Source organism: Gaiella sp., assembly GCF_035710885.1.
In the GTDB taxonomy this organism is placed as follows: domain Bacteria; phylum Actinomycetota; class Thermoleophilia; order Gaiellales; family Gaiellaceae; genus Gaiella.
Map to the genome: position 1 here is coordinate 57,672 of NZ_DASTCS010000036.1, position 46,244 is coordinate 103,915.

Annotated in this window: 45 protein-coding genes and 1 pseudogene (1 of these 46 only partly in view); 33 read left to right on the plus strand and 13 right to left on the minus strand. The window is 72.8% G+C overall.

Annotated features, from left to right (window positions below; translation table 11 throughout):
- On the plus strand, window positions 1-212 hold the final stretch of the coding sequence (locus VFO26_RS07650) for an O-antigen ligase family protein (protein ID WP_325114337.1). It extends 1,129 nt beyond the left edge of the window; 212 of the gene's 1,341 nt are visible here — the last part of the coding sequence; its start codon lies beyond the left edge, outside the window; its stop codon occupies window positions 210-212.
- Window positions 213-239: 27 nt separating this feature from the next.
- On the opposite strand, the gene VFO26_RS07655 is transcribed toward VFO26_RS07650, so the two are convergent.
- The 4 genes from VFO26_RS07655 to VFO26_RS07670 form a co-directional block, all read right to left on the minus strand.
- Window positions 240-635: a cupin domain-containing protein gene (locus VFO26_RS07655; protein ID WP_325114338.1), complete on the minus strand. Its 396-nt coding sequence runs from the start codon at window positions 633-635 to the stop codon at window positions 240-242.
- Entirely contained in the window at window positions 632-1,579 is a 948-nt protein-coding gene (locus VFO26_RS07660) for an NAD-dependent epimerase/dehydratase family protein (RefSeq protein WP_325114339.1), read from the minus strand. The genes VFO26_RS07655 and VFO26_RS07660 overlap by 4 nt, the downstream gene beginning before the upstream one ends.
- A gap of 85 nt (window positions 1,580-1,664) precedes the next feature.
- Window positions 1,665-2,333, minus strand: a complete 669-nt coding sequence (locus VFO26_RS07665) for a class I SAM-dependent methyltransferase (RefSeq protein WP_325114340.1) — start codon at window positions 2,331-2,333, stop codon at window positions 1,665-1,667.
- 38 nt (window positions 2,334-2,371) lie between these two features.
- A complete protein-coding gene (locus tag VFO26_RS07670) occupies window positions 2,372-3,745 on the minus strand; it encodes an O-antigen ligase family protein (protein WP_325114341.1) in 1,374 nt (457 codons plus the stop codon).
- A 249-nt stretch (window positions 3,746-3,994) separates the two neighbouring features.
- Between VFO26_RS07670 and VFO26_RS07675 the strand changes: the two genes are divergently transcribed.
- The 5 genes from VFO26_RS07675 to VFO26_RS07695 are packed head-to-tail and all read left to right on the plus strand — an operon-like array spanning window position 3,995 to window position 9,735.
- On the plus strand, window positions 3,995-5,296 hold the full coding sequence (locus VFO26_RS07675) for a lipopolysaccharide biosynthesis protein (protein ID WP_325114342.1): 1,302 nt from the start codon (window positions 3,995-3,997) through the stop codon (window positions 5,294-5,296).
- The gene (locus tag VFO26_RS07680; RefSeq protein ID WP_325114343.1) at window positions 5,293-6,420 is read left to right on the plus strand and encodes a glycosyltransferase family 4 protein; all 1,128 of its coding nucleotides are present in this window, start codon (window positions 5,293-5,295) and stop codon (window positions 6,418-6,420) included. The genes VFO26_RS07675 and VFO26_RS07680 overlap by 4 nt, the downstream gene beginning before the upstream one ends.
- Complete coding sequence (locus VFO26_RS07685; RefSeq protein WP_325114344.1) at window positions 6,417-7,547, plus strand: glycosyltransferase family 4 protein; 1,131 nt, start codon at window positions 6,417-6,419, stop codon at window positions 7,545-7,547. Before VFO26_RS07680 ends, VFO26_RS07685 begins: the two co-directional genes overlap by 4 nt.
- The gene (locus VFO26_RS07690) at window positions 7,544-8,560 is read left to right on the plus strand and encodes a glycosyltransferase family 4 protein (protein ID WP_325114345.1); all 1,017 of its coding nucleotides are present in this window, start codon (window positions 7,544-7,546) and stop codon (window positions 8,558-8,560) included. The genes VFO26_RS07685 and VFO26_RS07690 overlap by 4 nt, the downstream gene beginning before the upstream one ends.
- Window positions 8,557-9,735 (plus strand): glycosyltransferase family 4 protein, encoded by a 1,179-nt coding sequence (locus tag VFO26_RS07695; RefSeq protein WP_325114346.1) that lies wholly within the window; start codon window positions 8,557-8,559, stop codon window positions 9,733-9,735. The genes VFO26_RS07690 and VFO26_RS07695 overlap by 4 nt, the downstream gene beginning before the upstream one ends.
- On the opposite strand, the gene VFO26_RS07700 is transcribed toward VFO26_RS07695, so the two are convergent.
- Entirely contained in the window at window positions 9,621-10,919 is a 1,299-nt protein-coding gene (locus VFO26_RS07700; protein WP_325114348.1) for a glycosyltransferase family 39 protein, read from the minus strand. The two genes, VFO26_RS07695 and VFO26_RS07700, sit on opposite strands and share 115 nt — an antisense overlap.
- Between VFO26_RS07700 and VFO26_RS07705 the strand changes: the two genes are divergently transcribed.
- The 5 genes from VFO26_RS07705 to VFO26_RS07725 all read left to right on the plus strand — a co-directional run bounded on the left by VFO26_RS07705 (window position 10,909) and on the right by VFO26_RS07725 (window position 15,928).
- Window positions 10,909-11,679, plus strand: a complete 771-nt coding sequence (locus VFO26_RS07705; RefSeq protein ID WP_325114349.1) for a hypothetical protein — start codon at window positions 10,909-10,911, stop codon at window positions 11,677-11,679. The two genes, VFO26_RS07700 and VFO26_RS07705, sit on opposite strands and share 11 nt — an antisense overlap.
- A 9-nt stretch (window positions 11,680-11,688) precedes the next feature.
- On the plus strand, window positions 11,689-13,194 hold the full coding sequence (locus tag VFO26_RS07710; RefSeq protein ID WP_325114350.1) for a sugar transferase: 1,506 nt from the start codon (window positions 11,689-11,691) through the stop codon (window positions 13,192-13,194).
- 417 nt (window positions 13,195-13,611) lie between these two features.
- Complete coding sequence (locus tag VFO26_RS07715) at window positions 13,612-14,817, plus strand: CgeB family protein (protein WP_325114351.1); 1,206 nt, start codon at window positions 13,612-13,614, stop codon at window positions 14,815-14,817.
- A complete protein-coding gene (locus VFO26_RS07720; protein ID WP_325114352.1) occupies window positions 14,814-15,542 on the plus strand; it encodes a glycosyltransferase family 2 protein in 729 nt (242 codons plus the stop codon). The genes VFO26_RS07715 and VFO26_RS07720 overlap by 4 nt, the downstream gene beginning before the upstream one ends.
- On the plus strand, window positions 15,539-15,928 hold the full coding sequence (locus tag VFO26_RS07725; RefSeq protein WP_325114353.1) for a DUF2304 domain-containing protein: 390 nt from the start codon (window positions 15,539-15,541) through the stop codon (window positions 15,926-15,928). Before VFO26_RS07720 ends, VFO26_RS07725 begins: the two co-directional genes overlap by 4 nt.
- Here the strand turns inward: VFO26_RS07725 and VFO26_RS07730 are convergent.
- Genes VFO26_RS07730 through VFO26_RS07740 form a run of 3 tightly spaced genes read right to left on the minus strand, consistent with a single transcriptional unit; the run spans window position 15,906 to window position 19,671 of the window.
- On the minus strand, window positions 15,906-17,606 hold the full coding sequence (locus VFO26_RS07730; protein WP_325114354.1) for a hypothetical protein: 1,701 nt from the start codon (window positions 17,604-17,606) through the stop codon (window positions 15,906-15,908). The genes VFO26_RS07725 and VFO26_RS07730 overlap by 23 nt on opposite strands.
- Window positions 17,603-18,526, minus strand: a complete 924-nt coding sequence (locus VFO26_RS07735) for a GDP-L-fucose synthase (RefSeq protein ID WP_325114355.1) — start codon at window positions 18,524-18,526, stop codon at window positions 17,603-17,605. Before VFO26_RS07735 ends, VFO26_RS07730 begins: the two co-directional genes overlap by 4 nt.
- Entirely contained in the window at window positions 18,523-19,671 is a 1,149-nt protein-coding gene (locus tag VFO26_RS07740; RefSeq protein WP_325114356.1) for a GDP-mannose 4,6-dehydratase, read from the minus strand. The genes VFO26_RS07735 and VFO26_RS07740 overlap by 4 nt, the downstream gene beginning before the upstream one ends.
- Before the next feature lie 36 nt (window positions 19,672-19,707).
- Between VFO26_RS07740 and VFO26_RS07745 the strand changes: the two genes are divergently transcribed.
- Window positions 19,708-21,201, plus strand: a complete 1,494-nt coding sequence (locus tag VFO26_RS07745) for a hypothetical protein (protein WP_325114357.1) — start codon at window positions 19,708-19,710, stop codon at window positions 21,199-21,201.
- On the opposite strand, the gene VFO26_RS07750 is transcribed toward VFO26_RS07745, so the two are convergent.
- A complete protein-coding gene (locus VFO26_RS07750) occupies window positions 21,198-21,899 on the minus strand; it encodes a class I SAM-dependent methyltransferase (RefSeq protein WP_325114358.1) in 702 nt (233 codons plus the stop codon). The two genes, VFO26_RS07745 and VFO26_RS07750, sit on opposite strands and share 4 nt — an antisense overlap.
- Before the next feature lie 65 nt (window positions 21,900-21,964).
- Between VFO26_RS07750 and VFO26_RS07755 the strand changes: the two genes are divergently transcribed.
- Complete coding sequence (locus VFO26_RS07755; RefSeq protein ID WP_325114359.1) at window positions 21,965-22,948, plus strand: GDP-mannose 4,6-dehydratase; 984 nt, start codon at window positions 21,965-21,967, stop codon at window positions 22,946-22,948.
- Here VFO26_RS07755 and VFO26_RS07760 read toward each other — a convergent pair.
- Complete coding sequence (locus tag VFO26_RS07760; protein WP_325114360.1) at window positions 22,924-23,988, minus strand: glycosyltransferase family 1 protein; 1,065 nt, start codon at window positions 23,986-23,988, stop codon at window positions 22,924-22,926. The genes VFO26_RS07755 and VFO26_RS07760 overlap by 25 nt on opposite strands.
- A 114-nt stretch (window positions 23,989-24,102) precedes the next feature.
- Here VFO26_RS07760 and VFO26_RS07765 point away from each other — a divergent pair, with 114 nt between their 5' ends.
- Genes VFO26_RS07765 through VFO26_RS07810 form a run of 10 tightly spaced genes read left to right on the plus strand, consistent with a single transcriptional unit; the run spans window position 24,103 to window position 33,725 of the window.
- Window positions 24,103-24,498: a hypothetical protein gene (locus VFO26_RS07765; protein ID WP_325114361.1), complete on the plus strand. Its 396-nt coding sequence runs from the start codon at window positions 24,103-24,105 to the stop codon at window positions 24,496-24,498.
- Between the two features lie 8 nt (window positions 24,499-24,506).
- Entirely contained in the window at window positions 24,507-25,532 is a 1,026-nt protein-coding gene (locus VFO26_RS07770; protein WP_325114362.1) for a glycosyltransferase family 4 protein, read from the plus strand.
- Window positions 25,529-26,767, plus strand: a complete 1,239-nt coding sequence (locus tag VFO26_RS07775) for a glycosyltransferase family 4 protein (RefSeq protein WP_325114363.1) — start codon at window positions 25,529-25,531, stop codon at window positions 26,765-26,767. Before VFO26_RS07770 ends, VFO26_RS07775 begins: the two co-directional genes overlap by 4 nt.
- Window positions 26,768-26,792: 25 nt before the next feature.
- Window positions 26,793-28,850 (plus strand): glycosyltransferase family 39 protein, encoded by a 2,058-nt coding sequence (locus VFO26_RS07780; RefSeq protein ID WP_325114364.1) that lies wholly within the window; start codon window positions 26,793-26,795, stop codon window positions 28,848-28,850.
- On the plus strand, window positions 28,847-29,917 hold the full coding sequence (locus VFO26_RS07785; protein WP_325114366.1) for a glycosyltransferase family 1 protein: 1,071 nt from the start codon (window positions 28,847-28,849) through the stop codon (window positions 29,915-29,917). The genes VFO26_RS07780 and VFO26_RS07785 overlap by 4 nt, the downstream gene beginning before the upstream one ends.
- Window positions 29,914-30,357 (plus strand): NUDIX domain-containing protein, encoded by a 444-nt coding sequence (locus VFO26_RS07790; protein ID WP_325114367.1) that lies wholly within the window; start codon window positions 29,914-29,916, stop codon window positions 30,355-30,357. Before VFO26_RS07785 ends, VFO26_RS07790 begins: the two co-directional genes overlap by 4 nt.
- On the plus strand, window positions 30,354-31,322 hold the full coding sequence (locus tag VFO26_RS07795) for a glycosyltransferase family 1 protein (protein WP_325114368.1): 969 nt from the start codon (window positions 30,354-30,356) through the stop codon (window positions 31,320-31,322). Before VFO26_RS07790 ends, VFO26_RS07795 begins: the two co-directional genes overlap by 4 nt.
- Window positions 31,319-32,344, plus strand: coding sequence for a glycosyltransferase family 1 protein (locus VFO26_RS07800; RefSeq protein ID WP_325114369.1), 1,026 nt, complete (start codon window positions 31,319-31,321; stop codon window positions 32,342-32,344). Before VFO26_RS07795 ends, VFO26_RS07800 begins: the two co-directional genes overlap by 4 nt.
- Window positions 32,341-33,105: a glycosyltransferase family 2 protein gene (locus tag VFO26_RS07805; protein WP_325114370.1), complete on the plus strand. Its 765-nt coding sequence runs from the start codon at window positions 32,341-32,343 to the stop codon at window positions 33,103-33,105. The genes VFO26_RS07800 and VFO26_RS07805 overlap by 4 nt, the downstream gene beginning before the upstream one ends.
- A complete protein-coding gene (locus VFO26_RS07810) occupies window positions 33,102-33,725 on the plus strand; it encodes a class I SAM-dependent methyltransferase (protein ID WP_325114371.1) in 624 nt (207 codons plus the stop codon). The genes VFO26_RS07805 and VFO26_RS07810 overlap by 4 nt, the downstream gene beginning before the upstream one ends.
- Here VFO26_RS07810 and VFO26_RS07815 read toward each other — a convergent pair.
- Both VFO26_RS07815 and VFO26_RS07820 read right to left on the minus strand, forming a co-directional pair.
- The gene (locus VFO26_RS07815) at window positions 33,722-35,899 is read right to left on the minus strand and encodes a hypothetical protein (protein ID WP_325114372.1); all 2,178 of its coding nucleotides are present in this window, start codon (window positions 35,897-35,899) and stop codon (window positions 33,722-33,724) included. The genes VFO26_RS07810 and VFO26_RS07815 overlap by 4 nt on opposite strands.
- Before the next feature lie 29 nt (window positions 35,900-35,928).
- Window positions 35,929-37,740, minus strand: a complete 1,812-nt coding sequence (locus VFO26_RS07820) for a hypothetical protein (RefSeq protein WP_325114373.1) — start codon at window positions 37,738-37,740, stop codon at window positions 35,929-35,931.
- 80 nt (window positions 37,741-37,820) lie between these two features.
- On the opposite strand from VFO26_RS07820, the gene VFO26_RS07825 reads away from it, so the two are divergent.
- The gene (locus VFO26_RS07825; protein WP_325114374.1) at window positions 37,821-38,621 is read left to right on the plus strand and encodes an ABC transporter permease; all 801 of its coding nucleotides are present in this window, start codon (window positions 37,821-37,823) and stop codon (window positions 38,619-38,621) included.
- Here the strand turns inward: VFO26_RS07825 and VFO26_RS07830 are convergent.
- On the minus strand, window positions 38,584-39,387 hold the full coding sequence (locus VFO26_RS07830) for a hypothetical protein (RefSeq protein WP_325114375.1): 804 nt from the start codon (window positions 39,385-39,387) through the stop codon (window positions 38,584-38,586). The two genes, VFO26_RS07825 and VFO26_RS07830, sit on opposite strands and share 38 nt — an antisense overlap.
- A gap of 44 nt (window positions 39,388-39,431) precedes the next feature.
- Between VFO26_RS07830 and hemE the strand changes: the two genes are divergently transcribed.
- From hemE to VFO26_RS07875, 9 genes and pseudogenes are all read left to right on the plus strand, one after another.
- Window positions 39,432-40,460 carry a uroporphyrinogen decarboxylase gene (hemE, locus tag VFO26_RS07835; protein ID WP_325114376.1) on the plus strand — a complete coding sequence of 343 codons (1,029 nt, stop codon included), beginning with the start codon at window positions 39,432-39,434 and terminating at the stop codon, window positions 40,458-40,460.
- Window positions 40,457-41,359 (plus strand): ferrochelatase, encoded by a 903-nt coding sequence (hemH, locus tag VFO26_RS07840; RefSeq protein ID WP_325114377.1) that lies wholly within the window; start codon window positions 40,457-40,459, stop codon window positions 41,357-41,359. The genes hemE and hemH overlap by 4 nt, the downstream gene beginning before the upstream one ends.
- A 7-nt stretch (window positions 41,360-41,366) precedes the next feature.
- The gene (locus VFO26_RS07845; RefSeq protein WP_325114378.1) at window positions 41,367-42,563 is read left to right on the plus strand and encodes an ABC transporter ATP-binding protein; all 1,197 of its coding nucleotides are present in this window, start codon (window positions 41,367-41,369) and stop codon (window positions 42,561-42,563) included.
- Window positions 42,560-42,868, plus strand: a complete 309-nt coding sequence (locus tag VFO26_RS07850) for a hypothetical protein (RefSeq protein WP_325114379.1) — start codon at window positions 42,560-42,562, stop codon at window positions 42,866-42,868. The genes VFO26_RS07845 and VFO26_RS07850 overlap by 4 nt, the downstream gene beginning before the upstream one ends.
- Before the next feature lie 41 nt (window positions 42,869-42,909).
- Window positions 42,910-43,491: an NTP transferase domain-containing protein gene (locus VFO26_RS07855; RefSeq protein WP_325114380.1), complete on the plus strand. Its 582-nt coding sequence runs from the start codon at window positions 42,910-42,912 to the stop codon at window positions 43,489-43,491.
- Window positions 43,488-44,399, plus strand: a complete 912-nt coding sequence (gene cofD, locus VFO26_RS07860) for a 2-phospho-L-lactate transferase (RefSeq protein WP_325114381.1) — start codon at window positions 43,488-43,490, stop codon at window positions 44,397-44,399. Before VFO26_RS07855 ends, cofD begins: the two co-directional genes overlap by 4 nt.
- Complete coding sequence (locus VFO26_RS07865) at window positions 44,396-45,031, plus strand: NADPH-dependent F420 reductase (protein ID WP_325114382.1); 636 nt, start codon at window positions 44,396-44,398, stop codon at window positions 45,029-45,031. Before cofD ends, VFO26_RS07865 begins: the two co-directional genes overlap by 4 nt.
- Before the next feature lie 8 nt (window positions 45,032-45,039).
- Entirely contained in the window at window positions 45,040-45,792 is a 753-nt protein-coding gene (gene cofE / locus VFO26_RS07870; protein WP_325114384.1) for a coenzyme F420-0:L-glutamate ligase, read from the plus strand.
- Between the two features lie 40 nt (window positions 45,793-45,832).
- Window positions 45,833-46,244 (plus strand): annotated as a pseudogene (locus VFO26_RS07875) (class II aldolase/adducin family protein); the annotation flags it as partial.

Here is a 46,244-nt window from a genome sequence, read left to right on the forward strand (position 1 = left end):
GCATGGTCGCCTTCGTCGGCTGGCTCGTCGCGCTCTGTCTGGCGCTCCTTCGCCGGTCGGCGTGGCTCACGTCGTCGGTGGCCGCGGTCGCGCTCCTCGGCCTCCAGACAGACGTGATCGGGATCCACTGGCTGTCGGTCGCCGTGTTCGCGCTCGCCGGAGCAGCCATCGGCTCCGATCGCGGCGCGCCGCCTCCGGAGGACGCGCTGTAGGGCGGTCGGACCGCCCCGAGCCCGGGGCTACGAGCCCGGCCTGCCGAAGCTCGCGCGCCGCTCGGCGTCCGCCTCGTCCACGAGGTGCCCGTCCCGTCCGACGTAGCCCCCGCTCGCGCCGACGACGACCATCACGAGATCCTCGGCGCCGCCGTTCGAGACGCGCCGCGGTGTGGTCGACGAGACGTGCACCATCCCGCCGGGGCCGAGCAGCCTGTCCTCGCCGTCGACCTCGACCCTCGCCGTGCCCGAATGGACGAAGTAGAGCTCGTCCTGCTCGTCGTGGTAGTGGTGAAACCCGAGGTAGCCGGGCGGCATCACGATCACGTTGACGCCGAACGCCTCTACGCCGAGCGCCTGGCGCACCTTGCGGAAGCCGTAGCCCGAGCCCAGCTCCTCGATCGTCCCGAACGCATGGGTCACCTCGTCGCTCCCTTCGTCCCGACCATGGCGTCGATCGTCCGCCGCAGCCCCTCCTCGAAGCCGACGCGAGGCTCGTACCCGATCGCCTCGCGCGCGGCGCTCACGTCCGCCCATGACTCTCGCACGTCGCCGGGCTGCGCCGGGCCGAACGTCGTCTCGACGGGCCGGTCGAGGATCCCCCCGATCGTCTCCGCGAGGGCGTTGACGGTCTCCGCGCCGCCTGTGGCCACGTTCAGGACCCTGCCCGCGGCATCGGCAGCGTCTGCGGCCAGCAGGTTCGCCTCGACGACGTTCTCGACGTACGTGAAGTCGCGTGACTGCTGCCCGTCGCCGTGGACCGTGACCGGCCGCCCGTCGGCGATCGCGCGGATGAACCGCGGCACGACGGCCGCGTACTGGGAGGTCGGGTCCTGGCGCCGTCCGAACACGTTGAAGTATCTGAGAGCCACGGTCTCGATCCCGTAGACGCGCGTGAAGCTGACGCAGAACCTCTCGGCGGCGAGCTTGGCGACCGCGTACGGGGAGATCGGGTTCGGTGCCTGCGTCTCGACCCGCGGGAAGGCTCCTCCATCGCCGTAGACGGACGAGGACGACGCCGCGACCACCCGTCGGATTCCCTCGTCGCGGGCCGCGAGGAGCACGTTGACCGTGCCCTCGACGTTGACCGCGGTCGAGGTGAGTGGGTCCTGGACGGAGCGGGGGACGGAGCCGAGCGCACCCTGGTGGAAGACCACCTCCACGCCGCGCACGGCCGTGTGCACCCGCTCGTACGAGCGCAGGTCGCCCTCGACGACCTCGACCTCGCGGCCGAGCGCGGCAAGATTCGCGCGGCTTCCCGTCGAGAAGTTGTCCAGCACGCGCACGTCATCGCCCCGCTCGAGGAGCGCCTCGACGAGGTTGGAGCCGATGAACCCGGCGCCGCCGGTGACGAGGACCCGGGTCACGCGCGAACCGTGCCACTGTCGCGGAGCGCGGGGGAGTCGCCGGGGACAGGCACCTGCGGTGTCGGTTCCCGGTGGAGAACGCGGGTCACGCCGCTCGCTCCGCGACGACGTGGTAGTTCGCCGCGAGCGTGCCCGGGCGCTCGTCGCGCAGCAGGGTGACGTGCCGGTCGAGCGCCCGCGCCACACGGTTCAGCACGGAGACGACGGGGCCCCGCACGGGACGGAGCGGAGTCCGCCGGAGGACGTGCTCGAGGTAGATCGCGTTGAGCATCGCGAGGGAGGAGGCCGTGCCGGATCCGGCGGACACCGTAACCGAACCCCATTCGCCGTTCTCACCGAACAGGCGCTCGAGCCCGGCTCCCGTCCAGCGCCAGAAGTCGACCGGGTTCGGGTGGTACACCATCGTGCCGTGCGTCGCGAGGAGCACCCTGCCGCCGGGCCGGGTCACGCGGTGGAGCTCCCGGACTCCCCGCGCCGGATCGTCGACGTGCTCCAGCACCTGGGCGCAGAGGACGACGTCGAACGACGCGTCGGGGGCCGGGATCGCCTCGATCGGCCCGAGCAGGCTTGCGTGCGGGTTGGGGACGCTGTCCAGTCCGACGATCTCCCTCGCGTGCGACTCGAAGAGCGGGCTGTACGGCATCTCGCCGCAGCCCACGTCGAGGAGTCGGTAGGGACCGAGGTCGGCGGCGGCCCTGGCGGCTTCGTCTCCGAGCCAGCGCACGAGGGGCGCGCGCACGGCGTAGGTCGGCATCGAAAGCGGCGGGTCGAGTCGGCTCTCGGGAGCTCGCGTCACCGCACCACGACCCCCGGGTCACGGACGGTCGCAAGCGCGATCGCGATCCATGTCAGCGCCCCCAGCGGAAGCCCGGCGACGAGCCCGATACCGGCCCAGACTCCCGCCGCGACGCAGAGCCACCCGAGGCCGACCAGCGCGGCGGGAGAGGAGCGAAGGCCGCGCACGCCGGCCGTGACGGCCGCTGCGGCGAGCCCCAGCAGCAGCGCGATCCCTGCGATGCCGAGGTCGGCTGCAACCTGGAGATAGAGGAGCTGTATGCCCCACGGGTGCGCGGGCGAGGGGAACGCCTGGTCGGGCTCGTCCGGGAAGCGCTCCCGCGCGTCCTCCAGGAACGGCCCGTAGGCCCATTCCTCGCTGGAGGCCTGCCATCCCACCCCCGTGATCGGACGGTCGAGCCAGATGCGCCCGCCGATGTAGGCGAGCAGCGTGCGGTGGGCGTAGCTCTCGACACCGGTCTCCTCCACCCGATCGCGGAGGCCCAGGAACTCCGCGAATCGCTCGATCGTGTCGGCCCGCATCGCCGCGGTACCGGCCGTGACCAGCAGCGTGATCGCGGCGAGGGCGACCGCCCGCCGCGCCCGCAGCGCTCCCAACGCCCTCGCGGCCAGGAGCAGCGCTGCGACCGCGAGCCAGAGCCCGAATACAGCCGTCATCGCGCCCGAGAGGATCACACCCAGCGCCCCTGTCGCGAGCGCGACCCAGGACCACCGCCTTCCCGCCGGGCGGCCGTCCCCGAGCGCCACGCCTATCGCTCCGACCACGAGGGCGGCTCCCGAGAGCGCCGCGAAGTCGTGGATCCCGACGAAGGAGGGCTCTCGCTGGCCGGGCCGCTTGCCCTCGAACTCCGACACGATCCCGAGGAACTGAAGGAGGCCCCACGACGTCGCGGCGACGCTCCACGCGACGACCGCGCGGACGAGCGGCATCAGGTCCTCGCCCGAGCGTACGAGGAGGACGGTCGCGGGAAGCAGGGCCGCGTACCAGGCGAACTTCGCCACGCTGATCGCGTGCGTCGTCAGGTCGTATTCCTCGCCGAGCAGCGACGGGGTCGCGAGCGAGATCGCGCCTGCGAGCACGAAGGCGGCCGCCAGCCCCAGCACCACCCGCGCGCCGGCGAGCGGCTGCCAGCCCTCGCTCCTCCCTCGGAGGGCCGCAGCGACGACCACGCAGGCGATTGCGGCGTCGGCGAGCGTCGCGTCGACGGTGCTGGAGCCCAGACCGACGGAGAGGCTGGGCTGGTACGTCGGGTGGAGGAAGAGGAACGGCACCGCCGCCGCCAGGACGATTGCTCCGGCCGGCGCGTCACCGACGAGCGCCCGCGCCGTCCCGGCGGACGCGTGCGCCCGGGGCAGCGGCTCGGCCGTCACCGTGCGGACTGTAGCGAGGCACCACGACGCGCCCTGGAGGGCGTGCGGGTGCCAGCGGTGTCCGCTGCGGCATGTCCCGGTGCCAGGCACGAAGACATGGCCGGCCTGGCCACGACCGTTGCGGCCACGTCCTCGTGCCAGGTACGAAGCCATGTCTCGAAGGGCCGTGATCGGACGAATCGCGGCCCGGGCGCGACGTCGCCGTCGGGACGGGATCGCGCGGTGGCTCGCCTACACTGACCCGTCACGATGGCACCGAGCGTTCTCCGGCGCCGGTCTGCGACCGCAGCCGGGCTCTATCTCTCGGTGGCCCTCGGCATCCTCGGCACGATCGCGGCGGCGCGGATCCTCGGGCTCGAGGGGTTCGGTCGGTTCGCGACGGTGCTGGCGGTGGTCGGGCTCGCCCAGACCCTGCTCGACCTCACGGTCGAGGAGAGCCTCACCAAGTTCGGCTTCCGCTACGTCGCCGCGGAGAACTGGGGGAAGCTTCACCGCCTCTTTCGCCGAGCGCTCGAGCTGAAGCTCGTCGGGGGCGCCGTCGCCTCGCTCGTCCTCCTCGCGCTCGCGCCCGTGGCAGACACCATCTTCGGCACCGACGGGCTCGCCGGGCCGATGGCGGCCGGAGCGGCAATCCCGTTTCTCGCGTCGCCGGAGAACGTCTCCGCGAGCGCGCTCCTGCTGCGCGGACGCTACGACCTGCGCGGCCTGCTCCTCTCGGTGACGATGGGCGTCCGGCTGGTCGCGATCGTCGTCGGCGCCTCGATCGGCGTGACGGCCGCGCTCGGCGCGTTGGCGGTCGGCCAGCTGATCGCGACGGCGATCGTGGGGGCGGCCGGGACGGTCGCCCTGAGGCGGTTTCCCCGTGCCGAGACTCGACCGCTCGGAAGCGATCGCCGCGAGATCGTCTCGTTCGTCGTCCAGTCGAGCATCGCCACGGGCGTGGTCTCGCTCCGTACCGCGCTGACCCCGGTGCTGCTCGGCGTCGTCGCCGGGACGACGCAGGTCGGCTACTACCGGGTCGCGCTGGCCCCCCAGAGCGGGTTCTCGGCCGCGAGCGCCCCCGTCCGACTCGTGCTGCTGACCGAGCAGACGCGCGACTGGGAGTACGGACGCGCGCAGACGGTGCTCCGGGGGCTGCGGCGGTACTCGCTCGGGGCGGCCGCCGTCGCCGCGGTGGCCGTTCCCGTGTTCCTGCTCGCGATGCCGTGGCTCGTCCGCGTCGTGTTCGGGAGCGAGTACCTGCCGGCCGTCGACGCCGCCCGTATCGTCCTCGTCGCCGCGGCGATCCTGCTCGTGCTCGGCTGGTCGAAGTCGCTGCCGGTGACCATCGGCAGGCCGCACCTGCGGATCGTCACGCACGGCATCGAGACCCTCGTCCTGTTGCCCCTGGTCGTCGTGCTGGGCGCCCGCTGGGGAGTGACCGGCGCAGCGGTCGCGGTCCTGATCGCGACCATCGCGTTCGCGCTCACGTGGGCGGTCGTGCTCGTCCGCCTCAGGGAGGAGCTTCGCGCCGCCCGCCGTGTCGGCGAGCCGAGAGCGGTGGGCTCGTGAGGGTCGTGATCGTCTCGGGCATCTGGCCACCCGACGTCGGCGGCCCGGCGAGCCACGCCCCCGCGCTCGCGGACGCTCTCCTCGCGGAGGGCCACGAGGTGGAGATCGTCACGACCGCGGACGCACAGCCCGACGCCCGGCCGTACCGGGTGCGGTGGGTGTCGCGCGCCCGGAGCGCGCCCTTGCGCCACCTCGCCGTCGCGGGTGAGGTAGCGCGGGCGGCACGCCGCGCGGATCGCGTCTACGCGACGACGATGGTGCGGCGCGCGGCGCTCGGGGCCGCGCTCGCACGCAGACTCCTCGTGGTGAAGCTCGTTGCGGACGAGGCGTACGAGCGCGAGCGCCGCTCCGGCCGCTGCACGGGCACCCTGGAGGAGTTCCAGGTGCAGCGCGCCGGCCTTCGTGTCCGCGCGCTTCGAGCGACCCGCACCGCTGCGCTCAGGCGCGCGCGGCGCGTGCTGGTTCCCAGCGCCTACCTGCGCGAGGTCGCGCTCGGCTGGGGTCTCGAGCCAGGTCGCGTGACGGTCGTCCCCAACCCGGCCCCGGAGCTCGCTTCGCTCCCCCCGCGCGACGCCGCACGTAGGTCACTGGGGATCCGGGGGTTCGCGCTCGGCACGGCCGGCCGGCTCACCGCTCAGAAGGCGCTCGGAGATGCGCTGGACGCGCTTTCCCGCGTCCCCGACGTGGAGCTCCTCGTGCTCGGCGACGGGCCCGAGCGCGGAGCGCTCGAACGCCGCGCATCGCATCTCGGCATCTCCGGCCGGGTCCGCTTCCTGGGGGCCGGGACACGCGAGGACGTCGTCACGCTGTTCCGGGCCGCCGACGCGGCCTTGCTCACGTCGGCGTGGGAGAACCTCCCGCACACCCTGCTCGAGGCGCTGGCGGCCGGGACGCCCGTGATCGCGACGGCGGTCGGGGGCATTCCCGAGGTCGTGGTCGACGAGGAGAACGGCCTGCTCGTGCCGGCGGGATCGGTCGACGCGATCGCCGGGGCGATCGAGCGGCTCGTACGCGACGACGGGCTCCGGCAGGCGCTCGCGGCCGCGGCCGGGCCGTCGGTGGAGGAGCTCTCGGAGCCGCGTATCCTGCGGCGGATCGTGCGGGCCATCGAGGATGCGGAATGAAGCCGCGCGTCCTCATGGTCGGCCGCACGCGCTACCGGCTCCCGCTGAACCAATCGCTGGAGCGGAAGTTCGACGCGCTCCGCGAGCGGCTCGACCTGCGCGTCCTCGCGGCCGCACCTCGGGGTGCGTCCTCCGGGGACGCGACGTTCGCCCTCCAGCGCGGCACGCCGGTGCCCCCACTCGACGGGCCGCTCTTCTACGGCTCCCTGCCCGTGCGGATCGCGCGGGAGCTGAGGCGCGGGCCCGCTGACGCGATCGTCGCGCAGAGCCCGTACGAGGCGCTCGCCGCGCTGGCGGGTCGCAAGCTGGCCCGGAGCGATGCAGCGGTCGTCGTCGAGATCCACGGCGACTGGAGGACCTGGTCACGGCTCTACGGGTCGCGCGCCCGCGCGCTGGTTGCACCTCTGGCAGACCGGGCCGCGCTGGTGGCCATCCGCGGGGCCGACGCCGTGAGGACGCTGTCGCCGTTCACGACCGGCATCGTCCGCGAGGCCGGGGTCGAGCCGACGCTCTCGTTCACGACCTACACCGAGCTCATGGCGTTCGCCGAGCCGCCGGTCGCGCCGCTCCCCGGGCGCCCAACCGCCCTGTTCATCGGGGTGCTCGAGCGATACAAGAACGTCCATGCGATCGCAGAGGCCTGGCGGCTCGCCGCCCCGCGCGTCCCGGAGGCCACGCTGCGGATCGTCGGCGACGGGCGACACCGAGACGTCGCGGACGCGCTCGTCCGCGAGCTCCCCGGCCGCGTCTCCTGGGACCGGCGGCTCGAGACACCCGACGTGGTGAAGGCGTTCGACGATGCGTGGCTGCTCCTGCTGGCCTCGCGGTCCGAGGGGACGCCCAGGGTCGTGCTCGAGGCGCTCTGCCGCGGTCGGGCCGTCGTCGGCGCGCGGGCCGGAGGGATCCCGGACGTCGTCCGGGACGGGGAGACCGGGCTGCTCGTCGACCCCGACCGGCCCGGCGAGATCGCGGACGCTCTCGTCCGAATCCTCTCCGACCCCGCGCTCGCCGAGCACCTCGGCGCGGAGGGCAAGGCGCGCTCGTCGTCGTGGACCTACACCCCCGAGAAGTACGCCGCCGACGTCGCCGAGCTGGTGGAGCGAGCGGTCGAGGCCCGCGTCGCATGAGGCTCGTCGTCGTCACGCAGCAGGTCGACCCCGGGAGCCCGTCCCTCGGGGCGACGGTCGACAAGCTGCGCGCGCTCGCCGCCCGCGTCGACGAGCTGGTCGTGCTGGCGGACAGCGCCGTGGAGGGGACGCTCCCGGACAACTGTCGCGTGCGCCTCTTCCGGGCGTCGCATCGCGCCGGGCGCGGGCTGCGCTTCGAGTCGGCGCTCGCGCGTGAGCTCGCGCGGCGCCCGAGGCCCGCCGCCGTCATCGCGCACATGTGCCCCATCTACGCCGTGCTCGCCGCGCCGCTCGCCCGGCCCGCCGGCGTCAAGGTCCTGCTCTGGTTCACGCACTGGCGGCGGAGCCGCCTGCTGAAGACCGCGGAGCGGCTCTCGACGACCGTGCTCAGCGTCGACGAGCGGACGTTCCCGCTGCGCTCGCGGAAGCTCGTCGCGATCGGCCACGGGATCGACGTCTCAGGGCTCACGTGCGTCGATCGGCCCGACCGACAGCCGCTGACTCTGCTCGCCCTCGGTCGGACGTCGCCGGCGAAGGGCCTCGAGACGATCGTGCGCGCGGTCCAGCAGGTCGAGGAGGTCGCGCTGCGCGTGCACGGCCCGTCGATCACGGAGGAGGAGCGGCTCCACAGGATCGCGCTCGAGCGGCTCGTGATCGAGCTCGGCCTGCTCGACCGGGTAGACATCCGCGGCCCGGCGCCGCATCACACCGTCGCCGGCCTGTACGCGGAGGCGGACGCGCTCGTCAACGACATGCGCGAAGGGGCGACGGACAAGGTCGTCTACGAGGCCGCTGCGACCTGCCTGCCCGTGATCGCCTCCAACCCCGCCTTCGACACGCTCCTCCCGGAGGGGCTCCGCTTCGCGCACGGAGACGCCGGCGACCTCGCGACGGCCATCCGGCGCCTGGCGGAGATCGACCGGAACGATGTCGGCCGGAGGCTGCGCGAGACGGTCGTCCGCGAGCACTCGGTCGGCGTCTGGGCGGACCGGGTCGTCTCGCTCGCGGGATGAGCGCGCGGGTGCTGCACGTCGCGAAGGTCGCCGGGATCTCGGGCGCCGAGAGCCATCTGCTCCTCCTGCTGCCCGGGTTGCGGGAGCGTGGCTTCGACGTCCGCCTCGTGATGCTCCACGAGGACGAGCCCGGTGCCCGGGACTTTGCCTCGCAGCTCGAGGAGGCAGGGGTCCCGGTGGAGCGGCTGCGTCTCCCGCGGGCGCTCGATCCGCAGGCGTTCGCACGGCTGGTCCGCTTCGTCCGGCATGTCCGGCCGGCGATCCTCCACACGCATCTCGTCCATGCCGACTTCCACGGGCTGCCGGCGGGTCGGCTGGCCCGCGTGCCCGTGCTCGTCTCGACGAAGCACGGCTTCAACCCGTTCCGCGGCAACCGGGCGTTCGCGGCCGCCGACCGAGCCGTTGCGCGGCTCGCAGACGTGCACGTCGCGATCTCGGCCGGCCTGGCGCGGTATCTGGCCGAGAGCGAGAGGTTCGACGAGGCCGACTTCGAGATCGTCCACTACGGGATCGAGCCGGGCCCGAGCCCGCCGCCGCTCCCCGGGGCGCCGCGGCTCGCGATCGTCGGCCGCCTGATCCCGATCAAGGGCCACGAGGTGCTGCTGCGGGCGCTCGCCACGGTCGGGGGCGACCTGCCCGAGGCCACCCTGGAGATTGCTGGAGACGGGCCGCTCGAGCAGGAGCTGCGGGCGGGCGTCGTCCGGCTCGGGCTGGATGACCGCGTGTCGTTCCTCGGCCGCGTCGCGCCTGCGACCCCGGTCTTCGAGCGGGCCGAGATCGTGGTCGTGCCGTCATTCGGCGAGGGCTTCGGGATGGTCGCACTCGAGGCGATGGAGCGTGGCCGGCCCGTGATCGCCAGCGCCGTCGGCGGCCTCCCGGAGATCGTGGAGGCCGCCCGCACGGGCCTCGTCGTTCCCCCCGGGGACGTTCAGGCGCTCGCCGCGGCCATCGGCGAGCTCGCGAAGGACGGGAGCCGCGCAGCCGCGATGGGCGCAGCCGGGCGTACCCGGGCACTCGAGGAGTTCTCCCAGAGCCGTTGCACCGATCGGATCGAGGCGCTCTACCGGGAGGCGCTGGCCGCAGCCGGGGCTCGCCGCTTGCGCAGGAGCCCCCATGCGCGCTCGAGTGCGAACGCGGCGAGCAGCGCCAGCACGAAGTCCCAGGGCGCTCGGTAGCGCACCGTCCCCGCGAAGACCATCGCCGCAAGCGTGTTGTAGCCCAGCAGGAGCCCGGCCAGCGCGGCGAACCGCCGCGGCGCGAGGAACGCGCCCCAGAGCGCGAAGGCGTAGAGCACCATGACGAACGCCGGCTCCACCGTGCGCTGAAGGAAGTCCGAGAGGCCCTGCTGTGCCGGATCGTCCGCCGAGACGGTCAGGAACGGCGACCAGAGCATGCCGACGGCCTGGACGGCGAGCCTGGCCTTCTCGCCGGGCTCGTCGCGCCAGAAGTCGATGACCTCGTCCCGGTAGAAGGTCGCCTGGGCGCACTCGTCCACCGCCTTCGCCGCAGCCACCGAGATCCCGGCGGCCTTCTCCGGCCAGGGCGGGACGCCCGGGAGGTCGGGGACGTCGTCGATCCAGCCGCCGCCGGCGAGGACGTCGTACGTCGCCGGGTTGTTCGCCTTCCAGAGCGCGCGGGTGTCGGTCGTGATCGTCGCGCACCCGATCACGACGTCGTTGCGGACGACCCACGGCGCGGTCACCGCCGCCGCACCGACCACGACGAGCAGCGCCGACGCGATCGCGCGGCGACCGGGTCGGATGCGCCAGGCGGCGTACGGGGCGAGCACGAGCGGCAGGAGCAGGAGCCTGGCGTTGGAGAGGACCGCGAGCCCGATGACGGCGCCGAGCGCGAGGGCGAGCAGCAGGGAGCGGCGTTCGTACACGAGCAGGGCGAGGAGGACGATCGCGGCCGCGAGCAGCCCGTCGAGGATCTCGCGGTTGACGTGGACGTCGTGCCAGACGAGGTACGGGTGCAGGGTCGCGACGAGTGCCGCGATCACTCCCGTCCTGAGCGAGGCGAGACGGCGTCCGATCATGAGCACGAGCAATGCCGAGGCGACCGCGACGGCGATCTGGGCGAGCCCCACGACGACCCACGAGCGGTCGAGGGGCCAGTACAGCGCCGCCAGGAACCAGGCGTACAGCGGTTGCGTGTAGGCCGACGGGACGTCGGGCAGGAAGCCGAACGTCCCGCTTGCGACAAGCGTCCGGGCGAACGTGTCGCTCTTCTCGACGTACTCCTGGAGGACGTCCTCGCGCTCGATCGCGAGCGCGGCGAGCCGGGGCAGCGCGGCCGCCGCGGAGACCACGATTGCCGCGAGCGTCGAACGTGGTATCCGTTGCGCGATGCCGCCCACGACTCAGGAACGGTACGCAGTGGTCTCCTGTCACGTGGAGCGACCGCTCGACGACCGCGTCTGGGCCGCCTTCTCGGCCTTACAGGAGCGCAGGCCGGGTGGCTTCTGCGTCGCGGCGCTGATCCGGCCGCCGGACCCGGATGCGGGTGAGAACGACGACGAGCTGTGGCTCATCCGCGCGCGCGAGGCCTCCGACCGGGGGCCGCTCGGCCACCACACGCATTTCACGAGCCCGACGCACGCGCGTCCGACCGCCGGCCCGACCGGAGAGCGGGTGCTTCGCGAAGGGGCCTGGCTGTACGAGCACGGCCTCCGGCCGACGCTCTTCTGCGGCGGCGGCTGGTACACCGATCGCTCGGTCGCCCTCGCCTGCGCGAAGCTCGGCTACGCGGACTGCACGCCCCGCACGACCCGTCCGTCGTACCTCCCCGACGACGCCGCCTGGGCCGAGTTGGCGATGCCGGCCCGTCTCGACCTCGGCGAGGCGGCGATCGCGGCCGTGCCGACGACGCACGGCCCGGGCGATCTCGCACGGGCGCTTCTTCGCCCGGCTCTCTCGCCGCGTGTCCACGCGTATTTCCACGACACGGACCTCGTCCACGCCGGGCGGCGCGCCCTGATCACGTCGACGCTCGCCCTGCTCGGACGGCGCAGGCCCGTGGCCGACCTCGACGTCGTCGCGGCCACGGTACGCGACCACGGTACGACGCTCGGCTGGGAGACCGTCGCGCGCGGCGAGGCGGCCGCCCCCCGAGCGTAGAATCCGGGCGTGCCGAGCCAGGCACCCACGAGCTCGAAACCGGTGTCGAGCACGGCGCCGTCGGACGGCTCGGCCGACATCCGCCGCTCCCGCGTCTACCTCCTCTCGCGCGGCCCGCTCTCCGGGCTGTTGCGCCGGGCCGTGAGCATCGTCGCCCTCGTCGCCGCGGACATCGCGGGGCTCGCCCTCGGGGTCTACGTGGCGCTCGTCCTGCGCTCGCTCGTCTACGGGGACACGGTCTACTGGTCGCTCCTCTGGGACACGGGGCCGGCGGAGTGGCTGCCGTTCCTCGCGCCGATCACCGTCCTCGTCTTCCTGCAGGCGGGGCTGTACGCGCCGCGCGAGCGGCGCGCCGGGTCGGGACGGATCCTCGCCGCCCTCGTGCTCGTGGCGCTGATCGTGCTCGCGTTCGGGCTCGGGACGGACTACGACTTCACGACGACGGGGCTGATCCCGACCGCGGTCGCGACGAGCGCGCTCGCCATCGGGCTCCTCCGCGCAGCCTACGACTCGGTCTCCCTCGAGCTGATGGGCCTCGCAGGCGTCCGGCGCAGGCTCGTGCTCGTCGGCGAAGGACACACGCTCACCGATCTCGAGCGCCAGCTCCGTGCCGCCCGCGGGGGGATCGGGGTCGACGTCGTGGGGACGCTCAACGCAGGTCGGGGCCCCTCGATGCTGGGCAGCTCGCTCGACCGGCTGGTGCACATGCTCGAGCGCGAGCGGCCGGACGAGCTCGTGCTCGCCGAGGCGGACTTCGACGAGCAGACGGTCCTCGGAGTCGTCCAGCTCGCTCACCGGCATGGGGTGAAGGTGAAGCTCGCCCCGACGACGACCGAGCTGCTCGTCCACGAGGGGCAGTACGTGCCGGGTCAGGGCGTGCCCCTGTTCGAGCTTCGTCCCCCGATGCTGACCGGTGTCGAGTGGGCGACGAAGCGTGCGTTCGACCTCGTCGTGTCCCTCGTCTTCGCCGTCGTCGGAATCCCGCTCTGGCTGCTCGTCGCCGCGGCGATCAAGCTCGACTCCCGCGGGCCCGTGCTCTACGTCGACCGGCGGGTCGGGGTCGGCGAGCGAGAGTTCGGCATGTTCAAGTTCCGCACGATGGTCGCGGATGCCGCCGAGCAGCAGCCGGAGCTCGAGGAGGAGAACGAGGCAACGGGGGCGCTCTTCAAGATCCGTGACGACCCGAGGGTCACCCGGGTCGGGCGGGTGCTCCGACGCCTCTCGCTCGACGAGCTGCCGCAGCTCGTCAACGTCCTGCGGGGGGAGATGAGCCTCGTCGGCCCGCGGCCCTTGCCCCTGCGCGACCACGCGATGCTCGAGGACTGGCACCGCGCCCGCGCACTCGTGCTTCCCGGGATGACGGGGCTCTGGCAGATCTCGGGTCGCTCGGGCCTCGAGTTCGACGATCTCGTGCGGCTCGACTTCACGTACATCGAGAACTGGTCGATCTGGTCGGACGTCTCGATCATCGCGCGGACGATCCCGGCCGTCCTGAGCGGCCGCGGCGCGTACTGACCTCGGGTCCGCGCCCCCGACACGCCGTCGGGCTACTGCCCGCGGGGCTTGGTGGGCGAGGTCGGTGTCAGACACGGTTCTCTGTCAAGCCCCGTCGGGGCCAGACTCGTGCCGATCGCTCCACAGGTCCTGTTCACAGGCCTTCCACGCCGCATTCGGACGTGCCCTCGCAGCCTCGCGCCACCCTGCGCCTCTCCGGCGCCGTCGCGAGTCGTACCCTCGTCGAGCGTCCGAAGAACGGCAGGAACGCTCGCTTCATGCGGCGGGTCCCGATCCCGACAGCGCCAGCGCTACGTTGTGGAGCGATTGGCACGAACTCGGCACGTCTTGCCCTTGACAGAAATCGGTGTCTGACACCGCACGGACCGGCCGGGCGCCTCGGCTGTCTCGCCCGGGGTCGTCCCTAGACTGGCCCTCGTGCGCCAGCCACGCATCCTTGCGGTCGCCTCCGCCGTCGACCTCGACTTCCGCTACGGCTGCACGCCCGCCTGGTGGCAGCTGTGGAAGGGCCTGTACGAGGCCGGTGTCGACCTCGTGGTCACTCCGTACCGAGGCCGTCCCGTCGAGTCGCCCTGGTGGCGCACCGCGCCCAACCCGACCTACCGCGAGGGCGAGAGCTACGCCGCCGTCCGCAGCGGGCTCGCGCGCCTGAAGGGCGACCGCTACCTGCGGCGTGTCGAGGAGAGCCCGGAGGACAGCGCGTTCGACAGGCTCACGCGCGAGACGATCTGGAAGGTGGTGACGCCCCGCTGGCGGCGTCACCTCGACCGTCTGGTCGAGCGGGAGCGCCCCGACGCGGTGCTCGTGTTCACCGTCCCCATGGCGCATTTCCGCGGCATTCCGACCTACCTCCGCGAGCGTCACGGTCTCCCGGTCGTCTTCTACGACGGCGACGTGCCGATGAGCCTCCCGGAGTTCGGCGGGATGGACACGGGGTTCAACTACTACCACGGCGCAGATCCGTCGGAGTACGACCTCGTGCTCTCGAACTCCGAGGGCGGCCTCGGGCGGCTGCTCGAGCTCGGTGCGCGGCGAGCGGAGGCGGTGCTCTGGGCCGCCGATCCCGAGTTCTTCCGCCCGCTGCCCGTGGAGAAGGACAACGACGTCTTCTTCTACGGCTACGGAGACAAGTTCCGGCGGGAGTGGATGGCCGCGCTCGTCGGCGAGCCGAGCCGGCGCGACCCGCGCATCGACTTCGTCCTCGGCGGGCGCGACTTCCAGGGTGACGTCGGCCGCGCGAGGCTCGTCGGCGACGTGCCGTTCAACGTCTTTGCCCGTGCGATCTCGGCCGCGCGCCTGAACCTCAACGTGACGCGGAGGGCGCATGCGGCGGTGGACGGCTCGTCGACGTGCAGGCCGTTCGAGCTGGCCTCCGCGGGCGCGGCGATCGTGTCCAACCCGCACGCGGGCCTCGAGCGCTGGTTCGAGCCGGGCCGCGAGCTCGTCGTGGTGGAGGACGCCGAGAGCGCACTCGACGCCTACCACACGCTGCTCGACGATCCGGGTGAGGCGGCCGCGATGGGCTCCCGGGCACGCGAGCGGGTCCTCGACGAGCACACCTACGCCCACCGGGCGCGCCAGGTGCTGCGGCTCCTCGAGCTCGAGGCGGGGGTCAGGGTGTGAACGGCCGAATCGTCGCAGTCGTCCCTGCGTTCGACGAGGAGGCCGCGATCGGTGCGGTGGTCGCCGAGATCCATGCGTTCGATCCCGCGATCGACGTCGTGGTGGTCGACGACGGGTCGGGCGACGCCACCGCTCGTGCCGCCGCGGCGGCCGGGGCGGCCGTCGTCCGCCTGCCGTTCAACCTGGGGATCGGGGCAGCCGTGCAGACGGGGTTCCGCTACGCGCTCGAGCAGGAGTACGACGTTGCCGTGCGGCTCGACGGCGACGGCCAGCATGACCCCGCCGAGCTGCCGAAGCTGCTCGAGCCGCTCGAGCGGGACGAGGCGGACGTCGTCACCGGGTCGCGGTTCCGGGAGGGTGAGGACGCCTACCGGCCGCCGCTCGGGCGCCGCCTCGGGATCACGTGGTTCGCGCGGCTCGTCTCGCTGCTCTCGGGACAGCGGGTGACCGACACGACCTCGGGCTTCCAGGCGCTCAACCGGCAGGGCATCGCTCTGTTCGCACGGGACTATCCGAGCGACTACCCCGAGGTCGAGGCCACAGTGCTCCTTCTCAAGCACCGGCTCCGGCTCGTGGAGGTGCCCGTGCGGATGCGCGAGCGCGAGCACGGGTCATCCTCGATCACCTTCCTGCGCTCGATCTACTACGCGATCAAGGTGACCCTCGCCCTGTTCATCGCCATGGCCCGCCGGTACGCCGTTCCGTCGGAGGGAGTGCAGCGGTGACCCCGGTCCGCATCTCGATCGCGGCCGCCATCGGCTCCGTCCTGCTGATCCTGATCGTGCTCGAGCTGATCCGCGGGCGGCGCTTGAAGGAGCGTTACGCGCTCCTCTGGCTCGTCACCGGCGGCGTGCTGCTCGTCCTCTCGGCCTGGCGCGGCGGCCTCAACACGATCGCGGGCTGGCTCGGTGTGTCGGGCTACCCCCCGGCGATCCTGTTCGCCGCCGCGATCATGTTCGTGATCGCCGTGCTGCTCCACTACTCGACCGTGCTCTCGCGGCTGACGGACGACAACGTCCTGCTCGCGCAGGAGGTGGCGCTTCTCCGCGCGCGGGTCGACCGCCTCGAGGCGCCGCCGAGCCCGAGCTCTACGGGGCGGCCGGCGGACTGACCGCGAAGACGTCTCCGCGCGTGGGGTCGTCGAGCCAGTTCGCGGCGACGCCGATCCGGTAGACCGCGTCGGGCGGCGGGCTCGCGTCGACGTAGGTCCGGTCGCGTGTCGTGGTCAAGGTTTCGGCGCGGAGCTCGCACCGGTCGACGCCACGCGGCTCGCACACGATGTCCGGGAACGCCGCCGACGCACGGTAGACGCGATAGAAGGTGCGGGCGCGCGTGGTCGAGTCGGTCCACGTGAGCTCGTTGCCGCCCCCCGCGCGGCGGACCTCGAGGCGCACGACGTCCCCGTCCGCAGGCACGGCGATGTTGTCCACCACGACCGAGGACGAGACGACGTTCGGGGGTGGGTTCTCGTTGGGGGTCGCGCGGGACTGAGACGACGCGAGCAGCACGACCAGCGGGACGACGGCGAGGAAGGCGACGACCGCCGCAGTCGAGCGCAGCCCGGGGCGCCGCCCCGGCAGCGGGGCGAGCAGGCGCCCTGCCCGGTCGGGCAGCGTCGGCACGAGCAGGGGGATCGCGGCGGTCAGGAGCGCGAACGCGGGGAGGCCGGGCATGATCAGCCGCCAGTAGCTCCCCGACTCGACCGTCGCCACGTCAGCGGCGCCCTTGACGACCACGTAGCCGAGGAGCCAGCCGAGGAAGAGCCCGGCCGCGGGCACCGAGCGTCTGGCGACCGCGATCGCCCCCGCCAGCGGCAGGAACTGGATCACCCTCGCGCTCCAGGTGAACTCCCGCAGGTTCGACATGTTCTGCTTCCAGGTGTCGAAGTTCAGGTGCACCGTGCGGTCGAACCACGACGTCACCGAGGCGACGGCCGGATCGCCCGATCCGGCCGCCAGCCTCACCTCCTCGAGCGCGAACAGCGGCACCTCGCCGAGGCCCCTCCCCTTCCAGACCGTCAGCGCGAGGAGCGCGGGCCCGAGCGCGGCCGCGAAGAGCCCGGCGTGCAGGTAGCGGCGCGCCAGCAGAAACGCGAGGAACGGGCCACCGAGGAAGAGCGCGTTCGCGGGCTTCAGCGCGAGCGCGACACCGGCGAAGGTCCCTGCCAGGACTGCCTCCCGCAACGCACCTGCCTGGAGAGCGCGGACGGTGAACGCGACGGAGACGAGTACCGCCACCACCGAGGGGAAGTCCGCCTGCTGCGTGAGCCCGAGCGCCTGCGGCAGGAACTGGTCGACCCACGAGTCGTGGTAGCGCTGCACGAAGTACGGGATCGCGAGAAACGGCGCCGCGACGAACGCCGCAGCGCACCAGAGCCCGGCCAGCCGCCCGGCCAGGCGCGCGCCGATGTCGTAGACCGCGAGCGTCGCAATCGGCCCGAGCACCCCGACCTGGAGCACCGTCGTGAGGGGCAGCAGCTCGATCGAGCTGGAGCCGGTGATCCACGTGAGCGGGGCCAGCAGCATCGGCCACCCGTGACTCGTCAGCGCGTAGCCGATCGTCCCGTCGCCGAGCAGCCAGCCCGAGGTGACGAGCCAGATCTGGTCACCGCCCTGATAGGTCAGCCAGCCGTTGCGGTTGATCGAGAAGAAGAGGGCGATCGTCGCGACGATCTGGACGATCAGGATCACGCCCAGCGAGAGGACCACGTGCCGCGTGACCGTGTCCGCGGCACGTGCCATGACGGCGAGCGCCGGGCGGGCTCTGGCGGCGGTCGCCGCTTCGCTCATGTCCGGTGGTTCGCCCGGAACCAGTCGACCGTACGGGCGATCCCCTCGCGGAGCCGGACGGCCGCCGTGAAGCCGAACAGCTCCTCGGCGCGGGACGTGTCGAGCTGCCGCCTCGGCTGGCCGTTCGGCTTGGACGTGTCCCATCGGATCACGCCCTCGAACCCCGTCGCGTCGCGGATCAGCTGGGCGAGGTCGGAGATCGCGATCTCCTCGCCCGTGCCGAGGTTGACCGGGTCCGCGCCGTCGTAGCGATCGGCCGCGAGCGCGAGACCCTCGACGCAGTCGTCGACGTACAGGAACTCGCGCGTCGGACTCCCGTCGCCCCAGAGCACGATCTCGGCTTCACCCCGTTCCTGCGCCTCGACCATCTTCCGGATCAGCGCCGGGATCACGTGCGAGGTCTCGAGGTCGAAGTTGTCGCCGGGCCCGTAGAGGTTCACCGGTAGCAGGAAGATCGCGTTGGTGCCGTACTGCTCCCGGTAGGACTGCGCGCCGACGAGGATCGCCTTCTTCGCGACTCCGTACGGCGCGTTCGTCTCCTCGGGGTAGCCGTTCCAGAGGTCCTCCTCGCGGAACGGCACCGGTGCGAACTTCGGGTAGGAACAGATCGTCCCCGCGATCACCAGCTTCGGCGTGGCGTGGAGGCGCGCCTGCTCGAGGACGTGAGCGCCCATCATCAGGTTCGCGTACCAGTAGCGGCCGGGGTTGGCGCGGTTGGCGCCGATGCCGCCGACCTCGGCGGCGAGGTGGAACACGAGCTCGGGATCGGTGTCGTCGAACAGGCGCTGCATTGCGTCCATCGACGTGAGGTCGTAGTCGCGCCGGCGGGCGACCGAGACGGCGTGGCCCTCTGCGCGGAGCCGCTCGGCCAGACGCGAGCCGACGAACCCGCCGCCGCCCGTGACCAGGACCCGGCTCACGAACCGGCGGCGAGCTGCGGCGATCCCGTCGGCAGCCAGTCCACCCGGCCGATCCAGCGCTCGCGGTTCTCCGCATACCAGCGGATCGTGCGGAGCACGCCCTCCTCCCAGGAGATCCGCGGCTGCCAGCCGGTCTCCAGCGTCAGCTTCTCGTGTCCCACGCGGAGGGCCATCACGTCGCTCGAGCCGGGTCGCTTGCGCGCCTCGGTCGTGACGACCCGGCGGTCGTCGGGCCAGAAGCCCTGCTCGACGCCCGTGCGCACGATCAGGTCGGCCCAGTCCGCCATCGAGATGTTCACGCCCTGCCCGTACACGTACACATCCCCGGGCCGGCCGTGCGCGGCGACCGTGAGGTGGCCGCGCACGCCGTCCGTGCAGAAGCAGAAGTCCCGCAGCGGTTCGAGCGCGCCGAGCTCGATCTCGGGCCGGGTGAGCGCCTGGGTGACGATCGTCCCGGTGACGTAGCGCGGGTTCTGGCGCGGCCCGTAGTTGTTGAACATCCGCGTCACCACGCCCGGGAGGCCGAAGGCGTCGTAGTAGTTCATCGTGAGGAAGTCGGCCGCGACCTTGGCGGTGGCGTAGATCGACTTTGGGTTGATCGGCGAGCGCTCGTGGAGGATCAGCGAGCCCGCGTCGTCGTACGTGTGGTGGTCCGTGACGTCGTCGCGGACGTTGCCGTACTCCTCCGACGTGCCGGCCGTGTCGAACTTCTCGAGCTCGAGCCCCCAGTCGACGATCGACTGGAGGAGATTCAGCGTGCCGACGGTGTTCGCCATCACGGTCTCGTAGGGTCGGTGCCAGGACTCGCCCACGTGCGCCTGCGCGCCGAGGTGGAACACGTACGGCCGGTCGGGCGCGTCGCACAGCTCCCGCACGAGATAGTCGATCGAGGTGCGGTCGGTGAGGTCGGCGAAATGCACCTTGAGGTCACGGCGGAGGTGCGAGATGTTGTTGAGCGCGCCGCTCGAGGTCGCGCGCACGAAGGCGTGGACGTTGGCGCCGAGCCCGACGAGGGCATCCGTGAGGTGCGAGCCCATGAAGCCGTCCGCCCCGGTCACGAGGACTGTGCGACCGCCGTAGACGTCGGTGAAGTCGCGGCGGAGGTCGTCGAGGTCGCCCTCGTTCCAGATCGTCTCGGTGCTCATCGGGTCGGGTGACGCGAGCCGTAGGCTTCCGCGTCGGTGGACAAGCGTACCGCTCCGGCCGGACTCGGGTCTCTCGCCACGGGGGCGGTCACCGCGCTCGCAATCGCCGTCCAGTCCGGGCTGGCGGCAGTGGTCGGCGTGGTCATCGCGCGCGAGATCGACCGGGGCGCCGAGACCGACGGCTTCTTCGCCGCCTACGGGGTCTTCATCGTCCTCGCCCTGGCGGCGACCGCGATCCGGCTCGTCGTTCTCCCACCACTCGCGCGCGCGCGCCTCGAGCGACGCCTGGGACAGGAGACGGCCGCCTGGGCGGTGGCGTTCGCGATTCTCGCCGTCCCCGTGCTCGTCCTCGCCGTCGCGACAGCGCGCCCGGTCGCGGCGCTCCTGACCGGCTTCGGGCCCGACCAGGCCAGGGACGCGGCGGAGGACCTCCTCCCCCTGATGGTGCTCGCCGCGGTCCTTCAGCTCTATGCGGGCCTCGCCGCCAGCGCTCTCGCCGCCCTCGACGACTACCTCACGGCTGCGGTCTCCTACATCGTCGCAAGCATCGTCGGCCTGGGGTACATCCTCGCGCGCATCGATGCCGACGGGATCGACGCGGTCGCGGCGGGGATGGCGCTGAACGGCGCGGTCGCGGTGGCGCTCCCGACGCTCGTTCTCGGCCTCCGCGCCCGGTCCGAGGCGATGCCGCGCAGCGCCGTCCGACCTGCCGGCCCCCCTCTTCTCCAGCGGCTGCTCGAGGCGGGCCGGAGCGTCGCGCTGCCGCTCGCGCTGCAGGCCGTCTACATGATCTGCCTGCCCTTCGCGGCGCAGGAGGGCGTCGGGTCGGCGACGAGCTTCGGGTACGCGTACCTGGCGGCTGCGGCGCTGGTCGCGGTCACCTCGTCGTCCCTCGGTCTCGTCACCTCGGTGCCGCTCGCCCGGGTCGGCCTCGACCCGGCAGGCGTCGCGCGCCACGTCGTCTCGGCGTCGTGGCTCGCCCTCGTCACGGTGGGTGCGGCGGCCGGCGTGTTCGCGGTCGCCGGGAGCTCGATCGTGGGAGCCGTGCTCGGCGACAGCTACCTCGCCGACGTCGGCGAGGAGCTCGGCCGCCTGATCGCGCTGCTCTCGCCGTGGATGGTCTTCATGGTCGGGTTCTCGGTGACGCTCCCGCTCCTGTTCGTCCAGGGGCGCACGCGGGGACTGGTGCTCGTCGCGCTGGGGCTCGTGGCGCTCCACGTTCCCGTCGCCTGGCTCGGCCAGGTGCTCGGCGGGCTCGTCGGCCTCTCGCTCGGCCTGGCGGTGACGACCGCCGTTGCGCTGGCCGTGATGCTCCACCGGCTCCACGCGGCACGGCCGACGCTGACCGCCCTCGTCCGCGCCGCGGTCGCGGTCGCCGTGCTGGTCTGCATCGCCTTCGGGATCCCGGCGCTCGGCCTCGACCCCGGGCCGGCAGCGTTGGTCGGCCTCGCGCTCTACGCCGCCGCGCTCGCGCTCGTCCGCCCTGCCGGGCTGCGCGGCTCGTGGCGGTATCTCAGGTCGCTCGCCTAGGCGCCCCGGCGGAGTCGTCGCACCGCCCACAGGCCCGCCCGGGTCGAGAAGACCCGCTGCCTCGTCGAGGCGACGACGCGCCGATGCGGAGGCAGGTAGGCGAAGCGCATGCGCCCACGCGACGCGTCGGCGCCGGCGAAGAACGGCGGCTCCTCGTCGGCGAGCTTGGTCAGTCGCGCCGTGCGGAAGCTCACCGCGTCGTCGACCCGCCACGCAGCGTTGTCGCGCGCGAAGTCGACGATCGACGAGACGGCAGGGAGGTATGCGTCGTCGAGCAGGACCGTCCCTCCCACGCGGACGTGCGGGGCGACGTGCCACCAGTCGAGGACCGGGTAGGGGAATCCGTGCGCGCCGTCCACGAGCACCAGGTCGAGCGGTCGCGGTTCCCACCGGGCGAGGATCTCGTGCGAAGGCCCGATGAGGAACGAGACGGCTCCGGATTCGACCCCGAGCTCGGAGCAGCGGGCGCGGATCCGCTCCTCCTCGCCGGCGTCCGGTGTCACCGCCTCGTGCGCCGTGCCCGCGGCGGCGAACACGATCGTGCTCGCTCCGGCGCCCGTCTCGAGAGTCGACCATTCGGGTCGAAGGTTGCGCTCGAGCCACTCCAGTGCCGACCAGGCGAGCCCCCAGTACTCGCCGGTGCCGTGCAGGCCCGGCGGAGCGGAGCGGAGCGCGTCGGTGATCGGTGTCGACGTCACCGCGGCATTCTGCGCGAGAAGAGAGGTGTCGGGTGATTCACCGACACGTACACTCGGCCCCGCCGATGACCACGCCCCGCGCGTTCATCACCGGGGTCGGCGGGCAGGACGGCTCGCTGCTCGCCGCTCTCCTGCTCGACAAGGGCTACGAGGTGGTCGGCGTCCTCCGGCGCGAGCCCTCGGCGTACGCGGAGGCGCTCGCACCGGTCGAAGGGCGCGTGACGCTCCTCGAGGCCGATCTGCTCGACCACGCCGCGCTCGTCGCGTCGCTGCGCGAGACGCGGCCCACCGAGGTCTACAACCTCGCGGCGCCGTCGTTCGTCCCCCGCTCGTGGGACGAGCCGATCGTGACCGCCGAGTTCGCGGCGGTCGGTGCGACGTCGATGCTCGAGGCGATCCGCGAGGTGGATCCCGGGATCCGCTTCTACCAGGCGTCGTCGAGCGAGATCTTCGGCGAGCCACGCGAGACCCCTCAGACGGAGCAGACGGCGCCGAGCCCGGTCACGCCGTACGGCGTCGCGAAGGCCTACGCCCACTTCATCGCCGGGAGCTACCGGCGCAAGTACGGGATGTTCACGTGCTGCGGGATCCTCTACAACCACGAGTCGCCGCTGCGACCGGTGGACTTCCTCCCACGGAAGGTGTCGCACGCGGCCGCGGCGATCTCGCTGGGCCTCGAGGACGAGCTCGTCCTCGGCGACCTCTCCGCCCGCCGCGACTGGGGCTACGCCGGCGATTACGTGCGCGCCATGTGGCTGATGCTCCAGTGCGACCAGCCCGGCGACTACGTCGTCGCGACCGGGGTCTCGCACTCCGTCGAGGAGCTCGTCGCCTGCGCGTTCGACGCGGTGTCGCTCGACTGGCGCGAGCACGTGCGCACCGACTCCGCGCTGTTTCGCGGCGCGTCGGAGCTCCACGACCTCGTCGGCGACGCATCGAAGGCGCGGCGTGTGCTCGGCTGGGAGCCCGAGGTGGGCTTCCGGGAGCTCCTGACGCTGATGGTCGAGGCCGACCTCGCCCGGCTTCAGGCACCTGCAGCAAGCTCGTAGACTCGGTCGTGGGCGCGCGCGGTCGCGTCCCACGTGAATCGCGCGGCCCTCACGACACCGAGCGCGGAGAGCTCGGCCGAGCGGCCGAGCGCGTCGGAGACCCCCGCCGCGATCGCGGCCGGGTCGTGGGGGTCGAACAGGACGGCGGCGTCCCCGACGACCTCCGGGAGAGAGCCCTCGTTGGACGCCGCCACCGGGCAGCCACACGCCATCGCCTCGACCGGCGGCAGCCCGAACCCCTCGTAGAGGCTCGGGAAGACCAGGGCGGCTGCGCGCCGGTAGAGGGCGACGAGCTCGCGCTGCGGAACGCCCCCGGGAGCCTCGACCCCGGGCGGCAGCCGCGCGGAATCGTGGCCGACGCCCGTGAGCACGAGCCGCAGCTCCGGACGCTCGGCGCGCAGGAGGGCGAACGCCTCGAGCAGCCGCCCGTGGTTCTTGTGCGGCCACGGCCTGGCCGGATAGAGGAGGAACGGTTCACGCCCGACGCCCGGATCGGGAGTGAACCGCTCGTGGTCGACGCCGAGGTGGATCGCGTCGACGCGGTCCGGGTCGAGGCCCAGGCGCTCGGTCACGCGGTGCCTGACCCACTCGCTGATCACCACCACGCGATCGGCGCGCCGCGCAGCGCGGTCGTAGGCGAGACGGCGGAAGAGCCGCTCCCCGCGCGGGAACAGCTCGGGACGGTCGAGGTGTTGCACGTCGAGAAGGGTCAGCACCGTCGGGCGCTCCACCGGCGGGACGGGGACGGTGAGCGGGTAGTGGACGACGTCGGCTCCCGTGAGACGCTCGCGGAGCGCACCCGGGTGGAGCGCTGCCGCCCCCATCGCGCGGAGCCGGCCAGACGTCGTGGTGGACGCGCGATAGCCGGTCGCGACCGCGGTCGGCAGCCCGCCGCCCGCATCCGGCGCGAGCGTGGAAACGAGCGTCTCGTAGTCGTGCCGTCCCACCCTGGCGAGGGCGCGGCACAGCTCGCGGGCGTACGTCTCGCTGCCGCCGGAGAGCCCCGGCACGAGCGTCAGCATCGGCAGGGCAACTCGCATCGCTCGATCCTAGGGTCTGCGGGGTCTGTCCCCGCAGGGGACTGCCCCGGTGAGCGCGCCACCGGGGACAGCCCCATTCGGGGCCAGTCCCCTGCCCGCATTACACTTCGCGCGATGCCGGACGAGGCGACGGACAACGGCTTTCCGTCCACCGAGGACGTCGACGTGGAGGCGCTCTTCGCGGCCCTCAAGGAAGAGATCCGGCGCTCCGGCGCCGATCCCGGCGCCACGGGCGAACCGGACGATCGGCGTGCCGCGCGCGCCGAGGCCGAGCGCCTCTGGCCCGTGTCGGCCGACCGGCCGCTGCGGCTGCGGCCGGGCTTCCGCGGCGGCCTGGGCACGCCGGCCAAGGCCGTCCTCCGGAAGCTGATGCGCTGGTACGTCGAGCCGCTCGCATACGACCAGCGGTCGTTCAACGCGGCGGCGCTGAGGCTCGTGGACGACCTCGAGCAGCGGGTTGCGCGCCTCGAGTCCGAGCTCGCGCTCGTCCGCGAGGCGGAGAAGCGCTAGAGGACCACATGCGTATCGCGGTTCTGCGCCCTCAGGTGCCGTTCGCCCGGGGCGGCGCCGAGATCTTCACGGACGAGCTCGTCGCGGAGCTGCGGGCACGCGGGCACGAGGCCGACCTCGTCTCCGTGCCGTTCAAGTGGTATCCCGGCGCGCGCGTGCTGACGCAGGCGTTCCTGTGGCGGATGCTCGACCTCGACGAGGCGGACGGGCGGAGGATCGACGTCGTGGTCGCGACCAAGTTCCCCTCGTACGTCGTCCGGCATCGCGAGAAGCGCGTCTGGCTCGTCCATCAGTTTCGACAGGCGTACGAGCTCGACGGCACCGCGCTGGGGCAGTTCGGCCCCTCGGCCGAGGAGCGCGCCCTCCGGAGGCAGGTGCAGGAGCTCGACCGCCTCGCGCTCCGCGAGGCGACGCGTATCTTCGCGACGTCGGCGAACGTCGCCGGTCGGCTCGAGCGCTCGACCGGCTTCGTCGCCGAGGTGCTGCCGCACCCGCCGCAGGCCCTCCCGTACCGCTCGGAGGCCTCGCACGGGTTCGTCCTCTCCGCGAGCCGCCTCGACCGCGCGAAGCGCATCGACCTCCTGCTGGAGGCGGCCGCGCTCGACCCGAGCGTCGAGGTCGTCATCGCCTCGGACGGTCCCGACCGGGACCGGCTCGAGGAGCTCGCGCATCTCCGTGGCCTGAACGGTCGTGTCCGCTTCGAGGGACGCGTGAGCGCCGACCGGCTCGCCGAGCTGTACGCGACGTGCTCGTCGGTCTACTACGCGCCGGTCGACGAGGACTTCGGGATGGGCCCGTACGAGGCGTTCCTCTCGGGCAAGCCCGTGATCACGACGACGGACGCGGGCGGCCCGCTCGACGTCGTCCACGATCGGCGGACGGGGCTCGTCGTCAGGCCCGAGGCGGCGGCGATCGGTCAAGCGGCGTCGTGGCTGCGGGAGCACGAGGACGAAGCAGCGGCCTTCGGCAAGGCGGGGAAGGCGCTCGCCGACGAGGTCACCTGGGAGCGCGCGATCGGCAGGCTGCTCTCGTGAGAATCGCCTACTTCTCGCCGATGCCGCCGGAGGCGTCGGGGATCGCGGACTACTCGGCTCTGCTCCTGCCGGCTCTGCGCGGGCACGTGGACGTCGTCGTTCCGAAGCGCGGCGCGAAGCGGCCCCCTCGCGGGGTGGATCTCTCCGTCTACCACATCGGCAACAACCCCGACGCGCACGGCTGGATCCTCGATGCGCTACGGCGGTCGCCGGGGCTGGTCGTGCTGCACGACTTCGTGCTCCACCACCTCGTCGCCGGAGTCACCATCGGGCGTCGCGACGGGCATGGCTACCTCGACGCGATGGAACGCGAGCACGGCGTGCTCGGGAGGCTGCTGGCGCACGGCGTGCTCGACAAGCGGCTGCCGCCGCTCTGGGAGGCCCGTCCCGAGGACTTCCCGCTGGCCGGCGAGGTGCTCCCCCTTGCGACGGGCCTCGTCGTCCACTCCCGGTACGTGGAGGAGCGGGCCCGTGCAGCGGGATTCGTCGGCCCGATCGCGCGCGTCGCGCACCCCGCCTGGCCCGTGCCGGGGATTCCGCCCGCGGAGGTCCGAGGGCAGCCGCTGATCGGCGCCTTCGGGAACGTCAACGCCAGCAAGCGTGTGCCGCAGCTGCTCGGGGCGTTCGCCCGCATACGCGCCGAGCACGCCGGCGCCAGGCTCTTGCTCGTCGGGGCGACCTCTCCGGGGTTCGACCTCGACCGCCGGTTGCAGCGCCTCGGCCTGGATGGGGACGGGATCGTCCGGGAGGGGTTCGTCGACGAGCGCCGCCTGTGGGCGTTGATGGCCGCGTGCGACCTCCACGTCAACCTCCGCTCTCCCACGATGGGCGAGACCTCCGGCACGGCGATCCGCGCGCTCACGCTGGGCAAGCCGCTCGTCGTCTCGGACGTCGGCTGGTTCACGGAGCTGCCGGAGGGCGTCGCGCTCAAGGTCGGGGTCGGAGACCGCGAGGTAGACGAGCTCGCGGCGGCCCTGCGCCTCCTGGTCGAGCGCGCCGACGTGCGCGCGGCGATGGGAGCTGCCGCGCGCGACCTCGCGACCGGTGAGCACGACCTTGCGCGCGTGGCCGAGCGCCAGGCGGCCGCGTTCGAGAGCGTCGCGGGCGGACGGGCGGTGGCCGACGAGGTGCTGCACGACGTGAGCGAGGCAGCCGCGGAGGTCGGGATCGCCCCGGGCACGCCCGAGGCCACGGAGATCGGGAGACGCCTCTCCGAGGTCGACCTCGGTGGATGACCCGTGGCGGGCGCGAGCCGCCCGCGTGCCGGACTGGGCGTGGCTCGCGGCGATCGTGCTCGTGTCGGCCGCCCTGCGGATCTGGCTCGTGCGTGCGATGCCCGCGCCGTTCATCTTCGTCGATGAGCTGATCTACTCGGAGCTTGCGCGGAGCCTCGTCGACACGGGGTCCTTCGAGGTGCGGGGTGTCTCGACCAGCGGGTACAGCATCCTCTACCCGGCGCTGCTCACGCTCGCCTACGGGCTCTTCGACGCGCTACCGGACGCATACGCGGCGGCGAAGGCGACGAATGCAATCGCGATGTCCCTGGCCGCGGTCCCGGCCTGGCTCCTCACCCGTCGCGTCGCCGGAAGGCTGCTGTCGCTCCTCGCCGCGGTGCTCGCGGTTGCCCTGCCGTCGATGGCCTACACGGCGACGATCGTCACGGAGAACCTCTTCTACCCGCTCGCGCTGTTGTTCGCGTGGACGCTCGTGCGGGTGCTCGACCGACCCTCGGTCGGACGCATCGCCGCCCTCGCCGCGGCGCTCGTCGCCGCGGTGGCGACCCGCTCCCAGGCGCTCGGCTTCGTGGGCGCGATCCTGCTCGCGCCGTTCGTTCTCGCCCTGCTCCGCCGCGATCGGCGGGTCGTCCGGCCGTTCGTGCCGCTGCTCGGCGGCGTGGTCGGGATCGGGATTCTCGTGCTCGGTGCGCAGTTGCTCCGCGGCAGGACCATCTCCGACCTGCTGGGCGCGTACAGCGTGGTCGGCGAGGGAGGCTACGACGTCGGCCAGGCGCTTCGCTTCTGGCTCTGGCACGTCGAGGAGCTGACGCTGTACGTCCTCGTCGTCCCGGTCGTCGCGCTGGTCGTGCTCCTCGCTCGCGCGCGACAGCTCCCAGGTGCGATGCAGGAGCACCTCGCCGCGACCGTCGCGCTGCTCGTCACCTCGACGCTCGTCGTCGCGACGTTCGCCTCGCGCTTCGCCTCCGACCGGATCCAGGACCGGTACCTCTTCTTCCTCACGCCGCTCCTCCTCGCCACCCTGGCCGCGTGGATCACGCTCGGGGCGCCGCGACCCCGCCTTCCGCTCGCAATCGGCTCCGTGCTCGCTGTGGGGCTCGTGGTGGCCTTCCCGTACACGCGGTTCATCACCGAGCCGGCGAAGTCCGACACCTTCGGCTTGATCCCGCTCTGGTCGGTGAACGAGCACCTCCCGGCAGGCTCCTACCGGCTGACCGTGCTGGTGGCCGCGGTCGCGCTGGTCGCCCTGTTCGCCCTCGTCCCCGCCGGGCGCGCGGTCGCCGTGCCGCTCGTGCTGCTCGGGCTCTTCGTGCTTCTCTCGCGCCCTGTCTGGTCGGGGCCGCAGGGCGTGCTGCGCTCGGGGGAAGGCGCCCTGTTCCAGGGGATCCGCGGTATCGAGCGGGCGTGGGTCGACGAGCGGGTTCCGTCGGGCGACGACGTCGCCGTGCTCTGGACCGGGCGGGCGGACCGGTTCACGGTCAACCAGAACGAGTTCTTCAACGCGCGGGTCGGCGACGTCTACTACAGCTCGTATCCGACCCCGGGCGGGCTGGGCGAGACCCGGGTCACGATCGACCCCGACGGCACGGTGCGCACGCCCGACAGGGGGACGGTAGACGCGAAGTACGCGCTCCTCGACGGCTCGATCACTCCCGACGGCGAGGCACTGGCCCGGGACGACCTGGGGACGACGCTCTGGCGCCTCTGGGGGCCGCTCTCGTCTCTCACGAGGGTCAGCGGGCGCTACCCGAACGACACCTGGTCGGGCCCGGAGCTGTCGTGGACACGCCTGCGCTGCGCAGGCGGGGAGCTGCTCGTCGCACTGCACTCCGACCCGACGCTCTTCGCCGACGAGCTGACGGACGTCCTCGCGACCGTGCGTGGACGGCCGGTGGCGCGGATCACCGTGCCGCCGGAGGGCGCCGTCACCCTTCGCGTGCCGCTCGAGCCCGTGGACGGCAGGTGCCGGGTCGACTTCACGGTCACGCCGACCCGCGTGCCCTCGGAGGTGATCCCGGGCAACACGGACGACCGCGAGCTCGGCGCGCACTTCGACTCCTTCGTGCACGTGACGCCGGCATGAGGATCGTCGTCGACGTCTCCCCGCTGTCGCATCCCCGCACCGGGATCGGCAACTACATCCAGGGGTCGCTCGGGGGCATGGCCGCGGCGGCTACCGGACGGCACGAGCTCGTCGCGCTCGCCGCGACGAGCCTCCGCGGCCCGGCCGCGATCCGCGCCGCGCTCGCCGGAATCCCGGTCCACCAACGCGTTCTCCGGCTCCCTGCGTCGCACGCCCTCCGCACCGTCTGGAGCCGTGCCGGCCGCCCTCCCGTGGAGTGGCTCGCAGGCCGGCTCGACGCGTTCCTCTTCAGCGAGTGGATGTACCCCGCGCAGCGAAGCGGCGTTCGGGCGACGGTCTTCCACGATCTCGTCCCCCTCCACCACCCCGAGTGGTGCACGGCGCGCACCGTCTCGATGCACACGCACAAGGCGCGGAACGCGGCCAGGACGTGCGACGTCGTGTTCGCGAACTCGCGGTACACCGCCGACGACCTGTCCACGAGCCTGGGGATCGCCGAGGATCGGATCGTCGTCGCCGAGCCGGGCATCCGTCCCGGTCTCACGCCGGTTGGCTCGCGCGCCGATCTCGGCGGGCCGAGCGTCCTCGGGCTGGGGACGATCGAGCCGCGGAAGAACATCGCACGCCTCGTGGAGGCGTGGAAGCTTCTCGACGAAGAGCTCGGGCTGGTGCTGGCCGGCGGCGAGGGCTGGGGGGACCGGCCCGACCTGGCCGACTCCCGCATCCGGCAGCTGGGGTACGTCCCCGACGGCGAGATCGCCCGCCTCTACCGTGGGGCGGCCGTGCTCGTGTATCCGTCGCTCTTCGAGGGGTTCGGGATCCCCGTGATCGAGGCCATGGCCTGCGGAACCCCCGTGGTCGCCTCACAGCACCCTTCCCTCGACGAGGCCTGCGGCGACGCTGCGGTGCGGGTCGACCCGCTGGATCCCGAGTCGATCGCAGCCGGCGTCCGGGAGGCCGTGGAGCGGCGGGACGAGCTCGTTCCGCTCGGCCTGGCCCAGGCAGCGCGCTTCTCGTGGGACCGGAACGGACGAACGATCCTTGCCGCGCTCGAGGAGCGCGCGTGAGCGGCGACCGTCGCCCCGAGGAGGTCGCGGTCGTCGTCCGGCGGCCCGCAGAGAGCGGCCCCGAGTTCCTCGTCGTCCTGCGCTCGCCGGAGAAGCTCGGCTACTGGCACCTCGTTGCCGGCGGGGTGGAGTGGGGGGAGGCGCCCGACACCGCGGCGGCTCGCGAGCTGGCGGAGGAGACCGGCCTCGAGGCCGTACCGTCCCCGCTCGACGGCCCTCTCTCCTACGACCTCGCCGGCGACCCCGAGTCGGTACGCGAGCGCTTCCCCGTGGGTACCGAGCGGATCACGGTGTGGATCTACGTCGCCGATGCGCCCGAGGGCTGGGAGCCCGTGCTCGACGCGGAGCACGTCGAGCATCGCTGGCTCGATCTCGAAGCGGCGGTCGAGCTGCTCCACTACCCGGAGCCGCGCGAGGCCGTGCGGAGGGCAGCGCAGTGAAGGTCGGGATCGACATCTCCCCGCTCGTCCAGACACGCGCGGGCACGGCGCGCCACGTGACCGGGCTGCTCGGCGAGCTCTCCGGGCGTCCCGGCCTGGAGCTCGTCGGCCTCGAGGCGGGGGGGACCGGGCGCCTGGCGACCGTCCGCCGCGATGCGCTGTGGTACCCGTTCCGTCTCGGTCACGCCTCCGCGCACCTCGACGTGCTCCACTGCACGACGTTCCGCGCGCCCGTAGCTCCGCGCGCACCGCTGGTGGTCACGGTGCACGACACGGCCCTCCTGCGGCACCCGGAGGCGTTCCCGCGCTGGCACCGGGTGACGGGCGCGCTCGCCCTCCGCGGCGGTGTGCGCGCGGCGGACGCAGTCGTCGCCGTCTCGGCGTTCACGCGCGACGAGCTCGTCGCGCTCCTCGGCGTGCCGGTCGAGCGCATCCGCATCGTCCCGAACGGCGTCGATCCGGTGTTCTCCCCGAACGGCCCGGCCGGGGAGGGAGACTACGTGCTCGCGGTGGGAACGCTCGAGCCGCGCAAGAACCTCGCGGCTGCCGTCGAGGCGGCGCGGCTCGCCGGGGTCGAGCTCCGCGTCGCCGGTGCGGCGGGCTGGGGGGACGTGGCCACCGCCGGCTGGGTGGGAGAGCCCACGGACGCCGCGCTCGCCGAGCTGATGCGCGGTGCGCGCTGCCTCGTCTATCCCTCCCTCTACGAGGGCTTCGGCCTCCCCGTGCTCGAGGCGATGGCCTGCGGCACGCCGGTCGTCACCAGCCGCGGAGGGGCGACGGAGGAGGTGGCGGGAGGCGCGGCCGTGCTGGTCGACCCGGGATCGCCGGCATCCATCGCCGCAGGGATCGACGAGGCGGCGCGACGGAGAGCAGAGCTCCGGGAGATCGGCCTCCACAGAGCCGCCATGTTCACCTGGCGCAGGTCGGCCGACAACGTGGAGGCGCTCTGGCGCGAGCTCGCGTGAGCCTCGTCGTCGTCGACGCGGACGTGCTCGGACGCCGCCGCACCGGTGACGAGACCTACGTCCGGAACCTGCTCCGGGCGCTACCCTCGCCCGCGGCAGCGGCCGGACTCCGCGTGGCCGCCGTCACGCGTCATCCAGAGCTCGTCCCTGACGGCGTCGAGGCGATCGAGCTCGCGGCGCGCTCGCAGGAGCTCCGCATGGCCTGGACGCTCCCGCGCGCCCTGCGTCGCCTCGGAGCCGCGCTGGTCCACACGCAGTACGCGCTCCCGCTCCGCTGCCCGTGCCCCGCCGTCGTGACGATCCACGACCTCTCCTTCGAGCACGGCCTGATGGGTGCCCGAGACCGCTTCGTGTTCCGGCAGGTCGTGCCGCGCGCCGCGCGCGGGGCAGCGCGCATCCTCACCGTGTCCGAGCGCACGAAGCGGGACCTCGTCGAGCAGTACCACCTCCGGCCGGAGCGCGTCGTCGTGACCCCCAACGGCGTCGACCCCGCCTTTGCGCAGGCAGGCGGCCTCGCCGCCGACACGGCCCCACCGGCGTCCTACGCGCTGGCGGTGGGCGCGATCCAGGATCGGAAGAACCCGCTCGCGGCCCTGGCTGCCGCCCGCGAGGCAGGACTCGAGCTCGTCGTGGTCGGGCCGACGAAGGACGAGCGCGTCGCGGCCGAGCTGCGGTCGGGCGGAGCCCGGCTCGAGGGGTACGTCCCGACGGAGCGGCTCGCAGAGCTCTATCGCGGCGCCGCATGCCTCGTGCAGGCCTCGCGGCACGAAGGGTTCGGCCTCCCCGTCGTCGAGGCGATGGCGTCGGGAACCCCGGTCGTCACCGTCTCCGATCCCGCGCTCATGGAGGTCGCGGGCGATGCGGCCGTCGTCGTCGAGGACGGGATGCTGGCCGAGGGGATCGCTCGGGCGCTCGCCGAGCGCGAGCGGCTGGTGGCGGCTGGGCTCGAGCGCGCGCGCGGCTTCAGCTGGGAGGCCACGGCGCGCGCGACCGTCCGGGTCTACCTCGAGGCGCTCGGGTGATCAGCGTCTCCGCCGTCGTCGTCTCGCACGGCCACGCCCGCGAGCTGGAGACGCTGCTTCCGCTGCTCGCACCACAGGTCGACGAGCTCGTCGTGGTCGCCAACAGGCCCGGCTCGACTCCTCGCTCGCTCCCCAGCGCCACGCGCGTGATCGAGAACACGCGGCCGCTCCGCCTCTCGGCGAACGTCAACCTCGGCACCGCCGCCACCAGCGGCGAGTGGGTGCTCTTCTCGAACCCCGACGTCGACCCCGCTCCCGATTCGGTGGGAGTGCTCCACGCGTTCGCGGCGCGTCGGGAGCGCTGCGGCATCGCCGGCCCGCGCACCACGTGGCCCGACGGGTCCTGGCAGCCGACGAGGCGCCGCTTTCCGACCGTCGGCGGGACGCTCGTCCGGAGGACGCCGCTTCGCCGGTTGTTCCCGCCGCTCGAGCGGCAGCGTGATCACTACCTGCTCGACGAGGACGTCGAGACCCCGGTCGAGGCGGACTGGCTGCTCGGCGCGTTCCTCCTGATGCGCCGCGCGATGCTCGACGAGCTCGGCGGCTGGGACGAGGGCTACCGCCACTACGTCGAGGACATCGACCTCTGCTACCGGGCGATGCGCGCCGGTTGGGAACGGTGGTACGTACCGGGCGCGCGTGTCACGCACGACTGGGCGCAGGTCACCGACCGGCGGTTCCTCTCCCGGCAGAGCCTCTGGCACGCCCGCAGCATGATGCGGTTCGTGCGCGAGCATCCCGAGACGCTCGCCCGCCTGTGAGCAAGGCCGATCAGTACGCGCGCAAGGCAGCCGGCTGGTCGGACGCGGAGTACGCGGACGCGCATGCGTATCTCGACCATCGCGCCCAGCTGGTCGCCTCGCTCGGCACCCGTCTCGAGCCCGGCGACGAGGTGCTCGACCTCGCATGCGGCGACGGCGGGCTCGGCGCGTTCATGCTCGAGCGAGAACTGCGGTACACGGGGGTGGACGCTCAGGCGGAGATGGTGGACGCGGCCCGTCGCCGCCTCGGTGAGCACGCCGCGATCGAAGCAGGCGACCTGAACACCTACGAGCCCGGCCGTCCCGTCGCCGCGACGACCGTGTTCCGCGCGATCTACTACGCGCACGACCGCGCCGCCTTCTTCACGCGGCTCGCCGGCTTCACCGAGAAGAAGCTCGTCTTCGACCTCAATCCTCGCCAGTACCGGCTCGACGACGTCCTGGCCGAGCTCCGGGCGGCAGGATTCCCGCGGGTCGAGCTACGGCCCTTCTTCGTCCCCCAGACGCGACGGCTCCCCGCACCGGCGATCGGCCTCCTGAGAGCAGCGGAGCTCGCGGGGCCGCTCGCGCGACTGGCCCTCCGCGTGCGGTTCACCTACATCGTCGCGGCACTCCGTTAGCGGGGCGCGACGTCGAACGAGACGCGGGCGCCGAGCGCGCGACGCTCGCTGCCCGACCCCGGGTCGATCGCCGCCGGGACGAAGGTGTCGATCGCCACCTCTGCCCGCCAGGGACCGTCAGGCGTCGGCAGCACCACGGTGCGAACCGCACACCCTGGGACGTACACGATCTCACTCCCGGTCTCGCGTGCGATCGCCGGCTGCTTGTCCGCTCCGCGGCCGAGCTCGCCGATCCGCACGCGCGCCACCCCCGGGAGACGGACGTCCTCGGGGCAGAACGTCTCCCGCGAGAGGGTCACGACCGCGTTGCCCGTCCCGGAGCCGCTGACGTCGAAGCGGTTGTATGCGGCGCGGGCGGGGACGGACTCGTCTCCCGCGTCGCCGACGACCCACCCGTCCGCCGCGATCCCCGTCTGGTTCGCCCGCAGGCGGATGGGGCCGTCGAGCCGGACGAGCGCGGCGTTCGCATCGGGGTTGGTCGCGACCTGCTCGCCGACGACCTCGACGCCGTTCGCGGCAAGCACGAAGTCCGTACCTGGGTCGGGCCAGAGCGTCCCGTCGATGTCCTCGAGGTCGGGCGTGAGGGTGTGGCCGGGACCCGGTCCGGTGCCGTCGACGCTCCACACCTTCGCGATCGAGCGATTCCAGAACTCGGTCGACGGGACCCCGAGCGGGTTGTCGTTCATCCGCTGCCCGAGCACCACGACGGAGCCGTCGCCGGCGGCGCGGTCGACCCAGTCGTTCGGCTTGGGGATGTTCTTCTCGACCCTCGCGCTGAAATCGTGCTCGCCGATCGACGCGTAGACCTCGGCGGTGAGGTTCCAGCCGACGAGCGCCACCGCCAGCACGACGGCCGCCGGCCCTGCGATCGAGGCCGCCCGGCGACGCAGCCGCGTGCCCGCCAGGAGGAGGAGCACGATGCAGACGAGCGTGAGGAGCTGGACGACGTTCTCGACGCGACCCAGCGGCCAGGACCACTCACGGTTCGCGAGCGCGAGGATCGCGAGCCCGTGCGCCTCGTAGTAGGGGAAGTTGTCCAGCCCACGGTCGACGGGCACCCACACGACCAGCCCCAGCACCGCCGCGCCGGCGACGAGGACGGCCCAGATCGGGGCAGCCGCGCGCTCGAGGAGGTAGGCGGTCGCGACGAAGGCCAGCGGGGCGAGGTAGACGAGGTTCCGCTCGACGATGAGGCTCGAGAACGTCGTCGAGAGGTACGCGCCCTTGATCGCCGCGTACCAGCCGAAGCTGACCACGGCTCCCGCGGAGACGGTCACCAGCGCGCGGACTCCGGTCCGCTCTCGCTCCACTCGCGGGACGGCGAGCACGGCGAGCAGCGCGATCGCCGGGAGCATCCCGATCCCGATCGCGAACGCCCCGCCGGCCCAGCTCCCGTACTCGACCATCCGCCCCTTCCAGAGCGTTGTCGCGACCTCCCACTCCTGCGACCGGTGGCCCAGGAAGGCGACGACGGTGATCACCGCGCCGACGCCGAGCACCGCGGCGCCGACCCGGTCCCACGCCGACCACGTCGCGCGCCAGCGCCGCATCGCCGACGAGCGCCAGCCGAGCGCGATCAGCCCGATGGCGAGCGTGCCGAGCAGCGCCGCGAGCTGCGAGCGAAGGAGCACCGCAGCGATGCAGGCGCCCAGCGCGAGACCGATCGACCATCGCCCGGGCTCGTCCACGGCGCGCACCGTGAGCCACAGCGCGAGGGTCGCGGCCGGGTACGCCCAGGGCTCCTCGACCAGGATCGGCGCGTACGACAGCGCGGGGGCTGCGATGGTCGCGACGGCGGCGAAGTACGCCCAGCCGGGCGACACCACGCGGCGCGCGAGCAGGTAGGCCGGGAAGATCGCGGTGGCCATCACGAACGCCTGGAACGTCTTGATCGCCTCGTACGCGTTCGCGACCGGGTCGAGCCACCAGAAGGGCGCGGTCAGCCACGGGACGAGGCTCGTGAACCCGTACGGGTCACCGCGTCGCGCCGGCTCTCCGGTGTCGGCGATCGCGCGGGAGATCTGGGTCGTCTCAAGCTCGTCGCTGAAGATCGTCGGCGTCTCGCGCCGCCACGCCTGCCATGCGTAGATCGTCGCCAGGAGCAGATACGCCCCGACGAGGGGCACGAGGCCCTCGACACGCGCGCGCACGTCGGGCTTCGCGCTCGCGCTCACGCGCCTGAGCGGGGCCGTCACCTCCGCTGTCACTCGACGATCGCTCGCGTCGGAGCCCTGGACGGGGTGGGCCGCTCGCGGACGACCCGGTGAGTCACTCCAGCTGCGTCGCAGGCGCGGGCGACCAGCTCGAGCCGCCCGGGCGGTGCATCCGGGATCGTGACGACGAGCTCGTCGGCGCGCGTCGACTCGAGCGCGGCGCGCGCGTCGCCGGTCGTCCCGAGCACGGGCACGCCCTGCACGCGGCGTCGGCGCAGCCGCGGGTTGTCGTCGAGGAAGCCGACGATGTGGGCATCGCCGTCGCCGCGCAGGTCACGCACGATGCCGCGCCCGGCCGGCCCGGCGCCCACGACGAGCACCCTGCGGCGGCCGTCGTCCGGCCCGCCGCCGGCCTCGGGCACGAGGCGCACGAACCACCGCGACGCGGCCGCCAGCAGGGCAGCAGCGAGGCCGTAGACCCAGAACACGCCGACCGGGAAGTCGCCGAGGTCGCGCGTGGCGACGACGATGCCGTACGCCAGCACGGTCGAGAGGCCCGACGCGAGCAGGATCGTGGCGAGGTCGCGCTTCGTCCCGTAGCGCCAGGCGCGCCTGTAGACCCCGACGAGGACGTAGACGACGTAGGTCGTCCCCAGGACGATCGGCAGGACGGCGAGGAACGTGCCGCGCTGGAGCTCGGTCCCGCGCCCCTCGACGAACAGCAGGTATGCGACGAGGAACGTCCCGCACACGAGCGCTGCGTCGACGAGCAACTCGACCAGCCGCCGGGGCTGGACGGCGATCGCGTGTCGCAGCCTCGTGTCGCCGGGCCTCCCGCGTCGCTCCTGCTCCGACAGCTCGGCGAGGAAGCCGCCGAACTGCACGAGCAGCGCGAACGTGACGAGCACCCCGAGCGCCGTGACGGCCGGACGATCGAGGACGTTGTACGCAACGGAGGTCGCGCCGAGCGCGACCGCGATGAGCGCCAGCAGCGCTACGGCCTTGGTCTCCGAGAGGCCGTAGTAGACGAGCCGGTGCGACGTGTGATCCCTGCCGCCCTGCGTCACGGGCCGCCGTTCTGCGAGGCGCCTGACGGTGACCAGGGTCGTGTCGAGGATCGGGATGGCGAGCACGAGCAGCGGCAGCAGCATCGTCGCCACCGTCGTCCCGGCCGTCGTCCAGCTGGAGGCCAGGCCGAGAGCCGCAAGCAGGAAGCCGAGCAGCTGGCTGCCTGCGTCGCCCATGAAGACGCGCGCACCGTCGCCGGGACGCAGGTTGAACGGGAGGAAGCCGAGGCAGGCGAACGCGAGCGACAGCGCCAGCACCAGGACGAGGTCGTTCTCGTGCACCGTCGCCGCGTCGATCGCGAAGTACACGCACGCGACGGTGGCCAGCGTCGCGGCGAGGCCGTCCATGTTGTCGAGGAGGTTGAAGGCGTTCGTGATCCCCACGAGCCAGATCAGCGCGATCGCAATCCCGAGGAGGTCGTTCGAGACGAGCTCGACGCGCAACCCGGCCGCGATCGCGATCCCGGCGGCCGCGAACTGGGCCGTGAGCTTCGTGACCGGGCTCAGGTGGCGAATGTCGTCGACGAGCCCCGCGAGGAAGAGGATCGCGCATCCGGCGAGGATCCCGGCGAGCTCCCACGACGGCTCGACAGCCCCCACGACGACCGCGAGCGCCACCGCTGCGCCGAGCCCGGCTGCGATCCCGACGCCGCCGAACGTCGGCGTCGCCCGGTCGTGCCAGCGCTCGCCGGTCGGCTCGGCCACGAGACGGCCGCCCGACGAGAGGGAGCGGAGCAACGCCCACAGGACCGCGCAGGCGACCGGCAGCGCGACGAGCGTGGCGGCTGCTTCCACGGCAAACGATTGTAGGGACGGGATATGTCCACTCTGTTTGGTATCCGGGCGTCGGGAGCCCGCCCCTACAATCCGCGCGCGTGGGCGTGTACGCCGATCTCGTGCGTCACCGGGAGCTCTTCGGCAGCCTCTTCCGCCGGGACCTCCGCGCGAAGTACAAGGGCTCGGCGCTCGGGCTCGCGTGGACCCTGGCACTGCCGCTCGCCCTCATGCTCGTCTACCTCGTGGTGTTCTCCGTCCTCTGGCGCGCCGAGGCGACCGACCTGGACGACTACTGGCTGTTCCTCCTGTGCGGGCTGCCTCCGTGGGTGTTCTTCGCCACGTCGCTGCAGACCGCGGCCCGCAGCCTCGTCGAGAACGCGCCGCTGATCCGCAAGGTGCGCTTTCCCCGCCAGCTCGTGCCCCTCTCGGTCGTCGCGACCCAGGTGGTCGCGTTCGCGGCGATGACCGCGATCGTCCTCGTCCTCTCGCTCTGGTTCCGCCCCGAGAGCCGTGATTCCGCGTGGGTGGCCGTCCCGGTCGCGGGCGTCATCGTCGTCTTCGTCGCAGGGCTCGCGCTGGCCGTGGCCTCGCTGAACGCGATCTTCCGGGACGTCGAGTTCGTGGTCGCCGCGGTCCTCCTGCCCTGGTTCTTCCTGACCCCGATCCTCTACCGGCTGGAGGACCTCCCCGGCGCGGAGTCGCGGCCGTGGCTGATCGACCTGCTCCACTGGGGGAACCCGCTCACCCCCGCGGTCGAGGCCTACCGGGCACCGCTCTACGCAGGCGAGCTGCCGCCGGCCGCCGACACGCTCTACCTCTGCGTGGCCGCGGTGGTCGCCCTCGCGCTGGGGGCGCTCGTCTTCAGCTCCGTGGACGACCGGATCGCGTCGGAAGCCTGACGACCGCGCGTCCCTCGAACAGGCCTGCTCCCTCGTAGGCGGGCAGCGCGCGGTACTCGCCCGGCTCGAGCCCGCAGAGCAGCGAGGGAAGCAGTAGCGGGGCGTCGAGCCGCGGGTTCCGGCCGCCGGGTGCCCACCGACGCAACGCGCGGGCGGCGCGCCGCCGTTCGAGCGGCCCCCCGACCGGGACGACGGCCGGACCGACGGCGGCCCACCCCTCGGCGTGGGCGTCAAGGACCAGCCGTGACCAGTCCGGGGCCGGCTCGGCCCCTGCGACGAGATGGGCCCGCGCGGCCGGAGCCTCCTCGACGAGCTGCTCCTCCTGCGCCTCCAGGGCCGCGGTCGTGCGCGGGTCGTCGCCTCCGTGGACAACGATCGCCAGCCGCCGCTCGGCGATCAGGGGGCCGACCTCGACGGCCACGTCGTGTGTGGCGACGCCTACCTCGGAGAGCCAGAAGCGGTGCTCCTCGACGAGATCGAAGCGGAGGACGTAGCGCCCGGGCGGCCGGGGCGCGTCGACGGGCACGTCGACCGCGATCGTCTCCCCGGGGCCGATCGGCCGCGGAAAGGCGGCGCGAACGCCGTCCCACACGATCGCGTTGCCGTGCCGGTCGAGCCAGTGGTACGAGAGCTGCAGGCCGTCGGCGCCGCGCGACCGCCACGTGGCGGCGCCGGCGTTCTCGAGCACGACCCGCGCCGTGGTCCTCGCACCGGCTCGTTGCGGCGCGAGCGTCGACTCCCGCCAGACCGGTGCGAGGGGCTCCACGCGCCGAGTCTAGTTTCGTCCCGCGACGGGCTACCCTCCGGTGGATGCACGCCCCGCTTCTCGTTCGTGCCGCCCGCCGCGAGCCGGTGGAGCGCACTCCTGTGTGGTTCATGCGCCAGGCGGGCCGCTCGCTTCCGGAGTACCGGGCGATCCGCGAGCGGCACGCCTTCTTCGAGGTCGCGCGGACTCCGGAGCTGTGCGCCGAGGTAACGCTCCAGCCCGTGCGTCGCCATGGCGTCGACGCCGCGGTGATGTTCGCGGACATCATGACCCCGGTCGTCGAGATGGGCATCGACGTCGAGCTCGTGGAGGGCGTCGGGCCCGTCGTCGAGCGCCCCGTCCGGAGCGCCGCCGACGTCGAGCGCCTGCACGTGCCGGAGGCCGAGGCCTTCGAGCCCGTGCTCGAGGCCGTCCGCATGGTGCGAGGCGAGCTGGGTCGGGACAAGGCCGTGATCGGGTTCTGCGGCGGCCCGTTCACCGTCGCCGGCTACCTCGTCGAGGGGCGCCCCAGCCGCGAGCTCCCGCGGACGAAGGCGCTCATGCTCGGCGAGCCCGGGACGTGGGAGGCGTTGATGGCGGTGCTGTCCGAGACGTTCGCCCGCTACGTCGGGGCGAAGGTGGCCGCCGGAGCAGACGTGATCCAGGTCTTCGACTCGTGGGTCGGGACGCTCTCCCCGCAGCTCTACCGCGACCACGTCGCGCCGTGGACGACCCGGATCCTCGAGGCGGTCGACGTGCCGACGATCCACTTCGGCACAGGCGCGTCACACCTGCTCCCCGACCTCGCCCGGGCGGGCGGGGACGTGATCGGGCTGGACTGGCGACTGCCGCTCGACGACGGCTGGGCGCTCGCGGGAGACCGCGCGGTGCAGGGGAACCTCGATCCGGCCGCACTCGCCGCGCCCTGGGACGTCGTGGAGCGGGAGGCGCTCGATGTGCTCGCGCGGGCGGGCGGCCGCGCCGGCCATGTCTTCAACCTCGGCCACGGGGTGCTCCCGGGCACCGATCCCTCGGTGCTCACGCGCCTGACCCGGCTGGTCCACGAGCGGAGCGAGGCGACGGTCGCGGCATGAGGAGCCCCGCCGTGATCCTGATGGCCTACGGCTCGCCCGACCGGCTCTCCGACGTCCCGGACTACTACGCCGACATCCGCGGCGGACGGCCGATCCGTCCGGAGCAGCTCGAGGATCTCGTCGAGCGCTACCGCGCGCTCGGGATCGACGACTCGGACTCTCCCTCGACGCTGAACGCCGTCACCGAGCAGATCCGCGCGTCGCTCGAGGAGGAGCTCGGGATCCACGTGCTCACGGGGATGCGCCACTGGGACCCCCGCATCGCGACGGCGGTCGCGGCCGCGCTCGAGCTCGGCCACGACGGGCTCGTCGGGCTCGTCCTCGCGCCGCACTGGTCGTCGCTCTCGATCGGGAAGTACAAGGAGCTGTTCGACGAGGCCGTGGCCGGCCGGGCCGAGACGAGGTTCGTCCGCGAGTGGGGCAGCGACCCGGGGCTCGTGGAGCTCCTGGCACAGCGCTGTCGCTCCGCGATGACCGACCCCGGCACGCACGTGGTGTTCACCGCGCACTCCCTCCCGGCGCGGATCCTCGTCGACGGCGACCCGTACCGCGACACATTGCTGGAGACGGCCCGGTTGGTCGCGGATCGCGCGGCGATCCAAGACATGTCGTTCGCCTTCCAGAGCGAGTCTCCGACCGGCGAGCCGTGGCTTGGGCCCGACATCCTCGACCATCTCGCCGCCCTGCGGGCGGGGGGCGTCGAGGACGTGCTCGTCTGCCCCGTCGGGTTCGTCTCCGACCATCTCGAGATCAAGTGGGACCTCGACGTCGAGGCGAAGGTGCGCGCCGAGGAGCTGGGGATGCGCCTCGCACGCACCGAGATGCCGAACGCCGACCCCGGGTTCGTCGAGGTGCTCGCCGGCATCGTCCGCCGCGAGCTCGCCGCGGTCGCGGCGTAAGCGGACGATGCGCCCCGGCGAGATCTCGGTCGAGGGCGTGTCCCGTCGGTTCGTCGTCCGTGCGCGCGAGACGCACACACTCAAGGAGCTGCTCGTCGCGAGAGGCCGCACCGGGGCCCAGGAGGTCTGGGCGCTGCGGGACGTGTCGCTGGAGGTCGGTCGCGGCGAGGCCGTCGGGCTCGTCGGCCGCAACGGGTCCGGGAAGTCGACCCTCCTCCGCCTGATTGCCGGGATCATCCGGCCGACCTCGGGTCGCGTCGGGACAGGTGGCCGGGTGGGATCGCTGCTCGAGCTCGGCGCGGGGTTCCATCCCGACTTCACCGGCCGCGAGAACGTCGAGCTGAACGGCGCCCTGCAGGGCCTCTCGCGCGCCCGGATCCGCGAGCGGTTCGACGAGATCGTCGCGTTCGCGGAGCTCGAGCATGCGATCGACCGGCCCGTCAGGACGTACTCCTCGGGCATGACGATGCGGCTCGGGTTCGCGATCGCCGCGTTCCTCGAGGCCGACGTGCTCCTGCTCGACGAGGTGTTCGCCGTCGGCGACGAGAGCTTCCAGCGCAAGTGCTTCGGCGTCATCTCGGCGTTCAAGGAGCGCGGGGGGACGATCCTGTTCGTCTCGCACGATGCCTCGGCGGTCGAGCGGCTGTGCGACCGCGCCGTGCTCCTGCGCGACGGGCGGCTCGCGTTCGACGGGCCCGTGCACGAGGCGATCACGCGCTACCGCCGGGCGATGGCCGAGGACACCGACGCTCCTGCGCCGAACGGCGGTGGGCCCGCCGGTACCGGAGAGGCCAGGATCGGGGACGTGCGCCTGATCGCCGCCGACGGGGAGCCGCGCGAGCGGTTTCTCGCCGGCGAGCCGTTCGGGCTCGTCGTCGTGCTCACCGGCTCGACCGCCGCTCCGACCCTTCACCTCGAAGTGCGCGACGCGTCCGGGCTGCTGGTCGCGGAGGACCTCGTCGAGACCGGCAAGCTCGGGTGGAACGGCGACGGGGAGGGCCTCGCGCTTCGGCTCGACGTGGCGTCGCCGCCCCTCCAGTTCGGCCGCTTCGACCTCACGCTCGCCCTCCTGGGCGACGACGGCCGGCTGCTCGACCGCCTGCCGCGCCCCGTGCCGCTCCTCGTCTACCCGGACGGGGAGAGCCGCGGCCTGGTGCGCCTCGAAGGAACCTGGCGGCCCGGCTCGAATGACGGGGACGCATGAGCTACAAGACCTGCCCGGACTGGCCCACCCTGATGGAGCTCGCTCCGGACCTCCAGTTCAAGCACATGACGGTGCACGAAGCGCAGCTTCCGTTCGAGGTGGTCGGCAAGATCCCCGGAGGGCTGTCGCTCGACGACGTCGAGATCTGCTGCGACGTCGAGCACCATGTCGTCAACGCGGCGCACACGCACCCGGACGTGGTCACGGCCCTCGAGGGCACCCACTGGTTCGAGGTCAACGAGTGGGCGACCACCGGGCCCGGTGCCGACGCGGGCTCGAGCGGCGCCGCGCCGCACGCCGCCTGAGCCGCACCGCGCCATCGCGGTCAAGCCTCTAGGCTCGCATCGTGCTGACCGTGATCCCGTTTCGTGCCGGCGGGAAGAGCAGGCTGCCCGAGGAGCTCCGCCGCGAGGTCTCGCTCGCGATGCTCGGTGACGTCGTCGAGGTGGCGGTGGCGGTCGGGGAGGTCCGCGTGGTGACCGACGATGCAGCCGGGAGGCTCGTCGCCTCGGATCTGGGCGCAAGGCTCATCGACGACCCCGGGGAAGGACAGGGAGAAGCGGTCGCGGCCGGGCTGAAAGGCGCCGAGGGCCTCTGCCTCGTCGTCAACGCGGACGTCCCGCGGATCCGCGCTTCGGACCTCAACGCGCTCGCCGTCCCGGCGCTGCTCGGGAAGCTGGCGATCGTCGAGGCGCGGGACGGGACGACGAACGCGCTCGGCCTTCCCCGGGGGGACGTGTTCCAGCCGCTCTACGGGGCGCGCAGCGCGGGGCAGTTTCGTGCGCATGCCCTCGCGCTCGGGCTCGAGTTCGAGGAGCTGACGCTCCCCAACCTCGTCCACGACGTGGACACGCTCCTCGACCTCGAGCGCGTCGGCTCTCGCGCCGGGTCGCGCACGGCGGAGATGCTCGACGCCATCTCGCGGTGAAGGTCGTCTGCCTGTCGGGAGGGGGCGGGGGCGCGAAGATCGCCCGCGGCCTCCACGACGCGCTCGCTCCCGGGGAGCTGACCGTGATCGGCAACGTGGGCGACGACCTGGAGGTGCTCGGGCTCAACGTCTCGCCGGACCTGGACTCCGTGCTCTACGCGCTCGCCGGGCTCGACGACGAGGAGCGCGGCTGGGGCCGGGCCGGCGAGACATGGCGGACGCTCGAGTCGGCAAGGGAGTGGGGTGGCGAGGGCTGGTTCCTCCTCGGCGACCTCGACCTCGGGCTCCACCTCGTCCGCACACAGGCGCTCGGCGAGGGAGCGCCGCTGTCCGCGGTCACCCAGCGCCTGGCCGAGACCGCGGGGGTCTCGAGCCGGATCGTCCCCGTCACGGACGACCGGCTGCGCACGCACGTCGTCACGCCCGCGGGAACGTTTCGTTTCCAGGAGTGGTTCGTCGCGCGGCGACACGAGGACGAGGTGGACGCGATGGTCTACGAGGGCGCGGAGGGCGCGCGCCCTGCACCAGGCGTGCTCGAGGCGCTCGAGGACGCGGACGCGATCGTTGTCGCGCCGAGCAACCCCTACACGTCGATACACCCGATCCTCGCCGTCGCCGGCATCCGGGACGCGCTCCACGCCCGATCCGGCCGTGTCGTCGCCGTGAGCCCGCTGATCGGCGGCCGCGCCGTGAAGGGCCCGCTCGACCGTATGCTCACGCGCATGGCCGGGGGGACGACGCCGCGGGAGGTCGCAGGCTGCTACGAGGGCCTGATCGGAGCGCTCGTGGTCGATCGGGCGGACGCGTCGGCCGAGGCGGACCTCCCTCTCCTCGTCACGGACACGCTGATGACGGACCGCGCGACTGCTCGCGGCCTCGCGGAGTCGGTTCTCGAGGTTCTCGCGTGAAGGTCGCCATCGTGGGTGGTACGGGCAGCTTCGGGCTGGCGCTCGCGAAGCGCCTGGCCGGGGCCGGGTACGACGTGGTGGTCGGCTCTCGCGACGCCGCGAGGGCGGCGGAGGCCGCGGCCGCCCACGGCGTGGAGGGCGCGGCCAACGCCGATGCCTGCCGCGGAGCGGATCTCGTCGTGCTGGCGACGCAAGCCGACGCGGCGGTGGAGACGGCCCGTGCCCTCCGAGAGGCCATCGGAGTGACGCCCGTACTGTCGGTCGCGGCCGAGCTGACGTTCGGGGCCGAGGGTGTCGTCCCGACCCCGGAGGCCACGTCGGTCGCCGCGCGGATCCAGGAGGTGGTCGACGCGCCCGTGATCGCGGGCCTGCACTCGCTCGCCGCGCGCAACCTCGGACGCGAGGATCCCCCGGAGGAGGACGCGCTCGTCTGTGGCGACGACCCGGAGGCCAAGGCGATCGTGCTCGAGCTCGCCGAGCGCATCACCTCGGGTCGCGCCATCGACTGCGGCCCCTTGCCCTCCGCCCGCGCGCTCGAAGGGCTGACCGCGGTGATCGTGAACGTCAACAAGCGCTACAAGGCCCACGCCGGCGTCCGACTCACGGGAGTGCCCCGCGAGCCGGAGCCATAGGCTGGAAGGTGCCTGCCTCGAGCGTCGTCAGCGTGATCCCGCTCGAGGGGTTGCCCGAGCTCGAGGAGAGCGACGACCTCGCGGTCCTGCTCCACGCCGCGGCCGGACGCGCAGGCGGGCTCGAGCACGCGGACGTCGTCGTCGTCGCGCAGAAGGCGGTCTCGAAGGTCGAAGGACGGATCGTGCGGCTCGCCGACGTCGAGCCGTCCGATCGCGCACGCGAGCTCGCTGGGGAGGGAGGCGACCCTCGCCACCTCGAGGTGATCGTCCGCGAGAGCAAGGAGATCGTTCGCTCACGGCCGCCGCTCGTGATCGCCGAGACCCGACACGGCTTCGTCTGCGCCTCCGCGGGCGTCGACGCCTCGAACGCGCCGGGCGAGGACGTGCTCGTCCTCCTACCTCTCGATCCGGACGCCTCGGCGCGCGGGTTGCGCGAGCGGCTCGCTCGGCTGTCGGGGGTCGACGTGGGCGTGATCGTGAGCGACTCGTTCGGCCGCGCGTGGCGCCAGGGGACGACGGACGTGGCGCTGGGCGTCGCCGGGATCGCGCCCCTCCGTGACCTGCGCGGCACGACCGACTCGCGTGGGCGCGAGCTCCGCACGACCCAGATCGCCGTCGCGGACGAGATCGCGGGCGCGGCGGAGCTCGTGCTCGGCAAGGCGCGCCATGTCCCGGCGGCAATCGTCCGCGGGATCGACGTTCGCGGCGGCGGCAGCGCCGCCGAGCTCGTGATGCCGCGTGAGCGCGACCTCTTCCGCTGAGACACCAGGATCCGTGCGGTCTCCGCTGTAGAGTTGCCCCATGCGGACGTATGCGATCTGGGGGACAGCGACCTCACCCGAGCACGAGATGTGGGTGCAGTCGATCGGGACCGCATTCGAGTCGGACGGGTTCTCCCTCGTCGACGACATCGCCGACGCCGACTTCGTCCTCAACATGTTCGACGCGGCCCAGCCGAAGGCGTTTCGGCGCCAGTCGCGCGGGACGTACTCCGCCTCGTTCTACGAGCTCGACGCCGTGCCCGAGGACGTCCTCAAGACGAGCTACCCGATGCTCGTCCGCACGCTCGCGAACGTCGTCGTGCTGCACGTTCCCGGCCGGGGCGTGTGGTTCACGACGATGGAGCGCGGCACGTACCACGTGCCCGACGACCCCGAGGAGATCTATGAGCGGCTCGAGCCGCTCGCGACGTCGCGGCTCGTGATCGACAACG

Bases quoted from the DNA above. Each gene is read 5' to 3' on its own strand.
- VFO26_RS07665 (WP_325114340.1), bottom strand. From the start codon at position 2,333: ATGCCGACCTACGCCGTGCGCGCGCCCCTCGTGCGCTGGCTCGGAGAC.
- VFO26_RS07675 (WP_325114342.1), top strand. From the start codon at position 3,995: ATGGCACCGAGCGTTCTCCGGCGCCGGTCTGCGACCGCAGCCGGGCTC.
- VFO26_RS07685 (WP_325114344.1), top strand. From the start codon at position 6,417: ATGAAGCCGCGCGTCCTCATGGTCGGCCGCACGCGCTACCGGCTCCCG.
- VFO26_RS07690 (WP_325114345.1), top strand. From the start codon at position 7,544: ATGAGGCTCGTCGTCGTCACGCAGCAGGTCGACCCCGGGAGCCCGTCC.
- VFO26_RS07695 (WP_325114346.1), top strand. From the start codon at position 8,557: ATGAGCGCGCGGGTGCTGCACGTCGCGAAGGTCGCCGGGATCTCGGGC.
- VFO26_RS07705 (WP_325114349.1), top strand. From the start codon at position 10,909: ATGCCGCCCACGACTCAGGAACGGTACGCAGTGGTCTCCTGTCACGTG.
- VFO26_RS07730 (WP_325114354.1), bottom strand. From the start codon at position 17,606: ATGAGCGAAGCGGCGACCGCCGCCAGAGCCCGCCCGGCGCTCGCCGTC.
- VFO26_RS07740 (WP_325114356.1), bottom strand. From the start codon at position 19,671: ATGAGCACCGAGACGATCTGGAACGAGGGCGACCTCGACGACCTCCGC.
- VFO26_RS07755 (WP_325114359.1), top strand. From the start codon at position 21,965: ATGACCACGCCCCGCGCGTTCATCACCGGGGTCGGCGGGCAGGACGGC.
- VFO26_RS07760 (WP_325114360.1), bottom strand. From the start codon at position 23,988: ATGCGAGTTGCCCTGCCGATGCTGACGCTCGTGCCGGGGCTCTCCGGC.
- VFO26_RS07765 (WP_325114361.1), top strand. From the start codon at position 24,103: ATGCCGGACGAGGCGACGGACAACGGCTTTCCGTCCACCGAGGACGTC.
- VFO26_RS07770 (WP_325114362.1), top strand. From the start codon at position 24,507: ATGCGTATCGCGGTTCTGCGCCCTCAGGTGCCGTTCGCCCGGGGCGGC.
- VFO26_RS07785 (WP_325114366.1), top strand. From the start codon at position 28,847: ATGAGGATCGTCGTCGACGTCTCCCCGCTGTCGCATCCCCGCACCGGG.
- hemE (WP_325114376.1), top strand. From the start codon at position 39,432: ATGCACGCCCCGCTTCTCGTTCGTGCCGCCCGCCGCGAGCCGGTGGAG.
- hemH (WP_325114377.1), top strand. From the start codon at position 40,457: ATGAGGAGCCCCGCCGTGATCCTGATGGCCTACGGCTCGCCCGACCGG.
- VFO26_RS07845 (WP_325114378.1), top strand. From the start codon at position 41,367: ATGCGCCCCGGCGAGATCTCGGTCGAGGGCGTGTCCCGTCGGTTCGTC.
- VFO26_RS07850 (WP_325114379.1), top strand. From the start codon at position 42,560: ATGAGCTACAAGACCTGCCCGGACTGGCCCACCCTGATGGAGCTCGCT.